The organism is Hymenobacter ruricola, from assembly GCF_015694525.1.
GTDB lineage: Bacteria > Bacteroidota > Bacteroidia > Cytophagales > Hymenobacteraceae > Hymenobacter > Hymenobacter ruricola.
Genome location: NZ_JADQDM010000002.1, coordinates 570781 through 628451 on the forward strand (window position 1 = coordinate 570781; position 57671 = coordinate 628451).

The window sequence follows — 57671 nt, forward strand, 5'->3', positions numbered from 1 at the left end:
AAGCCCGGCTTTCACAGGTCGGGCTTTTTTGTGGGCATGGGTTACCCAATGGGGGTTGCCGGATAAAGGGTCAGCTGCGCCGCTGTTCGTTTTCACTTTCAGCTTTCCCAAAATCTTCCGATGAAACATCTGATTTTTCCGGCCCTCCTCGGGCTCGGACTGACGGGGTGCAGCCAAGCCAACCCGGAACCGACAGCCGTTCCTAAAGCCCAGCCCACCGCGGTGGCCGCCCCGGCCCGCGAACCTTCCGACCCCAGTAACCTGCCTGCGGTGGCTCCTGTCCCCGGCCCCGTGGCCCGCACGGTGGTGTACGAGGGCAAGCTGAACCTGGCCGTGGCCGATTTCGAGCAAGCCAGCGCTAAAATTGACAGCCTGGTGAACCACTACGGCGGCTACCAGGCCTCGGCCCACGAGTCGCGCGCCGAGGGCAAGCCCGAGCAGGACATGGTCATTCGGGTGCCGCCCACCAGGTTTGTGCCGCTGGTAGCCGCGCTGGGCAAGGTTGGTCATATCGAGAACAAAGACGTGGCTTCGTCCGACATATCGGCCGATATCCTGGATGCCAGCAACGGCCTGATTGACAAGCAAACCACTCAGGCCAAGTACCAGCAGCTGCTGGCAAAGACCACCAACCCCGCCGAAGTGCAGCGCCTGGTGGCGCAGGACCGCCAGTTGAAAGCCGACATTGCCGTGGCGCAGGCCCGGCTGCAGCAGTTCGGGGCGCAACGTACCTGGGCCACCCTTTCGCTGCATTATTTTCAGCTGCTGCCCTCGCCCGCGCCGAGCGAACCCCTGCCAGCTTTCGCGCCACGTTTTCGGGAGTCGTTTAACCGGGGCTGGTCGCTGGTGATGGGCCTGCTGGTGCTGCTCACCAACCTGTGGCCGCTCCTGCTGGTGGGCGGGGCCGGGGCCTGGGGCCTGCACCGCTGGCGGCTGCGCCAACAAACCCCGGCTTAATCGGCAGTTCGGCAATGCTTTGGGCGCAAGCCATTGGCTCTTTCAACTGACGGCTATATGAAATACGGTGAATAGAGCGTTAGCGCGAAAGCCGCATTGCTATCTTCCTTCACTTTGCTATTCCAGAAATCATGAAATATACTTTGGGAGTTGTCCTTGGGCTGGCGGCGCTGTTGTGCGGCTGCAGCCAGGCAAAAAAAGAATCCGGGGATTATTCTGCCATGCGGGCGCCCGCCGACGTGGCGCTGGCAGCGCCCCCACCCGCCGGGGCACCTGACCTGGAGCAACGCGATGACGCTACGGCCGAGGTAACATCCGCGCCAGTGCCCGTGCCCACTGCCGTGGCAGTTCCGGCGCGGCTGCTCATTTACCACGCCGATTTGCGCCTGAAAGTGGCTAGTCTGCCGCGGGCCAGTGCCAGCCTCGACAGCTTGGTGCGCCGCAACGGCGGCTACCTCAGCGCCGCTACGGAGGCGCGCTCCGACGACGAATGGCGGCAAGCCATGACCATCCGGGTGGCGCCGGCGCGCTTTCACGCGCTGATGGCGGCCCTGGGCGGCCTGGGCACGGTGGAGGAAAAGAAGCTGACCACCGACGACGTGACGGCGCAGCACGCCGACGTGGCCGCCCGCCTCAGCACCAAGCGCGCCGTGGAAAAACGGTACGTGGACCTGCTGAGCCGCGCCCACAAAATCAGCGAAATCCTGGAAATCGAGGGCAAAATTGGCGAGGTGCGCGAAGAAATTGAGAGCACCGAAAGCCGCCTGAAGGCCCTGAACGATGAGGTAGCTTATTCCACCATTTCCCTCATCTGCTACCAGCCCCTGCCCCGCCCCCTGCACGATGCGCCTGTGGTGTCCTTCGCCAGCCGCCTGGTGGATTCCTTTTACTCGGGCTGGACGCTGCTCACCGACCTGTTTATCGGCGTGGTGAGCATTTGGCCCCTGCTGATAGTGGGGGCCGTGGTCTGGCTGGCCGTGCGGCGCTGGCGCCGACGCCGGCTGGCCTAGCGCACCCGCCGAAAGCTGAAAAGCCCCGTGTCGAACCCGTCTTTTACTGACGGCTCCGACATGGGGCTTTTCGTTTGCTCGTGGTTTAACCTGACCTAATCTATCAGCAAGTCAACCACCGAGTTGACTACCGACACCGCAATGCTGAACAGCAGCGTGTTGAGCAGGCCATGCACGTCGAAGCTGGTCATCAGGAAGTCGGCCAGCTTGATGATAATGACGTTAATGACCAGCAGAAACAAGCCCAGCGTGAGCACGGTGATGGGAAAACCCAGGATTTTGAGAATGGGTTTAACCACGGCATTGAGCACGCCCAGCACCAGTACCAAGATGATGGCGCTGCCGTAGCCGCCCAGCACCACCCCGTCCAGCACCATGCTCAGGCCATATATCAGCCCGGCCGTGAGCACAATTTTGAGAATAAAACCAAGCATAAAACGTCGGTTGAAATGAAAGAATCTTACTCCGCGGCAGCCACGCCCTTGGCTGCCAAACGCCCCTGAGATACGGCCATCCAGTTGCAAAGTTGGTAGAGCAGGCGCGCGCCCACAATGGCGTTCCACTCGGTGTCGCCGGGCGCCACTTCGTTCAGGTCGCAGCCAATGATTTGGATGCCCTCGCGCACAATGGCGCGCAGCAGGTAGGTTGCTTCCTCGTACTCCAGCCCGCCGGGCACGGGCGTGCCGGTGCCGGGGCACAGCTTGGGGTCGAGCCCGTCGATGTCGAAGCTGATGTACACCTTTTTGGGCAGCTGCGCGATGATTTTGCCGCACACCTTCTTCCAGGACTTCTTGGCAAACTTCTCGTCGCTCAGAAACCGCTGCCCGAAGAGGGCCACCCGGCCGTTGGAAGTTTCAATAAATTCGGCTTCCTGCTGGCAATAGTCGCGTATTCCCACCTGCACCAGCTTTTTCACCTGCGGCAACTCCAGCGCGTTGTACATGATGCTGGCGTGCGAATACTTAAAACCCTCGTAAGCCGGACGCAGGTCGCAGTGCGCGTCGAACTGCAGGATGGCGAACTCCTCGTGGCGCTCGGCCAGCGCGTGCAGGTAGCCCAGGGGCGTGCTGTGGTCGCCGCCCAGTACCACCACGCCTTTGCCGGCATCCAGCAGGGCGCCGGTTTTGTCTTTGAGCCATTTCAGCATCTTTTCGCCTTCGGCCGTGACCTGACCGGGCACGCTGCTGTGCTTTTTCAGGCCGGCTTCCGGCTCGCCGGCTTCCACCCACTCAATGTAGTCGGCGGCCTGGGGGCGCAAGGTGCTGCTGGCTTCGGCGATGGTTTCGTCGGCTTCCTCCATGGCCAGGCCTAGCTTCCAGGCATCGGGCAGGTCCGGGTCGTAGAGGTCGACCTGCAAAGAAGCTTCGTGGATGGCCGCGGGCCCTTCGGCGGTGCCGGCGCGGTAGCTCACGGTTACTTCCCACGGCACGGGCACCACCACCACCTGGGCTTCTTCCGCCGTGAAGGGCAGGCCAAACAGGCCGCCGGCCACGTCGCCGGGTGCGTTGGGGTCGAAAGAAGCTATTTTCTTGGCTAACGCCGCGTCGGTCTTAGACATGGATGTTTTACTGCTGATTGAAGTGAGTTGGTGTGGGCGCTATTTCTTTAGCGCCAATTGAGAAGGGGACAAAAGCCCGTCATGCTGAGCGCCACCGATTCAGCTCTATTGTGCAAATAATCCAAACGGATGGATTTAGTTACGCGGAAGAGATGCTTCGGCTGCGCTCAGCATGACGGGCTTTCAATCGTTCAAATTGCCCCTAGGCCGACATCTGGCTGCCTAAAAAGTCGTAGCTGCGAATAATTTCCAGAATTTTCGCGAAGGTCACACGGTCGAAGAACAGCATGAGCGGCAACTCCACCATGTTGTCTTTGTCGGAGAACTGGGTAATGACCGAGAAAATCAGGGGTTGCAGCTGCTGCTGGGGCAGCAGGCTTTGCATCATGTCGGCAATGTCGCCGCGCGGGGCCGTGGGCGGCGCTCCGTAGATGTTGGCCTTCAGAATGTTGGCCAGCTGCGTGACCAGCGCACCCGTGATGATGTTGCTGATTTCGAGCAGCAGGGACTCCTGTAGCTCGTTCACGTCCAGCGTTTCGGGGGTTTGCATGCGCAAGCACACCCGCGACAGCCGCTGGATGTGCTGCCCGGAGAAGAACATGAGCGTTGTGCCGTTAAAATCACCCCGAATGTCGGACTGAATGGCGACGTGCTTGGCTTGGTACTCCCGCACTTTGCGCATGATGTCCTCGCTCATCAGCAAGTCGATGTTCGGCACTTCCAGCAACACCCGTTCCTGGGCGATGACGGCGAACGAATCGGCGGCGCGGGCCAGGCCGATGTTCAAAATCTCGCGGATTATATCACGCTCTAAGTCAGTCATCGATAAATCCATAACGGTGAAGATAGGGGAAGTTGCAGCTGCGAGGACTGGGGTGAAAGAAAGGAAAAATTAGGGGCGTTTGTTTAAAAACAGACGGGTCAGGGCGGGCACGTCGAGCACGAGGCAAACCTGCCCGCTGCCCAGTAGGGTTACCCCACCAAACAAGTCAATGGTGTCCAGCGGCTTGCTAAGGGGTTTAATTACAATGTTTTGCTGACGAATAAACCGGTCCACCACCAGGCCCAGGCGGCGGTTGTTGTAGTTCACCACCAGCACCTGCTGCGGGCCCACAATGTCGGCGCGCGTGGCCAGCGGCAGCGGGCCGTCGCCTTCGTCGTACAGCAGTTGGCGCAGCGGCACCAGCGGCACCGACTGCTCCTGGAAATGCGTCACCAGCACGCCGCCCACCACCGAAATCTGGCCGGGGTGCAGCGAAAGCACGGTGTCGGTGTGCAAAAGGGGCACGGCGTAGGGCCGCTCCTCCACTTCCACCAATAGGGCGCCTTTCACGGCAATGGAAGTGGGCAGCACCAGCGTAAACGTAGTGCCCGCCCCCAGCTCGGATTCCACGCGCAGCTGGCCGCCCAACGAGTCCAAGGCCAGCTTCACCACATCAAGGCCCACGCCGCGGCCCGAAATGTCGGTCACTTTCTGGGCCATTGAGAAGCCGGGCTCAAACAGAAAGGCCCACACGGCTTTCTCATCCAGTTGTGCCGCCGCGCCCGCCGATACGAGGCCGCGCTCCACGGCTTTGCGGCGCACGGCTTCGGTATCGATGCCGCGGCCGTCGTCGCGCACCTGAATGAGCACGTCGTCGCGCTCGGTCAGGGCCGAGAGAGTCAGCTGACCCACGGTGGGTTTGCCGGCTTGCTGGCGCTGGGCCGTGGTTTCGAGGCCATGGCTAACGGCGTTGCGCACCAAGTGCAACAGCGCGTCGGTAATGATTTGCAGGATGTTGCGGTCAATCTGCACGTCCTGGCCGCTCAGTGTCAACTCCACTTCCTTGTCTTCGGCCGAGGCCACGTCGCGCACTACCCGGGGGAACTTGTTCAAAAGCACGCCCACACCCACCAGCCGCGCGTCCATCACGCTGTACTGCAAGTCATCGGAAATGCGGAACAGGTGCTGGGCCGTGGCCAGCAAGGCCGGGTTGTCCAGCTCCTGCGCCAGGGTCATAATCCGGTCGCGGTCAATCACCAGCTCGCCCACCAGATTCAACAAGTTGTCGAGCTTCTTCACCTGGATATACACCAGGTCCGACAACTCCATTTTCTTGTTCGCCTCCTCTTCCGAGTCGGGCGCGTCCACCTCTTCCAGCACGGGGGCTTCGCCGCGCACCAGGCGGTCGAGGTTTTCGAGTAGAGCCGTGGCGTCGGGCAAGGGCTGGTTGGCGCCCACTGCCCGAATCATGTTGCCCAGCGCGTCAACCCCCGCAAACACTACTTTGATAAGCGGCCCACTGAAGGCGCGTTCCTGGTCCCGAATCAGCCCAAACAGCGTTTCCAGGTGATGGGCTACTTCGCCCAGGTCGTTGAAACCCATGGCCCGGGCGTTGGCCTTAAGGTTGTGCATGAGCCGGAACAGCTCGTTGAGCGCCGGGCCCGCGTCGGGGTTGCGCTCCAGTTCGCTCAGGTGGCGGCTCATGGAGTCGTAATACTCCAGCGCCTCGGCCATAAACAGCTCCCGGTATTCCTGGTCGCGCGTTTTCATTGGCCGTAACTGGTTGATACTGGACGCTCACGCTGCCCCGCGCGCTGCCACAGCCTGCCGTTTCCGGCAGCTGAGAATGAAACGACGGGACGTTGGGAAAGCACTTAGGCAGCTTGTTCGGGCGAGTTGTTCTGCAGCGCAGCACCCACGATTTCCAACACTTTCTCTTCCGAAAACGGCTTCACGATGTACGCCAAGGCTCCGTTTTCAATGGCTTCGGTCACGATGACCTCTTGGCCCACGGCGCTGCACATCACCACTTTGGCCGAGGGCTGTAGTTGCCGCAGGCTTTTGAGCACGTCCAGCCCGGTGTTGTCCGGCAGAATCACGTCGAGGGTGATGAGGTCGGGTTCCGTCGAAGTGGCCATTTCCAGGGCCTGCGCTCCGTTAGCAGCTTCGCCCACCACTTCGTAGCCGGCATCGGTAAGCATGTTTTTGAGCATCGTGCGCATGTAAAAAGAGTCGTCGACGATGAGGATGCGCTTATTCATGGAATTGGTGACTTGAGAATTTTACGGGAGAATAGCCGGGCTTACCGCGCCCGGCAGGCATAGTACGGGCGCGGGCCTACGAAGATGCCGCTTTGCCCGGCAGCCGCAGCACTTCGCTGGGCGTGAGCAGCTTGCGCATGTCCAGCACAATGATGATGCCGCCTTCCGGCAGTTTGGCAATGCCTTCGAGGTATTTGTCGCGGGTGCCGGCGTCCTGCACGAATTCCGGCGCCGGCTCAATCTGGCTCAGCGGCAGCGTGAACGGCCGCGGCACCTCGCGCACCATCAGGCCCAGGGTGTAGTCGGCGGCCTCCACGGCCACGGTGTAGCTGCGCTCGGGAATGGGCCGGCCAGCCGGCCGCAGCCGAAACCGCTCCTCCAAATCCAGAATGGCGATGATGTCGCCGCGCAGGTTGGCAATGCCTTTGATGAAGGGCGGCGTTTTGGGCATGCGGGCCACTTCCGGCGTCACCGTAACTTCCTTCACTTGCTCGATGCGGATGCCGTAGTCCTCGTCGCCGAGCCGAAACACGATGAGTTGAACCAACTCAGCGGGTTTGGCGCGTTCGGCTTTGGGAGCAGCGGCTAATTCAATCTCGGCCATGCGGTGGGCAATAAAAAGCTAGGCGAATGGATTGATTAACAATTATTTCTTGGCTTTGGCTTTCGGAATCGGCTTTTGCGTTTGGCCGTTTCCGTTCTCTTGCCCATTCTTGGGCTGTTCGGCAGCGGCTTTGGCGCCGGGTCGGGCTTGGCGACGGGCAGCCGGGCTCGGCGCGGGCGCCGGTGTGGCAGCCTCCGCCCGCGCCGGACGCGTAGAGCGCCGGGCAGCAGGAGCCGAATTCGATGCTTCTGCTTCCGCCGGTCGAGCGGCGCGGCGCGGCATGCCGTTCTGGCGGCCATTGCTCGCGGCCGGCGCTGCATCAGCGGCTTGCTGACCGCGGCGGGCCGGCAAGCCGTTCTGCGGGGCAGCAACGTACGCGTCGCGGGTGCGGTAGCCTTCGCGGGCAATGGGGCGGCGCACGGGCAGCGGCTCGGGCTCCGGCTCGTAGCTGTAAGAGCTGAGCTGGAAGGTTTCGAGGCCGGCCTGCAGGTCGTCGGCAATGTCGGTGAGGCGCTGCGAGCTGGTGGTCAGTTCCTGCATGGCCGTCGAGAGCTGCTTGGCGGTGCCGGCCACTTGCTGCGTGCCGGTAGCCGTTTGCTCGGCAATGGCTACCACTTCTTCCACATACTTCACCACGTCGCCAATCGAGGTTTTCTGCACCTCGGTGGCCGTGAGAATGTCGCGCGAGGTGCGCAGCGTTTCGCCGGAGCTGGTGGCAATGTTCTTAAAGGCCGAGCTGGCTTCGAACGTGGCGTTCTTGCCTTTGAGTACTCGGTTTTCCATGGTCGAAATAGCGGTTGCGGCCGAGGACGTATCTTTTTTCACGTCTTCTACCAGCGTGGCAATTTCGTTGGCCGACTTGCGGGAGCCTTCGGCCAGTTTGCGGATTTCCTCGGCTACCACGGCAAAACCACGGCCGGCTTCCCCGGCGCGGGCGGCTTCGATGGCGGCATTCAGAGCCAGCAGGTTGGTTTGCGAGGCGATGTCGGTAATCACGCCCAGCGACTTGCTGATTTCACCCGAGCGGGTGCTCAGCACTTCGATGGTGCGCGAGGTTTGCGAAGCGGCACTGGATATTTCTTCCATGTTTTTCACCACTTCGGCCACCGTTTTCAGACCGAGCTGCGAGGTTTGCTCACCGAGGATAGCCGATTTGTTCACGACGTCGGCCTTGTTGGCCGTTTCCTTGGTGGCCTGCATGATTTCTTCAATCAGCTTAAACGCCTGGTCGGTTTTCAACGCCTGGTTCTGAGCGCCTTCAGCCATTTGCTGCATGGCCAGAGCCACGTCAACCGTTACGCGGCTCATTTCCTGGCCTTTGCCCGCCATTTCCTCCGAAGAAGTACCCACAATCTGCGACGAGTCGTTGATTTCGCCGAGCAGCTCGTTCAGGTTTTCCACGGCAAGGTTAAGGGCGTTGGCCATGGCGAGGATGTCGCCCGTGGTCGGTACCTCAACGCGCTGGGTCAGGTCGCCTTCCGAGATGGCACGCACCACGCGGCTCACTTCGAGTACCGGCGAGGCGATGCTTTCGATGAGCTGGTTGAGCGTGTCCACCAATTCTTTCCACGAGCCCGACACGCCGCCTACGGTGGCGCGTTCGGTCAGCTTGCCTTCCACCCCGGCCACTTTTGCCACGCGGCTTACTTCCGATGCGAGGCGGTTCAGGTCGTCCACCATGCTGTTGATGGTGTCGGCCAGGTCGGCCACTTCGCCTTTGGCTTGCAGCGTCAGCTTCTGGGTCAAGTCGCCTTTCGATACGGCGGTTACTACTTTCACCAGGCCCCGCACCTGCGTGGTGAGGTTGGAAGCCATGTAGTTTACGTTGTCGGTAAGTTCCTTCCACACGCCGGCCACGCCGGGTACGGAGGCCTGACCGCCTAGCTTGCCCTCGGTGCCCACTTCCTGCGCCACGCGGGTTACCTCGCCGGCGAAGATGTTGAGCGAGTCCACCATTCGGTTCAGGTTGTCTTTCAGGTCGAGCAGCTCGCCGTTGACGTTTACCGATACTTTCTGCGACAAGTCGCCGCGCGATACGGCGGTGGCCACGTTGGCAATGTCACGCACCTGAGAAGTCAGGTTCGAAGCCATCGTGTTCACGTTGTCCGTCAAGTCTTTCCAGGTACCGCGCACGTTGGGCACTTTGGCCTGGCCACCGAGTTTCCCTTCCGTACCCACCTCGCGGGCCACGCGGGTTACTTCGTCACCGAAGGTGTTCAGGGAATCTACCATTTCGTTGAGGTTTTCCTTCAATTGGAGGAGCTCGCCGCGCACGTTTACCGTGATTTTCTGGCTCAAATCACCTTTTGCTACGGCGGTGGCCACGTTGGCAATGTCGCGCATTTGCGAGGTAAGGTTCGAAGCCATCGTGTTCACGTTGTCCGTCAAGTCCTTCCAGGTGCCCGACACTTTCGGCACGTTGGCCTGACCACCCAGAATTCCTTCGGTGCCCACTTCACGCGCCACGCGGGTTACCTCGCCGGCGAAGATGTTGAGCGAGTCCACCATCTGGTTGAGGTTGTCCTTCAGGTCCAGCAGTTCGCCTTTTACGTCTACCGTAATCTTCTGCGACAAGTCGCCTTTCGATACGGCGGTTGCTACGTTGGCAATGTCCCGCACCTGAGAAGTCAGGTTACTGGCCATCGTGTTCACGTTGTCGGTCAGTTCCTTCCAGGTGCCACCTACGCGGGGCACCACGGCTTGCCCGCCGAGTTTGCCTTCCGTACCCACTTCACGCGCCACGCGGGTTACTTCGTCACCGAAGATGTTGAGCGAGTCCACCATCTGGTTGAGGATGTTCTTGAGCTCCAGGATTTCGCCCTTTACGTTCACCGTCATCTTCTGGCTCAGGTCGCCGCGGGCCACGGCCGTGGCCACGTTGGCAATGTCTCGTACCTGCGAGGTCAAGGCCGCGGCCATGTCGTTTACGTTGTCGGTGAGGGCTTTCCACACCCCGGCCACATTTGGTACCGAAGCCTGGCCGCCGAGTTTCCCTTCCGTACCCACTTCTTGTGCCACGCGGGTTACTTCGCCGGCAAACAGGTTGAGCGACGCCACCATCTGGTTCAGGTTCTGCTTCAACTGCAGGAATTCCCCTTTTACGTCGACGGTAACGGTCTGGGTCAGGTCACCTTTTGCTACCGCGGTAGCCACGTTGGCAATGTCCCGAACCTGGCTGGTGAGGTTACTCGCCATGTAGTTTACGTTGTCGGTGAGGTCCTTCCATACACCGGCCACGTTCGGTACCACGGCTTGGCCGCCGAGGCGGCCTTCCGTGCCCACTTCCTGGGCCACACGGGTTACTTCGCCGGCAAACAAGTTCAGCGAGTCCACCATCTGGTTCAGGTTTTGCTTCAGCTGGAGCAGTTCGCCTTTAACATCAACTGTTACTTTCTGGCTCAAGTCGCCTTTTGCTACCGCGGTAGCTACGTTGGCAATGTCACGTACCTGCGAGGTCAGGTTGCCGGCCATGTTGTTCACATTGTCGGTCAGGTCCTTCCATACGCCAGCGACGTTGGGTACCGAAGCCTGGCCGCCCAGCTTGCCCTCGGTGCCTACTTCCTGGGCCACACGGGTTACTTCTCCGGCGAACAGGTTCAGCGAGTCCACCATCTGGTTGAGGTTCTGCTTCAGCTGCAGGAACTCGCCCTTTACGTCTACCGTGATTTTCTGGGAGAGGTCACCCTTAGCAACCGCAGTAGCCACGTTGGCAATGTCTCGCACCTGCACGGTGAGGTTCGAGGCCATATTGTTCACGTTGTCGGTCAGGTCCTTCCAGATACCGCCCACGTTTGGCACGCTGGCTTGGCCGCCGAGCTTGCCCTCGGTGCCCACTTCCTGGGCCACGCGAGTTACCTCGCCGGCGAAGATGTTCAGGTTGTCAATCGTTTTGTTGATGGTTTCGGCCATCAGCTTGAAGTCGCCCGATACCGGAATCTGGAAGCTTTCGTCCAGGTTGCCGCGGCTGATGTTTTTCAACACCTTGCCCACTTCGAGTACCGGCACGGCGATGCTGTCCACGAGGCCGTTGATGTTGTTCACCATGTCGCGCCAGAAGCCGGCGGCGCCTTCGGAAGAAGCGCGGGCCTTGAGGTTACCCTCCACGCCGGCCACTTTCGAGATGCGCGACACCTCGCCGCCCACGCCCGCAATCATGTCCACCATCGAGTTGTAGGCCTCGGCGATTTCGGCGAAGATATCGTCGTTCTGCTTGGTGAGGCGCACCGACACGTCGCCTTTCTTGAAGGCGTCGAGGGCGTAGAGCACGCGGTTCAATTGGTCGTTGACGTAGCCGGGGTCCTGCGTGTCGATGGAGCCGCGCGAGCCGCCTTTTTTGCGCGTCAGGTCGTTGTTGGTGCGCACCACGTCGAGCGGTGAAACGGCGCCGGCGTCCGGCGTCCCGCCGGCGTCAATGTCCGGCGCTTCCACTTCGAGGGTACGGCGGGGCTTAGATTGCGGAGACTTGGGGGAAGCCATATAGTATAGGTATCAATCGGACGGAAGGAGGACAAAACAACGGGCGAAGTTACGCGTGTTCGGCTGCAATTCGCAAAGGAAGAATTCGGCGAAAAATGCAATGAACTCGGAGAGCCGAATGGGGTGTTGAGGGAGCCCGGGCGCGGCCAGATTATTGCTAGCTGTGCTTTTGCCAGGAATATTCCGGCATCTTTGCGGCCGCTTTTAACATTTCGCTACGACTGGCCGTTTCAGTTTCCGACTACCCGCTCCGGCCCGTCGTTCCCCTTACCCGTCCACATGGTCAAGAATTTAGTAATCGTCGAGTCGCCGGCCAAGGCCAAAACCATTGAAGGCTATCTGGGCCAGGATTTCGTGGTGCGCTCCAGCTACGGCCACGTGCGCGACCTGCCGAAAGACAACAACGCCATCGACATCGCCAACGGTTTCAAGCCCACTTACGTGGTGTCGGCCGACAAGCGCGAGCTCATTGCGCAGCTAAAAAAACTTTCCAAGGAGGCCGAAATGGTGTGGTTGGCGAGTGACGATGACCGCGAAGGCGAAGCCATTTCGTGGCACCTGGCCGAAACGCTGAACCTGCCGCTGGCCAAAACCAAGCGCATCGTCTTCCGCGAAATCACCAAAAACGCCATCCTGGGCGCCATTGCCAACCCGCGCGAGGTGAACCAGGACCTGGTGAACGCCCAGCAGGCCCGCCGCGTGCTCGACCGCTTGGTGGGCTTCGAGCTGAGCCCCGTGCTGTGGAAGAAAGTGAAGCCGGGCCTGAGCGCCGGCCGCGTGCAATCGGTGGCCGTGCGGCTGGTGGTGGAGCGGGAACGCGAAATCAGCCAGTTCCTGAGCGCCAGCGCCTACCGCGTGGTGGCCCGCTTCGATGCCGGCCGCGGCGCCGTGCTGGAAGCCGAGCTGCCTACCCGCTATAAGACCCGCGAAGACGCCGAAGCCTTTTTGGGTCGTTGCGTGGGCGCCACGTACCAGATTGAAAGCCTGGACAAAAAGCCGGGCAAGCGCAGCCCGGCCGCGCCGTTCACTACGTCAACCTTGCAGCAGGAAGCCTCGCGCAAGCTGGGCTACTCGGTGGCGCAGACCATGAGCGTGGCCCAGAAGCTCTACGAAGCCGGCAAAATCAGCTATATGCGGACCGACTCGGTGAACCTCTCGCAGGAGGCCCAGGCCGGGGCGCAGGCCGCCATCACGGCGGCTTACGGGGCCGAGTATCATCAGCAGCGCACGTTCAAAACCAAGTCGGCCTCGGCGCAGGAGGCCCACGAAGCCATTCGCCCCACAGATTTTGGCGCGGTGAAAGCGGGTTCGGATGCATCGGAGCAGCGGCTGTACGACCTCATTCGCAAGCGGGCCATGGCCTCGCAAATGGCGGAGGCCGTGATTGAGCGCACCACGGCGGTGATTGGTATCAGCACGCAGCCGGGTGTCACGTTCTCGGCCACGGGTGAGGTCATCACGTTTGAGGGCTTCCTGAAAGTGTATGCCGAGAGCAAGGACGACGAGGAAGAAGAGGACGGCAAAGACGGCGAATCGAGCTTCTCGCGCGGGCTGCCGCCGCTGAGCGTGGGCCAGGTGCTGCCTTTGCAGCGGCTGAACGCCACGGAGCGGTTTTCCTCGCCCCCGCCCCGCTACACCGAAGCTTCGCTGGTGAAAAAGCTGGAGGAAATGGGCATTGGCCGGCCTTCAACATATGCGCCTACCATTAGCACGGTGCAGAAGCGCGGCTACGTGGAGAAGGACACCCGCGAGGGCAAAGAGCGCAAATTCCACGTGCTGACGCTGGACGGCAGTGAGGTGAAAACCGAAGTAAAAACCGAGAACTACGGCGCGGAGAAAGCCAAGCTGTTTCCGACGGATACGGCCATGGTGGTGAACGACTTTCTGGTGGCCCACTTCCCGGTGATTGTGGACTACCAGTTCACGGCCAAAGTCGAGGATGAGTTCGACCAAATTGCCAACGGCCACGAAAACTGGACGCAGATGCTGGACGGCTTCTACGGCAAGTTCCACGCGACCATTGAGGCCGGGCAGGACATCGAGCGCAACACGCTGGGCAGCACCCGCGAAATCGGCGTGCACCCCGAGACGGGCGAGAAAATCACGGCTCGCTTGGGTCGCTACGGCCCGTATGTGGCGCTGGGTGACACCACCGACCCCAACGTGAAGCCGGCCTACGCCAACCTGCGCAAGGGTCAGTTCATCGAGAGCATCACGCTGGAAGAGGCGCTGGACTTGTTCAAGCTGCCGCGCATCGTGGGGCAGTTTGAGGACAAGGACATGACGGCCAACCTCGGCCGCTTCGGCCCTTACATTCGCCACGACGGCAAGTTTTACTCCCTCACCAAGGAGCAGGACCCGCACACCATCACGGCCGAAGAAGGCGTGGCACTGATTGAGAACAAGCGCAAAACCGACGCCGAGCGCCTCATCAAGAGCTTCCCCGAAAACCCGGACATCCAGGTGCTGAACGGCCGTTTTGGCCCCTACATCGTGGCGGGCAAGAAAAACGTGAAGATTCCCAAAGGCGAAGAACCCACGGAACTGACGCTGGAGCGCTGCCAGGAGTTGGCTGACGCCACGCCCGATAAGCCCGCCAAAGGTGGCCGCTTTGGCAAGAAAGCCGCGCCGGCCAAAGAGGAAAAGGATTCGGACCAGCCCGCCAAGAAAGCCGCCACCGCCAAAAAGCCGGCCGCTAAGAAAACGGCGACCAAGAAGCCGGCCACCAAAAAGGCTCCGGCAAAAAAGGCCACGGCCAAGGCAAAATAATTGGCGTATTCCTACGTTTGAGCACACCGAAAAGCCCGCCCGTCGCGGGCTTTTTTGGCTTTTCGCTATGCTGCTTAGTCGCCTGCTGCCGCTTGCTTTTCCCCTGTTTCTAATCAGCGCCACGCCGGCCGCGGTGGAAGGGCCGGTGGGCCGCTCCTACCCGTGGCTGGCGCAACCCGCTGCCGCCACTCAGACGCTGGCGGCCCGGTTTCCGGCGCCGGCCGGGTGCCGCCGGCTCGCGGTAGCGGCCGATTCCTGGGGCGAATGGCTGCGCTACCTGCCGCTAAAGCCGGCGGGTACCAAAGCACGCCTGTATTCCGGTGGGTTGAAAGAGCGGCAGGAAGTGGTGGCCGCCGTGGTCGACATCGACGTGGGCACGAAGGACCTGCAGCAGTGCGCCGATGCCGTCATTCGCCTGCGCGCCGAATATCTGTTCAGCCGCGACCCCAACAAGGTGCATTTCCACCTGACCACGGGCTACGATTTCTGGTTTTCCGATTTTGTGGCCGGCAAAACCTTTAAAGTGGTGAAGGAGGAAGTGCTGCCTGCCAGCCGACCGGCTGAGGCCCCCACGCACGCGGCGCTGGGCCGCTACCTGCTGCCCACGTTTGGCTACGCCGGCACGCTGTCGCTCAGCCGCGAGCTGCGGCATAAGTCGCTGGCGACGGTGCAGCCCGGCGATGTGCTCATTCACGGCGGGGCGCCCGGCCATGCCGTGCTGGTGGTCGACGTGGCCGAGCACGCCATCACCCGCCAGAAATATGTGCTGCTGGCCCAGAGCTACATGCCGGCCCAGAACATCCACGTGCTGCGCAACGTGGACACGCCCGCGCTGGGCGCTTGGTTTGCCGTGCCCGACGCCTCCCAAACCGAGTTTGACACGCCCGAGTGGACGTTTTCGAGCCGGGAACTGGCTAGCTTTCAGTAGCCCGGTATCGAGCTACTGCGCGCTGAGGGTCTTGATGTCCGAAGCCGTGAGTTCTGAAAAATGGTGGATGACGCGGTCGGCAGAGCGCAAGTCCTGGCCGGCCGAGTGCTCGCTCGCGTAGCCGATGCAATAGATGCCAGCCGCTTTGGCTGCGGCCACGCCGTTGGCCGAATCCTCGATGACGATGCACTCGGAAACGGGCGTTGCGGCCAGCTCGGCGGCGCGCAGGAAAATGGCCGGGTCGGGCTTGGAGCGCTCGAAGTCTTCGCCGCTGATGCGGTGAGCGAAGTACGGCCCCAAGCCGAAGCGGTCGAACACCCGCGCGATGGTGGCTTTGGAAGCGGAAGAAGCCACCACCAATTGCACGTCGTGCCGCCGCAAATCCTCAATCAACGCCCGCACACCCGGTAGCAGGTCGAGGTCAGCGTCATCGTCGAACGATGTGTTGAACAGTTCGCGCTTGCGCATTACCAAGTCTTCAACCTCCTGGCTGAGGTGGTAGTTGTTTTTGAGCTGTTGGAACACGTTGCGGGTCGACTTGCCCAGAAAAGTGGCGTATTCGGCCTCTGAAACGGGAATGCCGAGCTCGGCAAACAGCGAGAAAAAGGCGTGGTGGTGAATGGGCTCGGTGTCGATGATGACGCCGTCCATGTCAAAAATTACGGTGCGAATCATGGGGTGGTGCGCGAATGCTGGCTGCGGGCAAAGGTATTGGCAGCGGCTTTAGCAAGACCGGGCGGATTTATGTTGAACATTTTCCGCACGAATAATGTATCGACATTAAATGTATGTACATTTGTACAGCAAATCACCAATTCCATATCGCCAAACATCATGGCTCGCACCGTCTTTCACCCCGCCAACACCCGCGGCCACGCCAACCACGGCTGGCTCAACTCCTTTCATACCTTCAGCTTCGCTGGCTACAACGACCCCAGCCGCGTGCATTTCGGCGCCCTGCGCGTGCTCAACGACGACACCGTGGCCGGCGGCATGGGCTTCGGCAAGCACCCGCACGACAACATGGAAATCATCTCCATCCCGTTGTCCGGCGACTTGGAGCACCAGGACTCGATGGGCAACAAAACCGTCATCCGCCAGCACGACGTGCAGGTGATGAGCGCCGGCACCGGCGTGGCCCACTCCGAGAAAAACCACAACGCCCACCAGGAAGTGAAATTTCTGCAAATCTGGGTGTTTCCGAACGAGCGCGGCATCAAGCCCAACTACGGCCAGCAAACCTTCGCCCCGGAGGCCCGCCGCAACCAATTGCTGCAAGTGGTATCGCCGGCAGGCGACGGCACCAACCCGCACATTCACCAGGATGCCTGGTTTCACCTCGGCAACCTGGATAAGGGTTTCACCACCGACTACGCCGTGAAAAAAGCCGGCAACGGCGTCTACGCCTTCGTGCTGGAAGGCGACGTGACCATCAACGGCCAGGCCCTGCACCGCCGCGACGGCTTCGGCATCTGGGAAACCGAGAAGCTCGAAATCAGCGCCGACAGCCAGGCCGAGCTGCTGCTGATGGAAGTGCCAATGGATTTTTGATTGGTGCCGTCCGCTTGTTCACCCCCTCCCACAGGAACGTCATGCTGAGCGCAGTCGAAGCATCTCTATTGCGCAACTAACCCTGGCGTGAGGTAGAGATGCTTCGACTGCGCTCAGCATGACCGTTTTCAAATCTGATTACCCAACCACCGAACCATGAAACCCGCCCCCACCACCTACCCCGTCCACGAGCTCATCCGCAGCCGCTGGAGCCCCCGCGCCTACGCCGCCACGCCCGTGGCCCAGGACACCCTGAACCAGGTTTTTGAAGCCGCGTCCTGGGCCTTCAGCGCCATGAACGCGCAGCCCTGGCAGTACATCTACGCCCACAAGGCCGACGCTGAGGCCTTCCAGAAAATCCTGGCTACGCTAATGCCCGGCAACCAGCCCTGGGCCAAAAACGCCCCGGTGCTCATCCTCGCCCTGGCCAACACGCAGTTCGACAACGGCCAGCCCAACGGCGCCGCCCTGCACGACCTGGGCGCCGCCAACGCCACCCTGTTTCTCGAAGCCACCGCCCTGGGCCTGCACGGCCACGTGATGGGCGGCTTCGACCGCAAGAAGGCCCGCCGCGACTTCCACCTGCCCGACCACCTCACGCCCGTGGTGGTACTGGCCCTGGGCTACCTCGGCGACGCCGAGCAGCTGGAGGAACCCTTCCTGAGCCGCGAGAAAGCCGCCCGCAGCCGCAAGCCGGTGGCCGAGTTTGCGTTTCAAAACGAGCTGCCGGTGGAGGTTTTGGCCTGAGAGTCTACCTGGCTCGCCTAACGAGAAACGCGCCGCTGCTCCGGTTACGGGAGCGGCGGCGCGTTTCTTATGTTCCTGCTGGAATGCAGCGCGCTTTCTCAACTTCCGCGCCGGCCTTCAGCCACGTTATGCAGGCCGGAGCATCTGCTACTGGATGCACCCAAGCGACCGGGCGCGGCACTCGAAGCGCCGCCGCGTGCCGACAAAACAACCCGAACACGTTGGTTTCCTGCGACAGCACTACGTCATCGGTTGCCAGGGCATTTTCCAGCAAATGCACGTCCTTGAGCATTTCGGCCTGGGCTTTTTCGGTGCAGTCCAGCGCATATATCCGTTCGGTCAGGCCCGAATCGGGTTCGGGACTTAGCACCACGTGCAGCTTGCGGCCCACCATCTGCCGCAGCCAGTTCTTCGAGAAACCCGACTGATGCTTCTGCCACTCCCAGTACTGGGTGGCCGACAGCACCACCCGGTGCTGCTCGCTCAGCATGGTTTGCAACACTTGCCGGCAGGCATCCGAAACAGGTTTTTCGCTCTCGCTGGCCGAGCGCGCCACGTTGGTGTCCACCACCAGGCGGCGCGAAGTAGTAGGCCGCCGCATTACTTCCCGGCTTTGCCAAAGTGCCGCTCGCCCACCGCCGTCAGATACGCATCCTGTGCCCGCAGCTCCACATCGCCGAAATCCTCCGGCCACGCGCCATACGCGCCGTCCTCGTCGGGCTCTACATAAGTCACCTGTGTCGCCCCCTTGGCATCGCGCGCAAACCAGTGCAGCGCCACGTCGGTGTTCTTGATGCGGTCCTGCGCAATGAGCGTCTGCACCGTCAGCAGCAGCAGGCTGCTGTGCGTTTCCACTATCACGCGCACGCCCCGGTTGGCGGCCTCGGCCAGCAGCTCCGCCATCGCCACCTGCGCCCGGGGGTGCAGGTGCAGCTCGGGCTGCTCCACGTACACCAGCTGCCCCTTCTGCGCCGCGATGAGGGCCACCAGTATCGGCAGCACCTGCGACACGCCGATGCCCACGTCGGCAATGTTCACCAGGTCGGCTTTACGGGGCTTGCCCTTGCTGCCGGCGGGCAGGCGGCTCACGCTCAGCTCTACTTCATTGGCGTTTTTCACCTTCGCTGTGACAGAATCGGTGAGGCCGAGGCGGCGCAGGTAGTCGTTGAGTTTCGCTAGTTTCTCCGTGTCCTGCTGCTCCTGCCACCGATTTACAACACCGGCGGCATATAGGTCAAAAGTGCCTCGGATTCGCCTTACATAACTGGCGTAGGGGTAGCTTCTAAGTGGCGCACTGCGAAGACCAGGAATGTGGATAATTTCTGGTATTTCTTCTTCATAACTAGCTGGTGAATACACATCGACTAATTGTCCTTCCTCATCTAAGAGGTGCAATACGAGGTAACCCGGAAGACGGAAAATATCTATATCAATGGTCCCATCCGCAAGTAATTCTTCTAATCGTTCTTTTGAAAGTTGGTTTTTGACATCCTCCCAACTCATGCCATCCCAGATTTCAATCTTTTCATCTCCCGTTTGCCAAGACTGCTTATCTATTTCAAACCCAGCAGCTGCTTTACGAAATGTTAGATTGAACGCACTTGAGACGTATTCTTTATCCCTGTCATAAAACTCATGCCCCACTAAGAAGCAGGAAAATGTCTTCTCTTGGACACCCGTAATCAAGCTTAGGACTTGCTCAGCTTGGTCTATTTGAACGTGCCCGCCGCTTAGAAGCAACGCCCCAGCCGGCTGATACGGCGCCTCCATCGTCTGCTTAATCAACAGCAGCGGCTGCATGATGCTTGATTTCCCCGAACTGTTCGTGCCCGCTAGCAGCGTCAGGGGCCGCACGTGCAGCGTGGCATCCACCAGCGACTTGTAGCCCTGCACCCGAATTTCCTCGATGAGCATGTAGGGCGGGCGGTTGGCCGGCGCGGGGGCGGCCGGCGCCGAAACTTGTTTTTTAGCCATGGCGGCAAAGTACGGGCTTGCCTTGCAGATTCGGGGTTTTGTCCCGGTACTCAGCAATAAGCGCCCGCCTCGGCTTGCAATAGTCTCAACAATTATGACTACCTAGCGCTGCGCTTTTTCCTCGGTCCCGCCCCAACGGTCCTCGGTCCCGCCACGCCGCTTCTCGCCCCCGCCCCAACGGGCTTCGGTGTCGCCCCGCCTTTCCGCGGTGCCGCCACACCTTTCTTCGCTCACGCCACGCCTCTCCTCGGTCCCGCCCCGGGTTTCCTCGGTCCGGTCGCGGGGTTCCTCGGTCCCGCCACGGGGTTCCTCGGCCTGGTTTCGCCCTTCCTCCCCCCGGCCGCACCTCTCCGCGCCCCGGTTCCTGTTTCGCTCCCCCATTTTTTCATTGTTTCCTACCCCAAGCACATGCTCACCGCCAAACAGGACAACCGCCTCAGCGCCGCCGAAACCCTCGCCGCCGCCCTCAAACAGGACCCCACGCCCTACGCCGCCGACAAGGCGCTGAAAGCCGTGGCCAAGCGCCTCGACGAAATCATTGCCGACATGCTGCCCCTGCGCACCGAAGCCCAGCGCACGGCCCGGGCCGGTGCCCCCGCCGGCGACAAGTCCGAAAAGGAAACTGCCCGCGAAACCCTCGTCATCGTGACCGCCGAAATTGCCGGCGACGTGTTTGCCTATGCTTCCGAAAAGAAGCTGCCCGCTCTACAGGCCCTCGCCGACTACAACGAGAACGGCCTGCGCAAGCTGCGCGGCTCCCGCCTCTCCGACGTGGCCACCGCCCTGCTCGAAGAGTTGCCCAACCACAAAGCCGTGCTCGAAGACGAATACGGTGTCGACAAAGCCCGCATCAAGGAACTGGACGACGCCATCAAAAGCTTCAACGGCCTGAAAACCGCCCCCCGCCAGGCCCAAATTGACGGCAAAAGCGCCCGCATCAGCCTCCGCGCCGAGTTTGCCGAGCTGGGCGAATTGCTCCAGGACCGCCTCATGCGCCTGCTGCGCAAATACAAGCGCCGCGACCTCGATTTCTACAACCGCATCACCGCCGCCCGGGCCGTGGTCGACCGCGCCGCCACCAACGCCAGCCCCGCGCCCAAAGCCTCTTAGGCTGCCGCAGTTGCTGCCGCCAGACCAGGCCCGCTGCCCCCGCAGCGGGCCTTTCTGTTTGGTCCCGCCCCCGCCCTGAGCTTTTCAACAAACCAAACTTGAGCTTTTCAGCAAAGTAGCCCCGGCGCCCCGGCCGGACCTTTGTCCTGTACTTTAACCCGCAGAACTCATGAACAACGTTTGGTTTATCACCGGGAGCGCGCGCGGCCTGGGCCGCAGCCTCACCGAAGCCGTCTTGGCCCACGGCGACCGGGTGGCCGCCACCGCCCGCCACCCCGAGCAGCTCGCCGACCTCGTGGCGCGCCACGGCGCCCAGGTGCTGCCCCTGGCCCTCGACGTCACCCACCCCGCCCAGATAACCGCGGCCGTGGCCGCCGCCGTGGCCCACTTCGGCCGCCTCGACGTGGTGGTGAACAACGCCGGTTTCGGCATCACCGGCGCCGCCGAGGCCTACACCGACGAGCAGGTGCGCAGCCAGCTCGAAACCAATTTGTACGCCCCCATTGCCATCACGCGGGCCGTGCTGCCCTATTTGCGCCGGCAGCGCAGCGGCCACATCCTCCAAATCAGCTCCGTGGGCGGGCGCGTGGGCAACGCCGGCGTCTCCGTGTACCAGGCCGCCAAGTTTGGCCTGGGCGGCTTCAGCGAAGCCCTGGCCAAGGAAGTGGCCCCGCTGGGCATCCGCGTCACCTCCGTCGAGCCCGGCGGCTTCCGCACCGACTGGGCCGGCGCCTCCATGACCTTCGCCCCCGCCATCGAGGGCTACGACCTGGTGGCCCAGCGCGCCGAATTCTTCGCCAGCGGCAACTTCGTGCCCGTCGGCGACCCCGCCAAAGGCGCCCAGGTCCTGATAAACCTCGTGGCCCACCCCCACCCGCCCGTGCACCTCGTGCTGGGCAGCGAAGCCGCCGCCATGCTCCGCCAGGCCGACGCCGACCGCCAGGCCGAGTTCGAGCAGTGGCTCCCCGTCACCCTCTCCACCGACCACGACGAAGCCGACGCCGGGAATTTTCTCCAAACCGCCATGGGCCAGTCGCTGCTAGCCGAGCAGCAGAATGCGCGCGGGGCAGAGTAACTGTGGTCTAAAAGAACGTCATGCAGAGCGTAGCGAAGCATCTTTACCGCTTCGTTCTGGCGGGCGCCTCACCCCCTGACCCCCTCTCCGAAGGGAGAGGGGACACCGGTTTTGCTTCAAATAAAATTAAAATGGTCTGGCTCCCCCTCTCCCTTCGGAGAGGGGGCCGGGGGGTGAGGCGCCCGCCAGAACAAACCGAGCGAGATGCTACGCGCGGCATGACGTTCTTTTACCTTCCGCTATCAGCCCATGCCCACCCCTCCCCGCCCCCAAATCCTCTATTCCTGCTACCACAGCCGCAGCCGGGAGGGCGAGCAGTTCGTGGCCGAGCACATCCTGAGCTACCAGCTAGCCGGCACCCTCACCACCAACGACGGCCAGCAGGAGCAGGTCTTTCACCCCGGCGCCCTGCGCCTGAGCAAGCGCAACCACCTCGTCAAGTTCAACAAGCAGCCGCCCGAAGACGGCGATTTCCAGTCCCTCTCCATCACCCTCGACCAGGAAACCCTCCGCCGCGTCAGCCTCGAATACGGCCTCGCTGCCGCCCGGCACCCCGCCAGCCCCAGCGCCATCGTGCCCCTGGAAATGAACCCGCTCTACCAAAGCTTCTTCGATTCCTTGCGCCCCTACGAGCACCTCGCCCAGCCCGGCAACGAAGGCCTGCTCGCCCTCAAGCTGCGCGAAGCCGTGCTGCTTCTGCTCAAGTCCAACCCCGAGCTGCAGGACGTGCTGTTCGATTTCAGCGAGCCGGGCAAAATCGACCTCGAAGCCTTCATGAGCCGCAACTTTCATTTCAACGTGCAGCTGCGCCGGTTTGCCTACCTCACCGGCCGCAGCCTGGCCACCTTCAAGCGCGATTTTGAGCGCATTTTCCAGCTGTCGCCCAGCCGCTGGCTCCTGCGCCGCCGCCTGCAGGAAGCCCACTACCTGATAACCGCCAAAGGCAAAGCCCCCTCCGAAGCCTACCTCGAAGTCGGCTTTGAAGACCTCTCGCACTTCTCTTTCGCCTTCAAAAAGATGTACGGCGTGGCCCCGTCCCGGATTTAAGGTGGCGGCCAGCGTCGGTAGCTGGCCACTGAGCCCCTGTGGCGTCGCGGGCCCCGGCAGCGGCATAACTGCCCGCGCCCGGCCTGCGTACTGCCAGCTCACCTTCCTTCTCCACCGTCGTGCCCAACAAAACCCTGAAAGACATCGCCGCCAAAATGGCGAATCTCGACATTGCCATGCTCACCACGCACACCAGCCGGGGCCAGCTCAGCAGCCGCCCCATGAGCAACAACGGCGACGTGGAGTACGACGGCAACTCCTACTACTTCACCTACGAAGGCTCCCGCACCGTCAAAGACATCAGCGAGAACCCGCACGTCAGCCTCAGCTTCGAGGGCCCCAAGCGGCTCTACGTGTCCATCGTGGGCACCGCCCGCCTCATCCGCCAGCGGGCCACCATGCAAAAGCACTGGCTGCCCGAGCTGAAACAATGGTTCAAAGACGGCCTCGATACCCCCGGCATCGTGCTGGTGCGCGTCGAAGCCCAGCGCATCAAGTACTGGCAGGACGAGGACGAAGGCGAGTTGCACATCGGCGCCGGCGACAAGGACTAATCTGAATTAAAAAAGAACGTCATGTCGAGCTTGCCGAGACATCTCGCGTGCCACCACTAATCTGTAAAATGAATAGTGAAAGCACGCGAGATGTCTCGGCAAGCTCGACATGACGTTTTAGATTGTGCCAAATAATCCGTAGCTACTCGCCCAGCTCGCGGTATTTCGGCATCTCCTCCGGCTCAGAGAGCATCCCGGTCGTGAGCAACGTAGCCCCAATGGCCAGAAAGGTATTGCGCGCCTTTTTATTCCGGGAGAAGCCCAGCAGCCACGGCGCGCTCAGGCTGGTGAGGGCCGTCACCACGTCCAGGGCCAAATGGGTTTTGAAGGGCACCTTTTTCACCAGCCCCCACTCGGCGCGGGTGCAGGCCGTGAGGGCCAGGATGCCCCCGCCCAGCACGTAGCTCAGCAGGCTGGCGTTTTTGTTGTCGCTGAAGCCGATAAGGGCGGGCGCGGCGGCCACCAGCGGCGCGGCCGAATAGTCGAGAATGCCATGGACCTGGCGGGAAATGGGCTTGCTCATAAAAGCTTTTTGGAAAGGAAAAGGAAGATGAATGGGTGAGAAGCTAACGGCCGGCCACCGCCAAAGGATATGGCCCAGCTTACTCCTTTCGGGCTTTTAGTGCTGATGTAGGGGCGGGGCTCGCCCCCGCCCGCCGTCAAACGGCAATGGTTCAACAGGCGGGCGGGGGCGAGCCCCGCCCCTACCTCGGCTGCCAGCCACAAGCCCGCAGCCCCCGACCAAAAAGCGACGCCTACAAGCCTGGTTTCCGGAGTCGCCGGGTATCTTTGGCCGCGGCCCTTCCGCGACCTTTCCACCTATTCCTAGCTCTATTTATGGCTGAAAAACACCTCGTCGTGCTCACCGGCGCCGGCGTTTCCGCCGAGTCCGGCATCCGCACCTTCCGCGACACCAACGGCCTTTGGGAAGAGCACCGCGTCGAGGACGTGGCCTCGCCCGAAGGCTTTGCCCGCAACCCCGCCCTGGTGCTGGAGTTCTACAACCAGCGCCGCGCCCAGGCCCGCACCGTGCAGCCCAACGCCGCCCACCTGGCCCTGGCCGGCTTCGAGGAAGTGCCCGGCTGGCGCGTCAGCATCATCACCCAAAACGTGGACGACCTGCACGAGCGCGCCGGCTCCGGCCACGTGCTGCACTTGCACGGCATGCTGAACGAGATGCGCTCCGTGGCCGATGAAGCCACCGTGTACCACTGCGACGGCGACATCCAGGTGGGCGACCTCGCGCCCGACGGCTCCCAGCTGCGCCCCCACATCGTGTGGTTTGGCGAGTTGGTGCCGGCCATCGAGGAAGCGGCCGAAATTGTGAGCACCGCCGACGTGCTGCTCGTCGTCGGCACTTCCCTGCAGGTGTACCCCGCCGCCGGCCTGCTGCACTACGCCCCCGCCACCTGCCCCGTCTTCGTCATCGACCCGCACCAGCCCGAAGCCGGTCGCCGCGGCGTGCGCTACGTGGCCGAGCCCGCCAGCACCGGCGTGCCCCAGGTGCTGCGCGAGCTCACCACCTAAACGCGGCATTCACCGTACCCTCACCCGCCACTTTTTTCCTTCGCGCTATGTACAGAATCGTCACCAAATACACCCTCGTCGGCTATCGCACCGAAACCGACCCCGCCACCCACACCCCCCACATGGCCCTGAAGCCCGTGCCCGGCGCCCCGCACGACTTCGAAACCGAACAGGCCGCCCTCGACTGGGCCCTCGGCAACCACGACGACATGCGCCACCACCGCGAGTTCGTGGTGCTGCCCGTGCACCACATGGTCCTCACCTGGCGCCCCGATGACACGGCCGCCTAGCCACCCGTTCTGGCGGGAGTTCTGGCCCAAAGCCCTCATCCTGGCGGCCATCATCGCCGCCCTGTGGCTGCTGGAGCACTTCGGCTTGATTTACCGCTGGTAGGTTGGGGAAGCGTTGACCGGCCTGCACCGCATTGGAATGTAAAAGCCCGTCATGCCGAGCGCAGCGAAGCATCTCTACTGCAATAGTGACTCAATCGAGTGAGTTGTGTTGCGCGGTAAAGATGCTTCGCTGCGCTCGGCATGACGGACTTTTAGTTTACTCTCAATTTTTCTTTCCTATTCTATGGCTTCTGCCTTTGCCCACGCCGCCCTGGGTGCCACTCTGGGCAAGCTCCTGCTGCCCGACCGTCGGCACTGGCCCTACTGGGTGGCGGCCGGAATCTGCGCCGCCCTACCCGATGTTGATTCCCTTGGCTACCGCCTGGGCGTGCCCTACGACAGTCTTTGGGGCCACCGCGGGCTCACGCACTCGCTGCTGGCCGCCGCTTTGGTAGCGGCCGTGGGCACTTTGCTGGGCAGACTGGCGGCTCGCCCGGACCAACCGCCCGCCGCCGGGCGGCTGGCGCTGCTGTTGTTTCTGGCCACGGCCTCGCACGGCCTGCTCGATGCCCTGACGACCGGCGGGCTGGGCGTGGCCTTCTTCAGCCCGTGGCACCCGGAGCGGTATTTCTTTCCCTTCCGTCCCATCAAAGTATCGCCGCTGAGCATCCGGGGGTTCTTCGGAGCTAAAGGACTGCGGGTGCTGGCCAGCGAGGCCGTGTGGGTAGGCCTGCCGTGCCTGCTGCTGTTGCTGGGGCAACGCTGGGCCCGGCCGCAGCAAGTAACCGACCCTGAAAACCAGCCGCGCCGGTAGCGCCGTGCATACTTTACCCGGCGTTCTGCGTATTCCGGTGCATACCCATTTTTTATGCGCCTACTATTCCTCTCCACGCTGGCTGCGCTCGGGCTCGCTTCGTCTTCGATTTCCGCGCAAACTGCCCCGCCCGCGCACACCGTTTTCCTGCTCGGCAACACCGCCCAAAAAGAATTGCCCGCCAGCCGTCTCCAGCAGTTGCGCCGCGCCCTGGAGCAGCAAACTGGCCCCTTCACGGTGGTCCACCTCGGCGACATTGTTGGCAATACCGGCCTGACCAGCAAAGGCGACACCGCCCTGGCCCAGGCCGAGCGCACCCGCGCCGATGCCCTCATTGCCCTCGTGAAAGGCCTGCCGCAAGGCAAAATCTACTTCCTGCCCGGCGATAAAGACTGGGCCAACTCCGGCCCCGACGGCCTGAAAGCCGTGCGCCGCCTCGAAAAGTACATCGAAAAGCAGCTGCCGGGCCAGAACGCCTTCATCCCCACCAACGGCTGCCCCGGCCCCGAAGTGGTGGACGTGGCCCCGCTGGTGCGCCTCGTGGCCATCAACACGCCCTGGTTCACGCACCCCTTCGACCGCCCCGAAGCGCCCGACACCGACTGCAAGACCCTCACGAAAGAGGAGTTTCGCGAGCAGCTGCAGGACCTCATCGACGACACCAAGAACAAGAACGTGCTGCTGCTGGGCCACCACCCCGTGGTGACCAACGGCGTGTACGGCGGCCACGAGCCCCTGTCCCGCCACCTCAGCCCGCCCGTGCTCGGCACCGTGTACGCGGCCTACCGCCAGAACGTGGGCTCGCCCCGCGACCTAGCCTACCCCGGCTACCAGGACCTGCGCAAGGAGTTGCTGAATACCCTGCAAAGCAACCCCGGCGTGGTGTACGCCGCCGCCCACGATTTCAGCCTGCAGGTGACGCCTTTCCAGGGCAACTACCACATTGTGAGCGGCAGCGTGGCCGAAAGTGAGCACGTGGGCGCCAAAGGCCAGTCGCTTTACAGCGAAAGCGAAGAAGGCTACACCACGCTCGAATACTTTGCTGACGGCACCGTAAAAACCCACGTTTTCGCCTTTGCAAGTGGCGACCAGCCGGCTAAGGACGCCTTCACCGCCACGCTGTTCCGCTCGGCCTGCGCCAGCGCCGCCGACCAGAAAATACCCCAAAATCCCTTCATCACCGACTGCCCCGGCGTAGCAAAAACCGCCGCCGAAACCAAAGCTGATGCGCCATTCCAGGCCACTACCACCGTGGTGCCCGGCCCCGAATACAAGCCCACGGGCAGCCGCAACTTCTTCATCGGCAAAATCTACCGCTCGTCGTGGCTGCAGCCGGTGGCCGTGCCCACCCTGGACCTGACCACTGAAAAAGGCGGCCTGCGCCCCACCGGCAAAGGCGGCGGACGCCAGACCACTTCGCTCAAGCTCACCGCGGCCGACAGCTCGGAATACGTTTTTCGCTCTGTCGACAAGGACGTGACGCGCATCTTGCCGCCGGAATTGCGCAACTCCGTAGCGGCCGATGTGCTGCGCGACATCACCGCCACGGCCAACCCCTACTCCAACCTGCCCATCGGCTACATGCTCGACCAAACGGACATTCTGCACGCCCGGCCGCGCCTGTTCCGCCTGCCCGACAACCAGCAGCTCGGCCCCTACCGCGAGCAGTACGCCGGCCTGCTCGGCACCCTCGAAGACTCGCCCAAAGACCCCAAGCCCAACCTGCCCGGCTTCGGCAATTCCGATGAGGTGACGCGCAGCTTTGGCCTGTTTCGCAAGCTCTACAAGGACCACGACAACAAAGTGGACGCCCCGCAGCTGGCCCGCGCCCGCGCCTTCGACATGCTGGTGGCCGACTTTGGCAAGCACGAGGATAACTGGAAATGGGCCGGCTACAAGCAGGCCAATGGCGGCGTCCTCTACCGCCCCATTCCGCGCGACCGTGACCAGAGTTTCACCCTCTGGAACGGCCTGCTCACCTACCTCGCCAACCGCGAATGGGCCGTGCCCAGCATTGAGAATTTCGGCGAAGAGTTTGACGACCTCAAAAGCCTCAACTGGCCCGCTCGCCACCTCGACCGCTTCCTCCTTCAAAGCCTCACCCGCGAACAGTGGCAGGAAGCCGCCACTTACCTGCAAGGCAAGCTCACGCCCGCCGTCATCGACCAGGCTACGGCCAAATTTCCTGCTGAAATTCAGAGCTTATCCGGCAACGAAATCAACCGCAAGTTGAAGCTCAGAATCCAGAAACTACCCAAGGCCATTGACGACTATTACCTCCTCCTCGCCAAGCGCGTGGACGTGGTGGGCTCCAACAAAGGCGAGGTTTTTCAGGTGAGCCGGCTGTCCGATGGCCAGGTACGCGTGCAGATGTTTGACCGCGCCGGCGACACTGAAAACGCCAAAGGCGCGGCCCTGTTCGACCGCACGTTCAAGCCCCATGAAACCGACGAAGTGTGCCTCTACGGCCTCGGCGGCAAGGACGTCTTCGCCGTCACCGGCGACGGCGGCAGCCACAGCATTCTGGTGCGCGTCATCGGCGGCGACGGCAAGGACAAGATTACCGATGACTCCCGCGCCGCTGGCCTGCGCACCCTCACCAAGGTGTACGACGTGCCCGATACCGAGCTCAAGCTGGGGGCCGAATCGGACAACCACACCAGCGCCCGGCCCGGCGTGAACGCCTACGACCGGGAGCAGTTCGAGTACAACAGCTACCGCCCCAGCATCTCGCTGTTCTACAACGCCAACGATGGCTTCGGGGCCGGCGCGGGCGTCACGTTTCTGCGGCAGGGCTTCCGCAAGCCGGGCTACAAAAACATGTATTCCTTCGACATTCAGGGCAGCATCAACGGCTTGCTGCAGCTCACGGCCAGCACCCGGCACCGCTACGCCATCGGCAAAATCGACGCCGGTGCCTCGGCCAGCTACGGCAGCTACTTCCCTTTCTACCGCTTCTTCGGGCTGGGCAACAACACTGGCTTCAGCCAGGATTTATACGACAACAAGTTCTACAACGCCCGCTACAAAGGCTACACCATCAACGCTTTTCTGGAGCGCACGTTCTTCCAGCGCAGCGTAATTCGGGTAGGGCCGACTTATGAGGACTACACCAGCGACTTTGGTGGCAATACGTTTCTGGGCACCATCGCCAGCCGCCCCTCCGACCAGCGCCCCAACACCAGCCCCCAGCGCCTCATTGGCCTGAACGGCGTGTTCGACCTCGACCTGCGCAACCGCCCCAGCTTCGCCCAGCGCGGCGTCCGCATTCGGGTGCAGCACGACTCTTACCGCCAGCTCAGCGAAAACCTCGACAGTGCCCGCACCGCCAAATCCAACTTCGGCCTCACCCAGGCCTTCGCCGAATACTACGGCACCGCCCGAATCGGCATCCCCGTCACGCTGGTGCTGAAAGGCGGCGGCGCCAAAACCTACGGCCCGGACGCGGCCATTCCCTTCTACAAATTCGCCAGCCTCGGCCAAAACGAAGGTTTGCGCGGCTACTACCGCAACCGCTTCAGCGGCGACGCCAGCCTGTATTACAACACCGAGCTGCGTCTGGCCCTGGGCCAGGTCAAAAACGGCTTCCTGCCCTTCTACTACGGCGTGTTTGGCTTCTACGACCAGGGCCGCGTGTACTATCAGGGCGCTTCGGACGGTGGCTGGCACTCGGGCTACGGCGGCGGCTTCTACATCGCGCCGGTGGTGGAAACCCTGGCCCTGGCCGTGTCTTACCAAAAATCGGTCGAAAGCAGCCTCATCCAGTTTGGCCTTGGCTTCCGAATCGATAAGTAGGCCGCCTTTTAGCCAATACTTAGCCGGCCGCGTACCTTTGGCCTTTCGTTTACTCTGATTTTGCTGCATGCACTTCCCCCTCCGTAAGCTCGCCGCCATCGACATTGGGTCCAACGCCGTGCGGTGTCAGATTTCGGCGGTGCTGTACTACGAAGGCCGCTACCGCCTCAAACGCGTGGAGTACGTGCGCTTCCCCATGCGCCTGGGCGAAGACGTCTTCGCCACCGGCCAGATTTCCAGGCCCAAAGAAGACCAGTTCGTCAAGTTCCTGCACTCGCTCAAGCTCCTGATGGAAGTGCACGGCGTGGCTCATTACCTGGTGTGCGCCACCTCCGCCATGCGCTCGGCCACCAACGGCGGCGCCATCGTGGCCCGCGTGCGCGAAGAGCTTGGCATGGAAATCAAAGTCATCGACGGCCAGGACGAAGCCTTCTACATCAACCGCGTCATCGAGCACGTGCTGGAAGACAAGCGCCACTACCTGCACATCGACGTGGGGGGCGGCAGCACCGAGTTCAACATCTATCATGACCGCCGCAAGGTCGCCGCGCAGTCGTTCGAAATCGGCTCCATCCGCCGCATGCAGGAAGAGGAAAGCGGCCACAACACCGCCGCCCAGGCCGAGCTCTGGGCCCGCATGGAAGAATGGGTGCGCCACAACGCCCGCACCTACCACGTCACGCGCGCCATCGGCACGGGCGGCAACATCAACAAGCTCTACAGCATGACGCCCGCGGCGCCGGCCAAACCCGTCACCCGCCGCAGCCTCGAAACCACCCTGGCCCGCCTCGCCAACCTGAGCATGAACGAGCGTGTGAACGTGGCCATGCTCAACCCCGACCGCGCCGACGTCATCGTGCCCGCCGGCCATATCTATCTTTCCGCCATGCAGTGGGCCAACGTCAACAACATGGTCGTGCCCGACATCGGCCTGAAAGACGGCATGCTCCAGGCCCTCTTTGAAGACTACTTCGACGAGATGGCCCCCGAAGCCAACCACCCCGCCATTCACCCCATCCCGGACCTGCAAAACATGCCCGCGGAATTGGAATAACGCCCGTCATTGCGAGCGCAGCGAAGCAATCTGCCTTCCCTTAGCGACTAGCTTTGAGTTGTGACAAGCTCAAAAGAAAGCCCCGGTACTGCTAAGTGCCGGGGCTTGTTACGTCTTAGGAATAGTCACTAAGATGACGGATTGTGTTGCCACGCTCGCAATGACAGCGCGGCACTTAGCTACGCATTCACGACGCCTGCGCTCACGCCTTCCTCGTCGGCATGGCCCACCGGGGTGGCGTCGTCGTCGCACGCCTCGTCGTGCTCGCCTTCACCGAAAGCATCATCGGCGCCGACGTCGTTTGCTTCTGCTGCCAGCGAGGCCGCCTGCTCTGCTTCCTGAGCCGCGGCCGCTACGTCGAGGCGCCGCTGGGCCTGCACGTCCAGCAATGCCAGCATGCCCTCGGCCGTGGCCTGGGCCAACTGCGCTTCGTCGCGTTTGAAGAAGTCTTTGTGCACGTTCACCACGGGTTCGCCGGGCGCGGGCTGCTGACGAATGTAGGCGCCGTCTTCCCGCATCACGTAGCTGTTCTGGTTGTCCATCATATTCATCATCAGAATATTGATGGCTTCGCGTTTAAGCTGTGGGTTAACAATCAAAAACAGCGCTTCAATGCGCCGGTCGAAGCTCCGCACCATGATGTCGGCCGAGCCGGCGTATAGCTTGGCATCGCCGCCGTTGTGGAAGTAGAACAGGCGCGTGTGCTCCAGGTATTCGCCCACAATGCTGCGCACCTCAATGTTGTCGCTCAGCCCCGGACGCCCCGGCCGGAGGCAGCAGATGCCCCGCACCACAAAGCGAATGGGCACGCCGGCCTTGGCGGCCCGGTAAAACTCATCAATCAGTTCCTTGTCTTCGAGCGAATTCATCTTCATCACGATGCCGCTGGGCAATCCCTTTTTGGCCTGCTTCACCTCCTCGCGGATGAGGTGGATGAGCTGCTGGCGCATGTCTTTGGGCGCCGTGATGAGGTACTCGTAGTCGTCGGGCTGCGAGTGCCCGGTGATGACGTTAAAGAATTCCGACACGTCGTGCCCGTAGGTGTCGTTGGTCGTGAGCAGGCTCACGTCGGTGTAGAGGCGGGCGGTTTGCTCGTTGTAGTTGCCCGAGCCGATGTGCACGTAGCGCGTCACCTTCTCCCCTTCCTTGCGGATAATCATGAGCAGTTTGGTGTGCGTCTTGTACTTGCTCACGCCATAAATGACGAAGCAGCCGGCCTTTTCCAGCCGCGCCCCTTCCCGAATGTTCTTCTCCTCATCGAACCGCGCCTTCACCTCAAACAGCACCGACACGTGCTTGCCGTTTTCGGCCGCTTTCAGCAGGGCGGCGCTCACGCGCGAGTCGTCGGCCAGCCGGTAAATGGTCTGCTTGATGCCCAGCACGTGCGGGTCCACGGCGGCCTGCTCCAGCAGGCGCACCATGGGCTCGATGCTGTTGTAGGGGTGGTGCAGCAGCACATCGTGCGTTTTGAGGTACTCGAAGAGGTTTTCTTCGGCGCCTTCAGGTAGGCTCAGGGGCTGTACCGGCGCGGGCATTTTGGCCGTTTTGCCCCGGAAGTTGGGGTGCCGCACTATCTGCCAAAGCCCTTTGAGGTCGATAAGCGAATTGATGACGAAGACGTTGCCGTTGTCAATGTTCCACCGCTCGCGCAGCACCTGCATGAGCGTGGCCGAGGCATTGGGCTCCACTTCCACGCGCACCACCCGGCCGCGCTTGCGGGTTTTCAGGCCCACCTGAATTTCCTTGATGAAGTCGTTGTCGATGTCGTCCGATTCTTCCAGCGTAAAGTCGCCGTTGCGGGTGATGCGGAACAGGTTGGCCGACACAATCTCCACGTTGCGGAACAGGCGCGGCAGAAACTCGCGCACCACTTCCTCGATGGGCACAAAAATGACCTTGTCCTTGCGCGTGAGCTCGAAAAACCGGGTCAGGTTCTGCGGAATCTGCACAAACGTGAGGCGCTCCTGTCCTTTCTCGGCCTCGCCATCCAGCCCCACCGCAATGCCGTTGCCGATGCGCGTGACCACCCCGAAGATGAGCATCTGGTTCATCATCAGCGGGAAGCCGTGGTACGAGTCGTACACCATTGGCGTGAGCAGCGGAAACACGGTGTTTTTGAAGTAGCCGTCGGCCTTCTTCACTTCCAGCTCCGTGAGGTCGCTCATCTTGAGGATGTTGAAGCCGTGCTTTTCAAAGTTGGGCTTCAGCTCGTTCAGGTAAGTCAGGCTCTGGTCGTTCACGAAACGGTGCGCAAAATCCAGCAGCTTGCGCCGAAACGGCAGCTCGCGCAGGCCCGAGTAATCAATCCGCTCTTTGCCGTAATCAAGGTAGTTGTACAGCGAGCCCACGCGAATCATAAAAAATTCGTCCAGGTTCGAGCTGGTGATGGCCAGAAACTTCAGCTTGTCGAACAAACCGCGGCTGGAGTCCTGCACCTGGTCGAGCACGCGGTAGTTGAAGCGCAGCCAGCTCAAATCGCGGCTGATGTATTTGCTTTTGCGGATAAGGTCGGCGGACTTGAAGAGCTTCATAATGGATAACGGAATGCAGGGCAAAATACGGGGCAACGCCCCGTCAACACTACTCTCTACGCGGAAATAATGGCCGTGGCCTCAATTTCCACCAACATGCGCGGGTCAATCAGCGCCCGCACCTCCACCATGGACGTCACGGGCCGGATTTCCCCGAAAATTTCGCCGTGCGCCCGCCCCACGGCTTCCCACTGCGAGATATCGGTGACGAGCATGCGCGTGCGCACCACGTCGGCAAACGATGCCCCGGCCGCCGTTAGTGCCTCGCCTATTTTCTCCAGCGCCCGCCTGGTCTGGGCGTAAGCATCGGCGCCCGTCACCGCGTCGCCGTCCTGTGCCGTGGTGCCGGCCACTTCCACCACGTTGCCCACCCGCACCGCCCGCGAGTAGCCTACCAGGGGCTCATAAGGCGAACCGGAAGAAATCAATTGTCGCATAAGTTGTAAAACAGATAAGTCGTGAAACAGAAAAGGCCCGCTTTGCAGCGGGCCTTTTCGCGTTAGCGCCGGTTACACGTCCAGCTTGGCGTACTTGGCGTTGCGCTCGATGAAGTCGCGCCGCGGGGCCACTTCGTCGCCCATCAGCATCGAGAACAGGTGGTCGGCCTCGGCGGCCGACTCCACCGTCACCTGTTTCAGGGTGCGGGTCATGGGCTGCATGGTGGTGGTCCAAAGCTGCTCGGCGTTCATTTCGCCGAGGCCTTTGTAGCGCTGCACGTTCACAGTTTCAGGCTTGCCGCGGCCGAGGTCTTCCTGGGCCTGGGCGCGCTCCTCTTCGGTCCAGCAGTAGCGTTCCTCCTTGCCGCGCTTCACGAGGTAGAGCGGCGGCAGAGCGATGTAGATATAGCCGCGGTCCACCAACTCGCGCATGTAGCGGAAGAAGAACGTCAGAATCAGCGTGCGGATGTGTGAGCCATCGATGTCGGCGTCGGTCATGATGATGACCTTGTGGTAGCGCAGCTTGTCGAAATTTAAGGGGCCAGTTTCCACGCCCGAATCATCGGTACTGAAGGCCAGGCTCTTGCGCTCGTTGAAGCTAACACCCAGCGCGGTAATCATGTTCTTGATTTCCTCATTCTCCAGAATGCGGTGCTCCTGGGCTTTCTCCACATTCAGGATTTTACCGCGCAGCGGCAGTATGGCCTGGAACGCCCGGTTGCGGCCCTGTTTGGCGGTGCCTCCGGCCGAGTCCCCTTCCACGAGGTACAATTCGCAGATTTCCGGGTCCGACTCTGAGCAGTCGGCCAGCTTGCCCGGCAGGCTGTTGCTGCTGAGCACGCCCTTGCGCTGCACCATGTCCTTGGCCTTGCGGGCGGCGATGCGGGCCTTGGCGGCCAGTATCACCTTCTCCATGATTTTGTTGGCCTGGTTGGGGTTTTCGTCCAGGTACTGCGTCAGGATTTCGCCCACCACCGAGTTCACCGCACCGCTCACTTCGGAGTTGCCCAGCTTGGTTTTGGTCTGGCCCTCAAACTGCGGCTCCTGCACTTTCACCGAGATAACAGCCGTGAGGCCCTCGCGGAAGTCGTCGCCGGTGATTTCCACCTTGGCTTTCTCAAACAGCTTGTTCTTGTCGCCGTAGTTTTTCAGCACCCGCGTCACCGCCGAGCGGAAGCCGCCCACGTGCGTGCCGCCTTCGATGGTGTTGATGTTGTTGACGTAGGAATAGACGTTTTCCTGGTACGAGGTGTTGTACTGCAACGCCACTTCCACCGGCGTGCCGCCCTTCTCGCTTTCCACGTAAATGGGCTCCGAAAGCAACGAAGGCCGCTGCTCGCCGTCGAGGTACTGCACGAAATCGCGCAGGCCGCCGGTGGAGTAAAACTCCTCGTAGCGGAACTCGCCGCCTTCCACCTTCTCGCGGCGGTCGGTGAGGGTGATGCGGATGCCCTTGTTCAGGTACGACAAGTCGCGCAGGCGCGAGGCAATGGTGTCGTAGCGGTACTCGGTTTCGGAGAAGATGGTGGGGTCGGGCAAGAACTGTACTTCCGTGCCGTGCTCGTCGGTGTCGCCGATTTCCTTCACGTCGTACTGCGGGAAGCCAATCTTGTATTCCTGCTGGTACACGTGGCCTTTGCTGCGCACGGTCACCTTCAGGTCGGTGCTGAGCGCGTTCACGCAACTTACGCCCACGCCGTGCAGGCCGCCCGATACTTTGTAGGAGCCTTTGTCGAACTTGCCGCCGGCGTGCAGCACGGTCAGCACCACTTCCAGGGCCGACTTGCCCTCCTTGGCGTGGTAGCCCACCGGAATGCCGCGGCCGTTGTCGCGCACCGTGATGGAGTTATTTTCGTTGATGGTGACGTTAATCAGGTCGCAATGCCCGGCGAGGGCTTCGTCAATCGAGTTGTCGACCACTTCCCACACCAAGTGGTGCAGGCCTTTGAGGCCGGTGTCGCCGATGTACATGCTGGGCCGCTTGCGCACGGCCTCCAATCCTTCGAGTACTTGAATGCTGTCAGCGGTGTATTCCGGCTGCACGGTTTTTTCGGTTGTTTCGCTCATGAGGGCGGGGTTAAATCAGGTCGTAAAACCACCCAACGGGCGGCTAGGTACTGAACACTCAAAAGTACATATTTAATCCCATTTTCAGGAATTTTCGCGGTTTTTATCCTCGGATTTTTTCATTTTTGAGCACCTGAAAAAGTCTTCCGGAATCCTCGCCAGCCGGACATAAAAAAAGGCCTCTCCCGGGCAGGGAGAGGCCTTTTTTCAAGAAGTTGAATCCGTGCTTAGTTGATAACCACTTTCTGGGTGGCGATGCCGGCATCGGTGCGGAATTGCAGGGTGTATACCCCGGCCTTTTCGTTGCTCAGGTCGAGGTTGAAGGCTTTCGAGCCCACCGAAGTAGCGCTTACCGATTGCGACTTCACCTGACGGCCCATGGCATCCACCACGGTCAGTTGGGCGTTGCCTTTCAAGGCCGAGCCCAAGTCAACGCTGAACACGCCCGTATTGCTGGGGTTGGGGTACACCGAGAGGGCGCTTTGCAGGGCCTTGTCGCGGGTGCCCGTCAGCACGATGTTGCTGGCTTTGTACAGGCCGCCGACGCCCGTAGCGTCCGTTTGCAGGCCGCCGTAGCCGGCCGCCGAGTTAGAGTTGGCGCCAGCAATTAGGTCCATGGCAAAGAATTCGGCCCCGCCGGTCACGATGTTAGTCCAGTTGATGCCATCGACGCTGGTCGAGAAGCCGAAGTCGTCGTTGCCCAGGGCAGAGGGGAAGCGCTGGCCCGAGCTGTAGAAGCGGCCGTTCACCGCGTCGATGGCGTAGCGGAAGAAGCTGCCAGTGGCGTTGTTAACGGGCGTGATGGTCTGCCAGGTGGCGCCGCCGTCGGAGGTCCGAATCACGTTCACGGCCGTTACATCGCTGCCTGCAATTTTCGTATTGTAAGCAATGCCGTTTTGCGCGTCGCGGAAGGCTAAATGAGAAATGGTTTCCGTCAGGGGTGTAGGGGTGCTCACCGTCCAGGTAACGCCGCGGTCAGTGGATTTGAATACCCTTTCCTGGTCGTTGGTACCCAGCGAAGCACCGCCGAACCAAATGGTGTTGCCCAAAGCGAAATAAGAGCCCACCAGCGCGGCTTCGCCCGTGGCAGGCGTGATGGCCGCGCTCTGGGGGATGCGTGACCAGGTAGCGCCGCCATCGGTGGTGCGGTAAATTTCAAAGTAGCCGCCCACCGGGTCGCCGACGGCCACGCCCACGCTGGCGTCGAACATGTGCACGAAGTCGAGGAAGCTGGCCGAGTTGGTGAATTGCGAAGCCGTGGTGGTTTTCGTCCAGCCCAAGCCCCCGTTGGTGGTGCGCAGGATTTCGCCACCGCCGGCCGAACCGAATTTACCTACTACCGCTGTGGTTGCCGAGACGCCGGAAATGTTGGTGGCTTCGAAGGCTTGGTTTGAGCCAGTGGCGTTAATAGCATCGAAGTCAAACTCGTCGCCCGCAGCATTGTTGGTGCGGAAAAAGTAGTTGGTGTTGCCCGAAGGCCGTTCGAAGGCGGTGGCCCACGCCACGTTAGCGGATACGGTGCTGACGTTGTCGACGCGGTAGCCCGGCGCCAGCGCACCGGAGTTGTTCAAGTTCACCTGCACCCAAGGGCCGAGGTTCACGGTCTGGGCGTGCGCGCCGATGGCGGCACCAAGCAAACCCAGGGAAAGTAGGAATTTCTTCATGATTAAAAAAAGTGATTTAGGGTGGCGAAAAGGGAGGGGAATGGGCAAGGAATCTCCAAAAAAGGGCGGCGGTTTAGGCGCCAACCGTCCTCATTTGGGGGCCAAGATAAGGAAAACAGCCGATTCCCTCCGCGCAAAACGTTGGTTTGCCTCTCAGTGTTACGCAAATCCGTCAGGTAATGTAGTGGCCGTCACGGTTCTGTTATACTCACTTCCGGCTCGCAATAAAATGACGCGCGGCTGCGTTGCACGAAAAAGCCCTTCCCCGTTGCGGGGAAGGGCTTTTTCGTGTGGCCCCGTTTGGATTCGAACCAAAGACCGACTACTTAGAAGGTAGTTGCTCTATCCAGCTGAGCTACGGGGTCGAAACGGGGCGGGAAAATGTGTCGGGGTGGCAGGATTCGAACCTACGACCTCCTGCTCCCAAAGCAGGCGCGATACCGGGCTACGCTACACCCCGAAAAAAATAATGTTGAGTTTGGAAAGCTTCCTACTGGGTGGAGCCCCAATGGGACGCTTTCGCAACCCAACATTATTGGTGGAGAAGGGGGGATTCGAACCCCCGGTAACCTTTAGAGCTACGGCAGTTTAGCAAACTACTGGTTTCAGCCACTCACCCACTTCTCCAGGCTGGTTTCGCTTCCGTCCGAAGCGGGTGCAAATATACGGGCCGAACTGAATTAGCCATACCCCGAGCGAAAAATTTATCTTTGGACCGCGCAAGCGCATTGGCCCGGCCCCCGCCACCTTTGTCGCAAGGCGTAGTTTTCCTCTCATCTCCTTTCCGCACTTGCTAACCTGGGCGTATCCTGATTTTGTGGCCGCGGGCCTGGTGCTGGCCCTGGCGCTGCTGCTGCTGGGCCGGCACTGGCGCCGCGCCGGCCGCGCCGGGCGGGCGCTGGGCACCCGGGCGCGGCACCGCGGCTGGAAGCTGGCCCCGCGCCTGCTGGCGGGGCTGGGGCTGCTGGCGGCCGCGCTGGGCCCGTCGCTGGGCGTGAGCCAGCGGCCGGTGCGCACGGCCGGCAAAGACGTGTGGCTGCTGGTGGACGTGTCGCGCTCGATGGACGCCCCGGACGTGGCCCCTACCCGCCTGCTCCGGGCCCAGGCCGAGCTGGAGGAACTGGTGGCGCAGTTTCCGGCCGACCGGCTGGGCGTGGTGGTGTTTGGGGCGGAAGCGGTGGTGCAGTGCCCGCTGACCTACGACCAGGCGGCCGTGCAGGTCTTCATCCGCACCCTGCGCACCAGCCTGCTCCCGGCCGGCCCCACCACCCTGCGCGAGCCCCTGGAGCTGGTGCTGAAGCGGCTGGGCCCAACCGCCGGCACGCCGCGGGCCACCGCCCTGGTGCTGGTGAGCGACGGCGAAGACTTCGGCGAAAACCTGGAGCCGGTGCTGCGGGAGATGGCCCGGGCCGGGGCGCGGGTGTACACAGTGGGGGTGGGAACAGCCAAGGGCAGCAAAATCCCCCAGCCCGGGGGCGGCTACCTGCGCGATGGCAAGGGCCAAGTGGTGGAAAGCCGCCTGCGCGAAGCCCCGCTGCTCCAGTTGGCGGCCCAAACCGGCGGCCAATACGTGGAGCTAAGCAACCAGCAAAACGGCTTTGAGCCGCTGCTGCGCCTGCTGCGCAACATGCCCGGCGTGGCCGAGCAGGTGCGCACCGTGGCCGTGGCCGACAACCGCTACCGCTACCCGCTGGCGGCCGCGCTGCTGCTGCTGGCCCTTGACGTGGTGCTCACTTTAACCATTATAAAGCCGTGAAATACCTCGCCTTGATGATATTGCTGGCGGGTGGCCCCGGCTGGGCGCTGCTGACGCAGGTGCGCGACCGCAACGCGGCCGTCAATACCGGCACCATTGCGTACAAGCGGGGGGCTGTTGCCCGCGCCGCCATTGCGTTTCAAGCCGCTGTGAATGCCACAACCCGGCGCCCCCCCGACCCCCGACTGGTGCTGAACCTGGCCCACGCCCGGACCCGGGCGGGACAGCTGGCGCCAGCGGCCAGCACGTACAGCAAACTGCTAACGGGCGCGCCGGCCGAGTTGAGCAGCGTGGCGCGGCAGCAACTGGCGGTGCTGGCCGCGCAACGCGGCGAAACGGCGCAGGCCGTGGGCCTGTTGCGCCAGGCCTTGGTGCTGGACCCGAACAACGCCGGAGCGCGCTATGACTACGAAGTGCTGACGGAATACCTGGCCAAGCGGCCAAACGCTCCGAAGATTCCCTCCCCGCCGCCAGCCGCCGACAAGCAAAAGCCCTCTCCGGAAAAAGAAGGAAAGGCCCAGAGCCAGCCCGCCGAAAAAGCCGGCACCGACCACCAAGGGCAAACCAACGACCAAAGACCGAGCCCCACGCCGCCTTCTGGCCCACCCCAGCCGCAGCCCGACCCGGCGGGCCAGCCCGACAACCAACGACCTCGCCCTGCAGACGGCACGGCCGCCAAGGGCGGGCGCACGCCCGGAGCCGGGCCCGAGCAGCCGCTGCCATTGGGCGAGCTGCCGGGCCAGCAGCGCGGGCTGGACCGCGGGACTGCTTCCCCGGCTTCGGGCGGCAAGGGGCGCAGCAACCGCCCTGGCACGGAAGCCGCCACCCCGGCCGACGTGCAGCTGCAAACCCAGCGCGAGCGCCTGCAAGCCATGAACCTGAGCCCGGCCCAGGCCCGCCAACTCCTCGAAACCCTGCGCGCCCAGGAGCAGCAGTACCTGCAACAGGTGGCGCGACCGGCGGCTCAGAAGCCCGACCCCAACAAGCCTACTTGGTAATCAGGCATTGGCAGTGAGCTGATTGCCAGCCAAACCAAACCTGGCTAACGCCTGTTAGGCTGCCGGCTGATTCGGGGGCGCTAAATCCGTACTTTTGCGGCCAGATTCATCCTCCCACCCCACCTTACATTTTTCGGTATGCAAACCAAAGAAGTTGTCATTATTTCCGCCGTCCGCACGCCCATTGGGTCATTTGGCGGGGCGCTGGCGTCGTTGTCGGCCACTGAGCTGGGCGCCATTGCCCTCAAAGGCGCCCTGGACAAAGCCGGCGTTGCGCCGTCGGAAGTCGAGCAGGTGATTATGGGCAACGTGATTTCGGCCAACCTGGGCCAGGCGCCCGCCCGCCAGGCCGCCAAGAAAGCCGGCCTGCCCGACACCGTGGAATGCACCACGGTGAACAAGGTGTGCGCCTCGGGCTCGAAGGCCATCATGTTTGCGGCCCAGGCCATCATGCTGGGGCAGGCCGACGTGATTCTGGCCGGCGGCATGGAGAGCATGAGCAACGTGCCCTACTACCTCGACAAAGCCCGTTTCGGCGCCAAGTACGGCCACGGCCAGATGATTGACGGCCTCGTGCGCGACGGCCTCTGGGACCCCTACCACGACTACGCCATGGGCAACGCGGCCGAAAACACGGCCAAGGAAATGGGCATCACCCGCGAAGAGCAGGACGCTTTCGCCATCGAGAGCTACACCCGCAGCGCCGCCGCGGCCAAAGCCGGCAAAAAGAAAGACGAAATTGTGCCCGTGACCATCGAGAGCCGCGGCAAAACCACCGTCATCGAAGACGACGAGGAATACCTGAAAGTGGATTTCGCCAAAGTGCCCGGCCTGAAACCCGCTTTCATCAAAGAAAACGGCACCGTGACGGCCGCCAACGCCTCCACGCTGAACGACGGCGCCGCCGCCGTGCTGCTGATGAGCCGCGAGAAAGCCGACGCGCTGGGCCTCTCCCCCATCGGCCGCATCCTGGGCTTCGCCGACGCCGAGCAGGCGCCGGAGTGGTTCACGACCTCGCCCGCGCTGGCCATTCCGAAGGCGCTGAAAAACGCCGGCAAGACAGCCGCTGACGTGGATTTCTACGAAATCAACGAGGCGTTCTCGGTGGTGAGCCTGGCCAACAACAAGCTGCTGAACCTGGAAGGGACCAAGGTGAACAAGTACGGCGGGGCCGTGAGCCTGGGCCACCCGCTGGGTGCCTCCGGTGCGCGCATCGTGACCACGCTGATGAACGTGCTCAAGAATGAGGGCGGCAAAATCGGCGTGACCGGCATCTGCAACGGCGGCGGCGGCGCCAGCGCCATTGTGGTGGAGGCGCTGTAGTTTAAAACTTATTAGCCCGTCATGCCGAGCGCAGCGAAGCAACTTTACTGCTTCGTTGCATTCAAAGGATTACTACTGAGGTAAAGATGCTTTGCTGCGCTCGGCATGACGTTCAATGATTTGAAGAAGCCCCGCCGAAATTCGGCGGGGCTTTTTTGGGCCCAACTTTTAGTGTCCGTTTGCCATCGCACGGAAAACACCTTTTCTGCGTTCTTGCGCCTATGAAATACCTGGTTCCTTTTTTCTTTTTGTTGCTGGCGCTGCCCTCGCACGGCCAACGGCTGAGGCGTTTTATTTCGTATTACGATTCTCTGAAAACCAGCAAGCGGGAAGTGTATACCGCTTTGGTGGCGGCCGATACCGTGCCGCAGGGCACCTACAAGCGGTTTTATCGCAACGGCAAGTTGGAGCAGCAAACCAGCTTCACGCAGGGCAAGCGCGACTCGGCCTACGTGGAGTTTCACCCCACCGGCACGCGGCGGCTGGAGGCCACTTATAAGGACGGCATCCGGCAGGGCCCGTTCAAAACCTATTACGACGACGGGCACGTGGCGCAGGCGGGCTTCTTTGAGAACGACGAGCCCAACGGCGAAATCACCTACTACCACCCCGACGGCTCGGTGAAGCTGCGCACCACCCTCACCAAGGGCCAGCCCAACGGCGCCTTGAAGGCGCTGTACCCCGACGGCAAGACCCAGGCCGAAATCACCTACGTGGACGGGCAGCCCAACGGCGCGGTGAAGTTTTACTACCCCAACGGCGTGGTGCAGAGCGAAGGCAGCTTCTCAAAAGGCCTGCTTTCGGGCCCCTACAAAACGTATTATCCCAACTCGCAGATTGAGGTGGAAGTGCTGGCCGATAAAAACGGCCGGGGCCGCTACCGCAGCTACTACATGAGCGGCAAGCTGCAGACGGAGAGCACCTACGCCCCCGCCCCGCTGCAGCAGCGCGCGGTGAAAAACCCGCTCGGCGACGACCTCACCAAGCGCGCGGCGCCCGTCAGCGGCACGGCCAACCTCGACGGCCCGGCCACCAGCTACTACGAGAGCGGGCAGATAAAGTCAAAAATGACGTACCGCAACGGCGTGCTCATCGGCCACGGCGTGGAGTACTTCGAAAACGGCAACCTGCGCGAAGAAACCGACTACAGCAACGGCGGCAAGGACCGCAAAATCACGCGCTACCACGACGTGGCCGGGCAGCTCAAGCAGGCCGAAGAACAGTACAAGAGCAACCGCCCGGCCGGCACCTGGCGCGAGTTTTACCCCGATGGCAAGACGCCCCGCAAGGTGGAAACCTACGGCCCCCAGGGCAAGCTGGTGGGCGAGCGCCTCACCTATTTTGAAAGCGGCGCGGTGCAAAGCCGGCAGCCGTATCTGAACGGGTTCATGGCCGGCGTGGCGCAGGAATATTTCCCCTCGGGCAAGGTGCGCAAGGAAACCACCTACGTGCGCAGCGCCATTCAAGGGCCCTTCAAGGAATACCGGGAAGACGGCTCCCTGGCCGTGAACGGCCTGTACCGCAACAGCAAGCAAAGCGGCGTCTGGACCTACTACAAGGAAGACGGCCAAACCGTGGACCGCACCGTGACCTACCGCAACGGCGTACTGGTGGCCGACCCCGTGCACCAGCCCAAACCCAAGCCCAAGGCACCGCTGAAGCGCAAGTAGCGACGCATCTTGGTGCCTTCGCGTCCCGCGGCTGGCCTTCGTACGGGCAGCATTTGGTGACGGGACGTCAGAATGCGTTGCCGCAGATTCCTCCATTTTAGCAAAGCTCCGGCCTTCATGGTCGGAGCTTTTTGTTTTTGCAAAAAAAAATCTGGGGGAATGAGGCAACCGCCGTGCGACGCCTGGCATCTGCTGTGCCGTACCCGCCGGACTAAAAGCGGGAGTTCGAAAAAGCAGTGAAAAAATCTCATACTGCTTACCAATTGAATTCCAACATGTAACACCGCACTGGCTTTTGCTTAATGAAAATTTATTTTACCAGTACCTTGCGTTACAAAGTACCTGTCTTACATTTGTTCTGTTCTTAGCCCAGTAGCTGAGCTTAGCGGGTACCCACGATGGCCCGCTAGCCAGCCGAATCCACTCACCGGAGTCAGGGCGGCCGAGTTGCTCACCACCCAGCGGAACCGCGGCCGCTGCCTGCCCCGAGCTACTCCCCCGTTCGCCTCACCACTCACTTTCTGCACCATGAAAACGTTTTGCACTGCTTCTACTCGCCTTTTTTCGAGCCCCTGGCTGCGGGGCGTGGTCCTTCTTTCTTTCCTGATGCCGCTGGGGGCGGCGGCCCAGACGGGCGGCGCGGGCCGCGTCAGCGGCAGCCTGGTGGAAGAGGGCTCGGGCAAACCAGTGCCCTTTTCCGACGTGGTGCTGCTTCGCGCGGCAGATTCCACGTTCGTAAGTGCAGCCCAAACTACGGAGCAGGGCGCGTTCAACGCCGCCGGCCTGCCGCTGGGCACCTACCTGATGCGGGTGCAGGACCTGAACTATAAGGTATTGCGCCGCCGCTTCACGCTGACGGCCGCCGCGCCCGCGGCGGAGTTTGCCGGACTGAGAATGACGGCCGCCACGGCCACCAGGCTCAGCGAAGTGGTGGTGACGGGCGAGAAGGCCACGGTGGTGGAAGAGCTCGGCAAGCGCGTGATTAACGTGGAAAAAGACCTGGGCAGCGTGGGCGGCACGGCGGCCAATGTGCTGCAAAATGTGCCCTCGGTGAGCGTGGACGTCAATGGCACGGTTTCGATGCGCGGCACTTCCAACGTCACCATCCTCATCGACGGCAAGCCGGCGGGCGTGAGCAACGGCGGCACCGGCGGCCAGCGGCTCGACCAGATTCCGGCCTCGCGCATTGCCCAGGTCGAAGTCATCACCAACCCCTCGGCCAAGTACGACGCGGCCGGCGGCGGCGGGGTCATCAATCTCATTACCAAGAAAGAAACCAAGAACGGCACCAACGGCACGGCCGCCCTTAACCTCGGCACCGCCGACAAGTACAGCGGCAACCTCAACCTGAGCCGCAAGCAGGGCAAAGCCACCTGGAGCGCCGGCTACAACGGCCGCGACGTGAGCTACCGCAGCCACGGCCACTCCGAGCAAAACGCCCTGCTGGGCGCCGAAACCGTGCGCACCACGCAGGTGGCTTCGGGCATCGAAACCCACCGCAACCACAACGTGCAGGTGGGCGTGGAGCTGGCCCTGCCCAAAGACCAGAGCCTGAGCCTGAACGTGAGCCCCGGCACCGAAGTGAACCTGGAGGGCGAAAGCCAGGACCTGACCCAGCAAACCGGCAACGGCCCCGTGCAGCGCGCCCGCGGCCGCCAGGACCTCGACGTGCGGGTGAAAATCCTGAACTTTGACGGCAACTACCGCCGCACCTGGGAAGCGCACAAGGGCCGCGAGCTGAGCGCCAACTTCGGCGGCGTGGTGATTGACGCCACCGTGCCGGTGGTGCAGCGGCAGTACGTGGAGGCCGGCTCGACTGGCGCGCCGCAGCCCGGCACCCGGCAGCAGCTCGACTTGCTGGCCAACGTGCAGTTTGCCCAAGTGGACTACACTCACCCGCTGGCCGATGGCAAAGGCCGCCTCGAAATGGGCGCCAAAGTGGAACACCAGACCAACCGCGGCAGCAACAAATTCGGCTACGCTGCCAGCGAAAACCGCCCCGACGATTTCCAGGACGACCCCAACCGCTCGCTCGACTACACGTCCGACCAGCTGGTGCCGGCCGCTTACGTCACCTATCAGCGCCCCCTCGGCGCGAAGTGGAGCGCCCAGGCCGGCCTGCGCTCCGAGTACACCGTCCTGAGCGGCAGCATTCAGGGCGGGGTGGGCATTCAGCAGCGCGGCAGCCTGGCCCAGGACTACCTCAACTTCTTCCCCTCGGCTACGATTAACCGCGAGTTTGGCAAGGAGCCCGGCCAGAACCGCCTGCAGCTGAGCTACGCCCGCCGCCTCAACCGGCCCAACTTCATGCAGCAGCTGCCGCTGGCCATTTACCAGGACCCGCGCAGCTACCGCCTCGGCAACCCGCGTTTGCGGGCCGAATTCAGCCACAACATCGAGCTGGGCCACCAATTGAACCTCGGCCAGGCCACCATCACCAGCACCGTGTTTGCCCGCATCACCACCAACAGCATCCAGCGCCTGCGCTTCGTGGACACCACGGCCACCCGCCTGGCCGGGCCCGGCGCCGGCCTTGTGACCGCCGAAACCTACGACAACCTCGGCACCACCACCAACCTCGGCGCCGAGCTCAGCCTCAACCAGCCCTTGGCCAAATGGTGGCGCCTGAACGCCAGCACCAGCCTCTACCGCGCCCAGATTGCCGGCAACGGCATCGGCAACAACCGCACGGCCCTGGTGGGCACCGCCCGCCTTGCCAACAACTTCACCCTCCGCCCCACCCTGGACGTGCAGCTGAGCGGCAACGTGCGCTCGGCCTCGCTCACGGCCCAGGGCCGGCAGCTGGCCTGGGGCCAACTGGACCTGGCCCTGCGCCAGCGCCTGTTCGCCGACCGCGCCGCCCTCACCCTGCGCATCTCCGACCTGCTGAACACCAGCTCCTACCGCTCCGAAATTGAAACCGCCGACCTGAGCAGCTACCGCTACTCCAAAGACGAAAGCCGCGTGGGCTGGCTGGGCTTCACCTGGTACATCGGCGCCAGCAAGGCCAAGCCGGGCCGCATCGAGGCCGGACCCCAGGGCGGCGGCGGCTTCGGCGGCTGATTTGCCTGAATTTTCCCTGATACCACCCCGCTTTTCTCTCCTTCTTTCTGCAAGCAGCTCCCGTCGCCAGCTCCTTTGGCGGCGGGAGTTTTGTTTTAACGCCTTTGGAGCCGGACATCTGTAATGCCCGGCACATCGGCGCGATTAATGGGCTGGCTCTTGCCACCGGGTGGGGCATTGGCCGGGCCGTACTTTCGCGCGACGGACGGGTAGCCGCCGCTCATTCATTCACTCTGCAAACCCTTTTTTCTCTTTCACTACTTCTTTCTATGTCAAAACACATTCCCCTCGCCGTCGCGTTGTTGCTGGCCGCGGGCACTGTTTCCGCCCAATCGGGCAAAGTCAAGGTGAAGACCAAGCCCGGGAAGACGCCCACCGCGGCCACGGCTACCGCCGCTGCGCCCACGGACTGGTCGGTTACCTACGCCAACGGCATCACGGCCGAAGGCCTGCGCCAGGACCTCACCGTGCTGGCTTCGGACGCCTACGAAGGCCGTGAAACCGGCAAGAAAGGCCAGAAAATGGCCGCCGACTACATCGCCAAAGCCTTTGCGGCCGACGGCCTGGCCGGCCCCGTCGCGGGCGGCGACAACCCGTACCTGCAGCACTTTGGCATGAAGCGCACCTCGCTCGACCTGCCGGCCAGCACCGTGAAAGTGGGCGGGCAGTCGTTTCAGGGCAAGCGCGATTTTTATGCGGTGATGACCAAGGCGTTTGCCACCCCGGTGGCGCTGCAGCCGGTGTTTGTGGGCTACGGCATCAAGGAAGACAAGTACTCGGATTTCGCCACGGCGGTCGATTACAAGGGCAAAGACATCGTGCTGCTGGCCGGCGAGCCCCTCAACGCGCAAGGCAAGTCGCTGCTGGGCACGGAGGGCAAACCCAGCCCCTACGCCCCGGCCACGCTGGCCGGCCTTGGGGCCCGGCGCCGCGCCATTTTTCCGCTGGGCGCGCGCACCATCATCCTCGTGATGCCCACGGCCGAAGCATTTGCGGCGGCCCCCAAAGGCTTCGAGCAGATTATCGACCGCGAGGACCTGGAGTTTGACGACGCGAAGGAGAAGCCGGGCGGGTTCAACATCCTGGTGGTTTCGCCCGAAATGGGGGCCAAGCTGCTGGGCACTACCCCGGCCGGGCTCGACAAATACCGCCAGAGCGTGGCCAAGGCCGGCAAAGCCGTGGCTTCGCCCTTCAAGCCCGCGGCGGCCACGGCGCAGGCCGTCATTAAAACCGAGCCTTTCACCACCGAAAACGTGCTGGGCTACCTCGAAGGCACCGACAAAAAAGACGAAGTATTGGTGGTGTCGGCGCACTACGACCACCTCGGCATCAAGGACGGTGTGGTGTTCAACGGGGCCGACGACGACGGCTCCGGCACCTCCAGCGTGCTGGCCATGGCCCGCGCCTTTGCCCAGGCCAAAAAGGACGGCCACGGCCCGCGCCGCAGCATCCTGTTTCTGGCCAACACGGGCGAGGAAGAGGGCCTGCTGGGCTCGCAGTACTACACCGAACACCCCATTTTCCCGCTGGCCAGCACCGTCACGGACCTGAATATTGACATGGTGGGCCGCGTGGACAGCCTGCACGCCGGCAAGGGCGACTACGTGTACCTGGTGGGCGACGACCGCCTTTCCGACGAGCTGCACACCTTGAGCGAGGCCACCAACCAACAGTACAGCCCGCTGGCGCTGGACTACAAATACAACGACCCCAACGACCCCGAGCGCATCTACTACCGCTCCGACCACTACAACTTCGCCAAGCACAATGTGCCGGTGATTTTCTACACCAGCGGCGACCACAAGCAGTACCACAAAGCCACCGACGACGTCGACCTCATCGACTTCCCGGCCATGGCCCGGCGCGACCAGCTCATCTTCCACACGGCCTGGGCCCTGGCCAACCGCGACACCCGCGTGGCCCTGAAACCCGAGTTTCTGAGCACCGGCTTCACGCCCGCGGCCGCCGACCTCGACCGTTACGTTGGCACCTACGCCACCCCCAAAATTCCGCTCAAAATCACCTTCACCAAGGAAGGCAACACCCTCAAGTCGCAAGCCACGGGCCAGCCCGCTTTCACCCTGGAGCCCGTGAGCAAGGACGTGTTCAAGTTCGACCAAGCGGGCATTCGCGTGGAGTTTGCGGCCGACCAGCCCACCTTCAAGCTGAAGCAGGGCGGCGGCGAGTTTGAGTTTAAGAAAGAGTAGCTGGCCTCATTGTGTAAGGTAAGAGACCCGTCGTCGGTTCGTCCGGCGGCGGGGCTTTGTGCTATTAAAACAATGTAGGGCGGGGCCTGCCCCCGCCCGTCGTTGGCTTCGTTGAGCTTGGATTGAACGTATTCGTTGTTATCGAATAAACGACAGGGCGTTCTACTTTCGTCGTTCAACGATGGGCGGGGACAGGCCCCGCCCCTACGTCGTTCACACATTTATGCAGCCTGATTCTGAGCGCCGCAGCATTCGTTACGGGGGCTATGACTATAGCATGGCTGGCTATTATGCCCTGACTGTCTGCGCCAAAAACAAAGCCTGCTTATTTGGCACCCTGGTTACAAGCGGAACGTTGCAACCGACGCTGTTGGGCCGCATCGTGGCCGACGAGCTGGCAAACATCCCAGTCCGTTTCCCGACGGTACGCGTCGATACCAGCATCATCATGCCTAATCACCTACACCTGATTCTGGTGCTGGCCCGCAATCAGGTTGTGGCCTTAAGCCAGGTGCTGGGCGATTTCAAAACGGGTTGCTATGGCAAGTGGCGGCAACAGCTTTCGACAAGTGGCCAATCCGCTCCACCCTCGTGCTGGCAGCGCAATTATTACGAGCGCATCATCCGCGATGCGGCAGAGTTGGAGGGCTACCGCCGCTACATCCTCGACAATCCGAACAGGTGGTAGGGGCGGGGCCTGCCCCCGCCCACCGTCAGGCAGCAATCGTTCAACGACGGGCAGGGACAGGCCCCGCCCCTACGTCGTTCGACCCTTTCAACGCCTTTTCCAAATGCGCAATTTCTGCCTGCAGACCGGCCAGGCGCGCTTCGCTCAGCGCCCGGGCCGGCACCCCGAAGCGGCCCAGGTCGGCCACGGCGTTTTCGGCCATGCGGGCGGCCCAGGCCAGGTTGGGCGTAGCGGGCTCATTGGGCAGCCCGGGCAAGGGCGCGCGCGGCGGCAACGCCGCCAACTGGCCCGGCAACGCCCGGCGGCGGCGGGCCGCCTCCAACTGCGGCAGCTGTCGCCGAAGCGAAAAATCGATGTTTTTGGCCTCGTGTTGGCAGGTTTTGAGCCGCCATTGCAATTCGTCGAGGGTGTTGGCGGTGGTTTCGGCGGGGTCGGGTGGCAAGGGAGCCACCGGGGTGGGACTATGCTGCGGCATCAAGCCCAACAGGGGCAGCAGGCGCCAAGTGGCCAGCATGGGCAGGGCCCGGCGGTCGGCTTCGACATGGGCCAGGAGACTGCGGTCGATGCCCAGGTACTCTGCCAAATCGGCTTGGCTGAACCCGAAATAGATGCGGACCTCCCGCACAATAGAATCACTGTACCGCATAAGTAGCTTCTGGATTTTGTCACACATAACGATAATTTTATAAAATAAGTGACAATATTTGTCACTTATTTTTTTGTCAACGTCCTATTTGTGACTGCCGATGTCACAACTTTATATCACTTGTTATTTTTGTGACATGCGTTGTTTGAGCTAGACGCCGGGTGGGGACAAGCCCCGCCCCTACCTTTGCCCCGTTATGCAAAAACCCAGTATTCCCAAAGGCACCCGCGATTTTGGCCCCGCGCAGGTGGCGCGCCGCCAGCACATTTTCAACGTCATCCGCCGCACGTTTGAGTCGTTTGGCTACGCCCCGCTCGAAACGCCGACGCTGGAGAACCTGTCGGTGCTCACCGGCAAGTACGGCGACGAGGGCGACCAGCTGCTGTTCAAAGTGCTGAATTCCGGCGATTTTGCCAAGGAAGTGACGGCCGAAGACCTGGCCACCGGCTCCAAAGCCCTGCTGCCCAAAGTAGCCGAAAAAGGCCTGCGCTACGACCTCACCGTGCCCTTTGCTCGCTACGTGGCCATGAACCGCGGCACGCTCACCTTCCCCTTCAAGCGCTACCAGATGCAGCCCGTGTGGCGCGCCGACCGACCCCAGCGCGGCCGCTACCGCGAGTTTTACCAGTGCGACGCTGACGTGGTAGGCACCGACTCGCTGCTCTGCGAAGCCGAAATTGTGCTGATGATGGCCCAGGTGCTCAACGGCCTGGGGCTGGATGATTTCACCATTAAAATCAACCACCGCGGCGTGCTGCGCAACATCTACCAGGCGCTGGGCGGCGAAGGGCGCGAGACGGATTTGTTCGTGGCCATCGACAAGCTCGATAAAATCGGCCGCGACGGCGTGAGCAAGGAGCTGCTGGAACGCGGCTTCTCGGCAGGTACCGTCGAAACGCTTTTTGAGCTGCTGACGGTGGAGGGAACCTACGAAGAGAAGCTGCAGCGGCTGCTGGCGGGCTTCGTGACGGCCGGCGTGGAGCCCGACGGCGTGCGCCCCAGCACTCCCGATGTGGAAGCCGACTCGCCCGAACCGCTGGCCAACTACCGGGGCCTCACCGAGCTGGCCGAAGTGCTGGACCTGCTGCGGGCGTCCGGCTTCCGGCAGTTCGACCGGCTGGAGTTTGACCCCACGCTGGCGCGGGGCCTCTCCTACTACACGGGCTGCATTTTCGAAGTCAAAATCAACAACGTGCAGATGGGCAGCGTGAGCGGCGGCGGGCGCTACGACAACCTCACGGGCTCCTTCGGGCTGCCGGGCGTGTCGGGCGTGGGCTTCTCGTTTGGCGTTGATAGGCTCTACGACTGCCTCGAAGCGCTGGATTTGTTCACCGTGACGGCCGAAACGCCCACCCGCTGCCTTATCACCCACTTCGACGTGGCCAGCGGCCGGGCCGCGCTGCCCCTGCTGGCCGAACTGCGTGCCGCCGGTATTCCGAGCGAGCTTTACCCCGACGCCAGCAAGCTGCAAAAGCAGTTCAAGTACGCCGACGCCAAGGGCATTCCCCTGGTCATCATCATGGGCCCCGAGGAAGCCGCGGCCGGCGTGGTGAAAATCAAAATCATGCGAACCGGCGTGGAGCGTGTGCTGCCTATGGGCGAAGTGGTGGCGGCCCTCACGGCGGAGTAATGAAACGGACCGGCGCGGGCTGGCAACGGGCCGGCGGCTTACTTATTGCGACTGCTTTAATTAGCTGTCAGCCCGACCAGCCGCACGAACAAGCGGCCCGCACGCCAACAAAACCGGCGCCACCAATTGCAATGGCAACTGCCCAGTTGCCGCCTTGCACCGGCGAACGCCAAGCTGCCATGGAAGCGGAGGCCCCCAAGGCCGGTCCCCCGGGCTGCCCGCCCCAGCCGCCACGCTTTGGTCGCCTAGCCACGGGCCCGGTGTTTCATCGCTATACCGGCACGCTAGGCGGGGAGCGTGTTACCGCCGAGCTAGGCTGGGCGCGGCCGGACTCGATAACCGGCCGCTTCTACCGCTGGCGGGGCGGGCCGGAATACCAGCTACACAATTACGGCGGCCGCCAGGGGCCTTTTCGCCTTTCCGTGCGCTACGTGGACGGGCCACGGGACCAGGATTTCGGTACCTGGCGCTTGTGGCAGGTGCCGGGCTTAGTGCTGCGCGGTGTCTGGCTCGATTCAGCCGGCCGGCGTCAGTCTTTTGCCCTGCGAGAAGACTATCGCCAGGGCGCCCGCTACGATATCCAGACGCTGACCGTCAGCGGCCGCGAGCCGGGCCTCACCTGTTACTCCTCAAGTCTCACCCGCGACTACCTGCACCTGCGCGACACCTTGAGCCTTGGGAGGCGGCACTTGCAAGTGCCTACCCTGTCCGCTCGCAAGCGCCAGTTGCTGGCTGCTTTCGAGCGAAACGGCGATACCTCATACTATTTAAGTGTACGCCTCAACGACTTTAACCTGCTTAGCTATCAAAATTTTTATGAGTTGTATTCCATTGGTGGCGGACGGCATAACGGCTTCGAAAACGGACTGCTCGACCTAGCCACCGGCCACCGCATAACGCTGGCCAGCCAGCTGCAGTCCGGCTACGAGCCAATGCTGCGGCGCCTGCTCACCAGCCACCTGCGGCGTGATTTTGGTAAGGAGCCGGCCGCGCCCGGCCAATCCGTTAAGTCCGAGCGATTGCTCGACCTCCCCACTCCTGACGATGTAAGCTTCAGCGGCCTGGTGTTGACGGGCGCGGGACTGGAAGGCAGCTATCTGCCGGAGGATATAGTGTCGGTGCTGGGGCCGGAAACCAAGGTGTATTCTATTCCTTGCCCTGTTCTCATTCCCTACTGTGAGTTACGCCCGCTGGTGCGCCCCGGCACCCCACTGGCCCGCATGCTGGCGGCACGGGGGCTGTGGTAGCATTACTCCACCGCCACGCGGCGGCTTACCTCTTGCCCGGCCACGGTGCCGCGCAGCACGTACAGCCCCGCCGGCAGCCCGCGCACCGACAGCGACGCCGCGCCATCGGCAAACGTCCGCACCAGACGGCCTTGCGCATCAACCAGCCGCAAGTCGGTCAGGCGTTTTCCGCCGGGCAAACGCAGCTGCACATCTGAAGCGGCGGGGTTGGGAAACACCTCCAAGCCCAGCGCCGCGGCGGCACGTTCCGTGGCGCTGAGCAGGGACCCGGAGCTCTGCATGCGGCCCACGGCGATGTCGCGCCCGGTGGTAGCCGCGCCCGGCGACGACCAGTACACCTGCACCGAGCCGTTGGGCTGGCCCACGGGCACGTAGTCGAGCTCGTAGGGTTTGTTGTCGGCCACCTCATGCAGAATGACGCCGGGCGCGGTGAAGGCCAGGGCGCCCGAGGGCAGGAGTTTCTGGGTCCGGAAGTTGGCGCCGTTGGTATCCGTGGTATAAAAGGCCATCACCGAGCCGTTGTCGGAAGGCGCCAGCTTGGGGCGCGGGGCCCCGGCCGACAGCGGGTAGACGGCCACGCCGTTGGCGGCCCAGGCCAGGGTGCCGGCGGCGTCAATTTTCTGGGCGTAGCACTTATAATCGAAGTTGCCACTGCCGCCGCGGGCGTCTTCCCATATCATCCACAGCGCGTTGTTGTGCCAGATGGCATTGGGATTGGTTTGGAACGCGGGGTCGGTGCTCAGGGCCACGTAGCCGGGGGACGGCCAGCCCAGCGCGCCACTGGGCAGCACTTTCGACACCAGCGGGTCGCCCCCGTTCGAGGTGTAGGCCACGTAGAGGTTGTTGGCCGGGTCGGTGAGCAATTGCCAGTCGGAACCGCGGCCTAAAGCGCCCCCAGCCGAAACGATGGTGTAGTTGGCCCAGATGCTTGTGCCCGCAGGCCCGAAGCGCTGGGCATAGATTTCGGCCCCCAGCCCACCCGAACTGGCCACCATGTAAAACCCGTCGGCCCCGTCGCCCACGGTGTGGTAGTAGTCGAGCGCAAAACCACTGGGCGGCACCACCTGAATTTGTCGGTCGTTGCTGGGAAAAGCCAGGGCCCCGGTGAGGCTTACTTTGTTGAAGGTGAAGCGGGCGCTGCCGCCGTTCAGGGCCAGCGCGTGGGTGATGGTGGCGCCGGTGCTGGTGGGGATGATGTTAAGCCCCTGCTCGCTTTCGTAAATAACGTCGGGCAGCACCCGGGCCGCAACCACGGTGGGCGTGGCCCACTGCGCCACGCCGGCCGTGTTGTAGTACTGGCAGCGCACCGTGTCGCCGCCCACCCCGAAGGCGCCCTGCACCCAGGCCACCAGCAGGCCGCTCTGCCAGGGAATGGCGCGCAGGCCGAATATTTCTCGGCTGCCGGTCTGGAACAGGCGCAGGCCGTTGACGGGCAGCAGGGCGTTGCCGTTGGCGTCGAGGTGCTGGGCGTAGATGCCGGTGCCCAGGCCGGTGCGGTTGCCGTTGCGCTGGTCAATCCAGACGCTGAAGGAGCCGCCCGCCCCGTCGGCAAAGGCCTGCACGGCCAGTTGGTTGCCAGCAGCGTTGCACACGAACTTGGTCGGGCTGGGGGTGGTGGCAAATTGGGCGCGGGCCGGTGCGGCTAGTAGCACGACTAGTAGCCAGCAGCAGGACAACCACCGGGAGGCCCAGCGTAAAGCAACTTGCTTCAGATTGAAGCAGCGAAGAGCAAGAGTAGTGAGTTGCAGCATGACGTAACTAGATTATTTTTGAATAAAAGCCCCCCTTACATCGCACGTTCTGCGCATATAAAGCCTAGCTAAGTTATGGTGCGTGAGGCAACTATGGTAACATTGGAGTGTGCAGGCTCACTGGATGCTTCGGCGGCGCTGGCTATGCCGGGCTTTGTGTTTTCCGCTATTCCACCATCACCCGGCGGCTGACTGCGTGCCCGGCCAGCGTGGCCCGCAACACGTACAGCCCCGCCGGCAGCCCGCGCACCGACACCCCCGAAACATCCGCATAGGTGCGCACAATCCGTCCTTGCGCATCGCACAGGCGCATATTCGTTGCCGTAGCTCCAGCCGGCAGGCGCAACGTCAGCGCCGAAGTGGCCGGGTTGGGGTACACCTCGAAGCCGGCGGCTGCAGCGGCGCGCTCGGCCACGCCGAGCAGCGAGCCCGAGCTTTGCACCCGTGCGGTGAGGATATCCCGGTTCAGGCCTGAGCCAGCTACGCCCCCCGACGACCAGTATGCCTGTACCGAGCCGTTGGGCTGACTCACCGGCGCGAAATCCAGATACACCGACGTGGCATCCAGCGTGGCCGGCTGGTCATTCACCAAAGAGTTCAGCACCACCCCATTGACGGCGAATGCGGCCGCGCCCGTTGGCAGCAGCTTCTGGGCCTGGAAAGCAGTGTTGGTCCGGTAGAAGGCCATCACCGAGCCGTTGTCGGACGGCGCCAGGCGCGGGCGCAGGTACTGCGCCGCTTGGTTGTACACGGGCGCTCCGTCGGGGCTCCAGGCCAGGTTACCGGCCGCGTCTATCTTCTGGGCGTAGCAGCTGTAGCTGGTTGTTCCCAACCGGTTGTCTTCCCACACCATCCACAGGGCGTTGTCGTGCCAGATGGCGTGCGGGTTGGCTTGGCGCGAGGCGAAGGGGCACAAGTTCACGTAGCCGGGGCCGGGCCATCCCAGCGCGCCGGTGGGCAATATTTTCGATACCAGCGGGTCGCCGTCGAACGAGGTCCAGGCCACGTAGAGGTTGCCCGCCGGGTCGAGCACGGGCTGTGGGGTGCCATCGCCCCGGCCCGCCGGCCCGTCGGCTGAAAGCACTCTATTGGCGCTCCACACCGCACCAGTGCTTTGAAAGCGTTGGACCTGTATGCCAATGGAGTACGAGCTGTGGGCAACCAGGTAGAAGCCGTTGGCGCCGTCGCTGACCGTGCGGTAGTTGGGCAGCGGATAGTTACTGGGCGAGACCACCTCAACTTGGTTGGTATTGAGAGCCCAGCGCACGGCCCCCGTGGAGCTCACCTCGTTGAAGGTGAAGCGGGCGCTGTTCCCGCCAATGGCCAGGTCGTGCGTGATGATGGCACCCGTGCTGGTGGGAATGATGTTCAGGCCATTTTCGGAAACAAAGATGACACTGGGCGTAGCCGCAGTGTTGCGGCGGGCAATCAGGGCCGGCTGGGCCCACTGCGGGGTGCCCGCGGCGTCGTAAAACTGGCAGCGCACGCTGTCGCCGCCAATGGTGAAGGCGCCCTGCACCCAAGCCACCAGCAGGCCGCTGTTCCACGGAATGGCTTTCAGGCCCCAGATTTCGCGCCCCTTGGTTTGAAACAGGCGCAGGCCGTTGGCGGGCAGCAGCGGGTTGCCGGCTGCGTCGAGGTGTTGCGCGTAGAGCGCCGTGCCGGGGCCACTCTGGCTGCCCGCGCGCCGGTCAATCCACAGCGCGTAGGCCCCGCCGGCCCCGTCGGCAAAGGCCTGCACGCCCTGCTGGTTGCCGGGCGCGTTGCACACATATGCGGTTTGCGTAGGCGTGGTGGGGAATTGCGCGCGGCCGGGCCCGGCTAGTAGCATCAGGAATGCGCAAAGTGCACCCAGGCGGGAGGCTGAAGAAAATGGTAGTCGAGTAGTTTTCATGGCAGGAAAGGATGGAAGGCTAAGGGAAAGGCGCCTTGTGATAGGCGGATGCAATATAGGTAATACTGTATGTTTTTCTTTTATAGCCAAGCTAGTTCAATTTCCGCTTCATACTTGCCGTTGGCTGTGCAATGCAAGTTGCTGCCAAAGGTGCAGGGGCCGCCCCGGCGCCGCTGGCTTTATCGCTCAGTGCCCGCACCCTGCTGCAACACAGCATCGGTGCGCGGACCAGCGACCAACCTAGTTGTTGGTCGACGGCAGTAAGTCGTTGGTATAAAAATCAGATTGCGAACTCTTTGCCCGGTTGCAGGCCAATATATCTACCTGCGGTCACACCCACCCCTAATCGGCATGGCACAGATAGCAAACCCGGCGGTGGCCGCCGCTATGCGGGCAATTGACGAGCGGCGCTGGCTGCGGCACGGCCTGTTCTGGCTCGTGCGCACGGTGCTGATGACGTGGCTGTTTCTCTACGGCCTGCACTCGACCACCGACTGGCACGTGGCCCTGCGCGACTCACTGATTCTGCTGCTACCTGCTCCTTACTCTACGGCGTGCTGCCCTGCCCTGGCCCCCGCCTTTTCGCAGGAAGCCCGGTAGTGGATGCCGCCGTACAGGCGCGAAATCCCTGCCTCCGTTCCGGTCTGCTCAAACGAAGTGTAAGAGCGCACGCCTGTCCCAAACTGCACGCAGCCGTGGGCACCCACAGGCCGGGGCCAGTGGGCGGGGTGTAAGCGGTGGCATTGTCGTACCCATCGGTGCGCGACCATTCTAAAACGGCCGCCCCGACTTTCTTACCAAAGTCAATGGAGCGGGCTTGCGAGGCAGCATCCGCGCCGTTCTGGTAAGCAGCCACGTTGGCGGTTTCCAGCGAATCAATCGTGGCTTTGTTGGCCGCCGAAGCATTGGGGAATATCCCCCGGTTAATGGTCGCCAGGGCCGCATTGGCGCTTAGGGCCCAGTTATAGGCCAGCGTCTTGTCGGCCACGGGCAGGCCATTCAGGCCGTTGAGCTGGCCAGCTAAGGACGTAGCTCCTGCGATGCCCGGCACCACGGCTTCGCAGCCCGCGACGCCGGAGTAGCCGAAGGGCCGGCCAAAAATATTAAGCGGCCCCGCCTGCGTGGTGCGGACGAGTTCCAACTGCAGGTTGAGCCACGACTGGGCAACATCGGCCCGGTACGACGCGGCCGGC

At 62.5% G+C, this 57671-nt stretch carries 44 protein-coding genes and 3 tRNA genes (1 of these 47 running past the window's edge); 25 read left to right on the forward strand and 22 right to left on the reverse strand.

The genetic code is table 11. From position 1 onward, the window contains the following. Positions 1-120 precede the first annotated feature (120 nt). On the forward strand, positions 121-957 hold the full coding sequence (locus I2H31_RS06555; protein WP_196292196.1) for a DUF4349 domain-containing protein: 837 nt from the start codon (positions 121-123) through the stop codon (positions 955-957). A 131-nt stretch (positions 958-1088) separates the two neighbouring features. Next, a complete protein-coding gene (locus I2H31_RS06560; RefSeq protein ID WP_196292197.1) occupies positions 1089-1967 on the forward strand; it encodes a DUF4349 domain-containing protein in 879 nt (292 codons plus the stop codon). A gap of 95 nt (positions 1968-2062) precedes the next feature. On the opposite strand, the gene I2H31_RS06565 is transcribed toward I2H31_RS06560, so the two are convergent. The 7 genes from I2H31_RS06565 to I2H31_RS06595 form a co-directional block, all read right to left on the reverse strand. Then, positions 2063-2401, reverse strand: a complete 339-nt coding sequence (locus I2H31_RS06565; RefSeq protein WP_196292198.1) for a phage holin family protein — start codon at positions 2399-2401, stop codon at positions 2063-2065. A 26-nt stretch (positions 2402-2427) separates the two neighbouring features. Continuing rightward, a complete protein-coding gene (locus tag I2H31_RS06570) occupies positions 2428-3525 on the reverse strand; it encodes an agmatinase family protein (protein WP_196292199.1) in 1098 nt (365 codons plus the stop codon). A gap of 202 nt (positions 3526-3727) precedes the next feature. Continuing rightward, complete coding sequence (locus I2H31_RS06575; protein WP_230687509.1) at positions 3728-4360, reverse strand: chemotaxis protein CheC; 633 nt, start codon at positions 4358-4360, stop codon at positions 3728-3730. 57 nt (positions 4361-4417) lie between these two features. Next, complete coding sequence (locus tag I2H31_RS06580) at positions 4418-6058, reverse strand: chemotaxis protein CheA (RefSeq protein WP_196292200.1); 1641 nt, start codon at positions 6056-6058, stop codon at positions 4418-4420. Between the two features lie 104 nt (positions 6059-6162). Continuing rightward, positions 6163-6549 (reverse strand): response regulator, encoded by a 387-nt coding sequence (locus I2H31_RS06585; protein ID WP_196292201.1) that lies wholly within the window; start codon positions 6547-6549, stop codon positions 6163-6165. Positions 6550-6625: 76 nt separating this feature from the next. Next, positions 6626-7153 (reverse strand): chemotaxis protein CheW, encoded by a 528-nt coding sequence (locus I2H31_RS06590; RefSeq protein WP_196292202.1) that lies wholly within the window; start codon positions 7151-7153, stop codon positions 6626-6628. A 42-nt stretch (positions 7154-7195) separates the two neighbouring features. Further along, positions 7196-11629, reverse strand: coding sequence for a methyl-accepting chemotaxis protein (locus tag I2H31_RS06595; protein ID WP_230687510.1), 4434 nt, complete (start codon positions 11627-11629; stop codon positions 7196-7198). Positions 11630-11908: 279 nt separating this feature from the next. Between I2H31_RS06595 and topA the strand changes: the two genes are divergently transcribed. Both topA and I2H31_RS06605 read left to right on the forward strand, forming a co-directional pair. Further along, positions 11909-14398: a type I DNA topoisomerase gene (gene topA / locus I2H31_RS06600; RefSeq protein WP_196292203.1), complete on the forward strand. Its 2490-nt coding sequence runs from the start codon at positions 11909-11911 to the stop codon at positions 14396-14398. 67 nt (positions 14399-14465) lie between these two features. After that, positions 14466-15326, forward strand: coding sequence for a DUF4846 domain-containing protein (locus tag I2H31_RS06605; RefSeq protein WP_196292204.1), 861 nt, complete (start codon positions 14466-14468; stop codon positions 15324-15326). 12 nt (positions 15327-15338) lie between these two features. On the opposite strand, the gene I2H31_RS06610 is transcribed toward I2H31_RS06605, so the two are convergent. Then, positions 15339-16001, reverse strand: a complete 663-nt coding sequence (locus I2H31_RS06610) for an HAD family hydrolase (protein WP_196292205.1) — start codon at positions 15999-16001, stop codon at positions 15339-15341. Positions 16002-16160: 159 nt separating this feature from the next. On the opposite strand from I2H31_RS06610, the gene I2H31_RS06615 reads away from it, so the two are divergent. After that, the gene (locus I2H31_RS06615; RefSeq protein ID WP_196292206.1) at positions 16161-16877 is read left to right on the forward strand and encodes a pirin family protein; all 717 of its coding nucleotides are present in this window, start codon (positions 16161-16163) and stop codon (positions 16875-16877) included. 156 nt (positions 16878-17033) lie between these two features. Then, the gene (locus I2H31_RS06620; RefSeq protein ID WP_196292207.1) at positions 17034-17624 is read left to right on the forward strand and encodes a nitroreductase family protein; all 591 of its coding nucleotides are present in this window, start codon (positions 17034-17036) and stop codon (positions 17622-17624) included. 67 nt (positions 17625-17691) lie between these two features. Here the strand turns inward: I2H31_RS06620 and I2H31_RS06625 are convergent, their stop codons facing one another. Continuing rightward, entirely contained in the window at positions 17692-18225 is a 534-nt protein-coding gene (locus I2H31_RS06625) for a hypothetical protein (protein WP_196292208.1), read from the reverse strand. Next, positions 18225-19598: an AAA family ATPase gene (locus tag I2H31_RS06630; RefSeq protein ID WP_196292209.1), complete on the reverse strand. Its 1374-nt coding sequence runs from the start codon at positions 19596-19598 to the stop codon at positions 18225-18227. The genes I2H31_RS06625 and I2H31_RS06630 overlap by 1 nt, the downstream gene beginning before the upstream one ends. Positions 19599-20006: 408 nt before the next feature. On the opposite strand from I2H31_RS06630, the gene I2H31_RS06635 reads away from it, so the two are divergent. The 4 genes from I2H31_RS06635 to I2H31_RS06650 all read left to right on the forward strand — a co-directional run bounded on the left by I2H31_RS06635 (position 20007) and on the right by I2H31_RS06650 (position 23384). Beyond that, positions 20007-20708, forward strand: coding sequence for a hypothetical protein (locus I2H31_RS06635; RefSeq protein WP_196292210.1), 702 nt, complete (start codon positions 20007-20009; stop codon positions 20706-20708). 169 nt (positions 20709-20877) lie between these two features. Continuing rightward, entirely contained in the window at positions 20878-21783 is a 906-nt protein-coding gene (locus I2H31_RS06640; RefSeq protein WP_196292211.1) for an oxidoreductase, read from the forward strand. Between the two features lie 249 nt (positions 21784-22032). Further along, positions 22033-22830, forward strand: a complete 798-nt coding sequence (locus tag I2H31_RS06645; protein ID WP_196292212.1) for a helix-turn-helix domain-containing protein — start codon at positions 22033-22035, stop codon at positions 22828-22830. A gap of 119 nt (positions 22831-22949) precedes the next feature. Further along, positions 22950-23384 carry a pyridoxamine 5'-phosphate oxidase family protein gene (locus I2H31_RS06650; protein WP_196292213.1) on the forward strand — a complete coding sequence of 145 codons (435 nt, stop codon included), beginning with the start codon at positions 22950-22952 and terminating at the stop codon, positions 23382-23384. A 142-nt stretch (positions 23385-23526) separates the two neighbouring features. Here the strand turns inward: I2H31_RS06650 and I2H31_RS06655 are convergent, their stop codons facing one another. Then, positions 23527-23907 (reverse strand): SPW repeat domain-containing protein, encoded by a 381-nt coding sequence (locus tag I2H31_RS06655; RefSeq protein WP_196292214.1) that lies wholly within the window; start codon positions 23905-23907, stop codon positions 23527-23529. Positions 23908-24221: 314 nt separating this feature from the next. Here I2H31_RS06655 and I2H31_RS06660 point away from each other — a divergent pair, with 314 nt between their 5' ends. The 5 genes from I2H31_RS06660 to I2H31_RS06680 all read left to right on the forward strand — a co-directional run bounded on the left by I2H31_RS06660 (position 24222) and on the right by I2H31_RS06680 (position 30906). Beyond that, the gene (locus tag I2H31_RS06660; RefSeq protein ID WP_196292215.1) at positions 24222-24911 is read left to right on the forward strand and encodes an SIR2 family NAD-dependent protein deacylase; all 690 of its coding nucleotides are present in this window, start codon (positions 24222-24224) and stop codon (positions 24909-24911) included. Positions 24912-24958: 47 nt separating this feature from the next. After that, positions 24959-25201, forward strand: a complete 243-nt coding sequence (locus I2H31_RS06665; RefSeq protein WP_196292216.1) for a hypothetical protein — start codon at positions 24959-24961, stop codon at positions 25199-25201. 286 nt (positions 25202-25487) lie between these two features. Continuing rightward, positions 25488-26057 carry a metal-dependent hydrolase gene (locus I2H31_RS06670; RefSeq protein ID WP_196292217.1) on the forward strand — a complete coding sequence of 190 codons (570 nt, stop codon included), beginning with the start codon at positions 25488-25490 and terminating at the stop codon, positions 26055-26057. A 54-nt stretch (positions 26058-26111) separates the two neighbouring features. Further along, complete coding sequence (locus I2H31_RS06675) at positions 26112-29852, forward strand: BamA/TamA family outer membrane protein (RefSeq protein ID WP_196292218.1); 3741 nt, start codon at positions 26112-26114, stop codon at positions 29850-29852. A 67-nt stretch (positions 29853-29919) separates the two neighbouring features. Further along, on the forward strand, positions 29920-30906 hold the full coding sequence (locus I2H31_RS06680) for a Ppx/GppA phosphatase family protein (protein WP_196292219.1): 987 nt from the start codon (positions 29920-29922) through the stop codon (positions 30904-30906). Positions 30907-31085: 179 nt separating this feature from the next. On the opposite strand, the gene ppk1 is transcribed toward I2H31_RS06680, so the two are convergent. The 7 genes from ppk1 to I2H31_RS06715 form a co-directional block, all read right to left on the reverse strand. Beyond that, positions 31086-33437: a polyphosphate kinase 1 gene (gene ppk1, locus I2H31_RS06685; protein WP_230687512.1), complete on the reverse strand. Its 2352-nt coding sequence runs from the start codon at positions 33435-33437 to the stop codon at positions 31086-31088. Between the two features lie 56 nt (positions 33438-33493). Further along, complete coding sequence (locus I2H31_RS06690; RefSeq protein ID WP_196292220.1) at positions 33494-33874, reverse strand: RidA family protein; 381 nt, start codon at positions 33872-33874, stop codon at positions 33494-33496. 72 nt (positions 33875-33946) lie between these two features. After that, on the reverse strand, positions 33947-35941 hold the full coding sequence (gene gyrB / locus I2H31_RS06695; protein WP_196292221.1) for a DNA topoisomerase (ATP-hydrolyzing) subunit B: 1995 nt from the start codon (positions 35939-35941) through the stop codon (positions 33947-33949). A gap of 227 nt (positions 35942-36168) precedes the next feature. Continuing rightward, positions 36169-37605 carry a T9SS type A sorting domain-containing protein gene (locus I2H31_RS06700; RefSeq protein ID WP_196292222.1) on the reverse strand — a complete coding sequence of 479 codons (1437 nt, stop codon included), beginning with the start codon at positions 37603-37605 and terminating at the stop codon, positions 36169-36171. Between the two features lie 291 nt (positions 37606-37896). Beyond that, positions 37897-37970 (reverse strand) — tRNA-Arg (locus I2H31_RS06705). 21 nt (positions 37971-37991) lie between these two features. After that, a tRNA-Pro gene (locus tag I2H31_RS06710) sits at positions 37992-38065 on the reverse strand. A 76-nt stretch (positions 38066-38141) separates the two neighbouring features. After that, positions 38142-38232: transfer RNA gene (locus I2H31_RS06715), tRNA-Ser, on the reverse strand. Between the two features lie 163 nt (positions 38233-38395). Here I2H31_RS06715 and I2H31_RS06720 point away from each other — a divergent pair. From I2H31_RS06720 to I2H31_RS06750, 7 genes are all read left to right on the forward strand, one after another. Then, the gene (locus tag I2H31_RS06720; protein ID WP_196292223.1) at positions 38396-39361 is read left to right on the forward strand and encodes a VWA domain-containing protein; all 966 of its coding nucleotides are present in this window, start codon (positions 38396-38398) and stop codon (positions 39359-39361) included. Further along, complete coding sequence (locus tag I2H31_RS06725; RefSeq protein ID WP_196292224.1) at positions 39358-40359, forward strand: tetratricopeptide repeat protein; 1002 nt, start codon at positions 39358-39360, stop codon at positions 40357-40359. The genes I2H31_RS06720 and I2H31_RS06725 overlap by 4 nt, the downstream gene beginning before the upstream one ends. Positions 40360-40497: 138 nt before the next feature. Continuing rightward, positions 40498-41682 carry an acetyl-CoA C-acyltransferase gene (locus tag I2H31_RS06730; protein ID WP_196292225.1) on the forward strand — a complete coding sequence of 395 codons (1185 nt, stop codon included), beginning with the start codon at positions 40498-40500 and terminating at the stop codon, positions 41680-41682. 221 nt (positions 41683-41903) lie between these two features. Then, a complete protein-coding gene (locus I2H31_RS06735; RefSeq protein ID WP_196292226.1) occupies positions 41904-43352 on the forward strand; it encodes a toxin-antitoxin system YwqK family antitoxin in 1449 nt (482 codons plus the stop codon). Positions 43353-43880: 528 nt separating this feature from the next. Next, complete coding sequence (locus I2H31_RS06740; protein WP_196292227.1) at positions 43881-46415, forward strand: TonB-dependent receptor domain-containing protein; 2535 nt, start codon at positions 43881-43883, stop codon at positions 46413-46415. A gap of 269 nt (positions 46416-46684) precedes the next feature. After that, positions 46685-48622 carry a M28 family peptidase gene (locus I2H31_RS06745; protein WP_196292228.1) on the forward strand — a complete coding sequence of 646 codons (1938 nt, stop codon included), beginning with the start codon at positions 46685-46687 and terminating at the stop codon, positions 48620-48622. A 223-nt stretch (positions 48623-48845) separates the two neighbouring features. Next, positions 48846-49310 carry a transposase gene (locus I2H31_RS06750; RefSeq protein ID WP_196292229.1) on the forward strand — a complete coding sequence of 155 codons (465 nt, stop codon included), beginning with the start codon at positions 48846-48848 and terminating at the stop codon, positions 49308-49310. Between the two features lie 40 nt (positions 49311-49350). Here I2H31_RS06750 and I2H31_RS06755 read toward each other — a convergent pair whose 3' ends face one another. After that, a complete protein-coding gene (locus tag I2H31_RS06755; RefSeq protein WP_196292230.1) occupies positions 49351-49956 on the reverse strand; it encodes a helix-turn-helix domain-containing protein in 606 nt (201 codons plus the stop codon). 196 nt (positions 49957-50152) lie between these two features. On the opposite strand from I2H31_RS06755, the gene hisS reads away from it, so the two are divergent. Together hisS and I2H31_RS06765 are read left to right on the forward strand one after the other, a co-directional pair. Then, positions 50153-51586 carry a histidine--tRNA ligase gene (gene hisS, locus I2H31_RS06760; protein WP_196292231.1) on the forward strand — a complete coding sequence of 478 codons (1434 nt, stop codon included), beginning with the start codon at positions 50153-50155 and terminating at the stop codon, positions 51584-51586. 422 nt (positions 51587-52008) lie between these two features. Continuing rightward, positions 52009-52833 carry a hypothetical protein gene (locus I2H31_RS06765; RefSeq protein ID WP_196292232.1) on the forward strand — a complete coding sequence of 275 codons (825 nt, stop codon included), beginning with the start codon at positions 52009-52011 and terminating at the stop codon, positions 52831-52833. A 2-nt stretch (positions 52834-52835) separates the two neighbouring features. Here I2H31_RS06765 and I2H31_RS25625 read toward each other — a convergent pair whose 3' ends face one another. Continuing rightward, entirely contained in the window at positions 52836-54485 is a 1650-nt protein-coding gene (locus I2H31_RS25625; RefSeq protein WP_196292233.1) for a T9SS type A sorting domain-containing protein, read from the reverse strand. 265 nt (positions 54486-54750) lie between these two features. Beyond that, on the reverse strand, positions 54751-56478 hold the full coding sequence (locus I2H31_RS06775; protein WP_196292234.1) for a T9SS type A sorting domain-containing protein: 1728 nt from the start codon (positions 56476-56478) through the stop codon (positions 54751-54753). 351 nt (positions 56479-56829) lie between these two features. Here I2H31_RS06775 and I2H31_RS06780 point away from each other — a divergent pair, with 351 nt between their 5' ends. Next, positions 56830-57078 (forward strand): hypothetical protein, encoded by a 249-nt coding sequence (locus I2H31_RS06780; protein ID WP_196292235.1) that lies wholly within the window; start codon positions 56830-56832, stop codon positions 57076-57078. On the opposite strand, the gene I2H31_RS06785 is transcribed toward I2H31_RS06780, so the two are convergent. Then, positions 57026-57671: the 3' portion of a hypothetical protein gene (locus I2H31_RS06785; RefSeq protein ID WP_196292236.1), read on the reverse strand. The gene runs 128 nt beyond the window's last position; the window shows 646 of its 774 coding nt (coding positions 129-774); its start codon lies beyond the right edge, outside the window — the gene reads right to left on this strand; its stop codon occupies positions 57026-57028. The two genes, I2H31_RS06780 and I2H31_RS06785, sit on opposite strands and share 53 nt — an antisense overlap.

Excerpts from the sequence above, each read along its gene's own strand:
- I2H31_RS06580 (WP_196292200.1), bottom strand. The coding sequence starts at position 6,058 with ATGAAAACGCGCGACCAGGAATACCGGGAGCTGTTTATGGCCGAGGCG.
- I2H31_RS06655 (WP_196292214.1), bottom strand. The coding sequence starts at position 23,907 with ATGAGCAAGCCCATTTCCCGCCAGGTCCATGGCATTCTCGACTATTCG.
- I2H31_RS06620 (WP_196292207.1), top strand. The coding sequence starts at position 17,034 with ATGAAACCCGCCCCCACCACCTACCCCGTCCACGAGCTCATCCGCAGC.
- I2H31_RS06640 (WP_196292211.1), top strand. The coding sequence starts at position 20,878 with ATGAACAACGTTTGGTTTATCACCGGGAGCGCGCGCGGCCTGGGCCGC.
- I2H31_RS06665 (WP_196292216.1), top strand. The coding sequence starts at position 24,959 with ATGTACAGAATCGTCACCAAATACACCCTCGTCGGCTATCGCACCGAA.
- I2H31_RS06755 (WP_196292230.1), bottom strand. The coding sequence starts at position 49,956 with ATGCGGTACAGTGATTCTATTGTGCGGGAGGTCCGCATCTATTTCGGG.
- I2H31_RS06670 (WP_196292217.1), top strand. The coding sequence starts at position 25,488 with ATGGCTTCTGCCTTTGCCCACGCCGCCCTGGGTGCCACTCTGGGCAAG.
- I2H31_RS06750 (WP_196292229.1), top strand. The coding sequence starts at position 48,846 with ATGCAGCCTGATTCTGAGCGCCGCAGCATTCGTTACGGGGGCTATGAC.
- I2H31_RS06575 (WP_230687509.1), bottom strand. The coding sequence starts at position 4,360 with ATGGATTTATCGATGACTGACTTAGAGCGTGATATAATCCGCGAGATT.
- ppk1 (WP_230687512.1), bottom strand. The coding sequence starts at position 33,437 with ATGAAGCTCTTCAAGTCCGCCGACCTTATCCGCAAAAGCAAATACATC.
- I2H31_RS06570 (WP_196292199.1), bottom strand. The coding sequence starts at position 3,525 with ATGTCTAAGACCGACGCGGCGTTAGCCAAGAAAATAGCTTCTTTCGAC.
- I2H31_RS06680 (WP_196292219.1), top strand. The coding sequence starts at position 29,920 with ATGCACTTCCCCCTCCGTAAGCTCGCCGCCATCGACATTGGGTCCAAC.
- I2H31_RS06610 (WP_196292205.1), bottom strand. The coding sequence starts at position 16,001 with ATGATTCGCACCGTAATTTTTGACATGGACGGCGTCATCATCGACACC.
- I2H31_RS06615 (WP_196292206.1), top strand. The coding sequence starts at position 16,161 with ATGGCTCGCACCGTCTTTCACCCCGCCAACACCCGCGGCCACGCCAAC.
- I2H31_RS06605 (WP_196292204.1), top strand. The coding sequence starts at position 14,466 with ATGCTGCTTAGTCGCCTGCTGCCGCTTGCTTTTCCCCTGTTTCTAATC.
- gyrB (WP_196292221.1), bottom strand. The coding sequence starts at position 35,941 with ATGAGCGAAACAACCGAAAAAACCGTGCAGCCGGAATACACCGCTGAC.
- I2H31_RS06625 (WP_196292208.1), bottom strand. The coding sequence starts at position 18,225 with ATGCGGCGGCCTACTACTTCGCGCCGCCTGGTGGTGGACACCAACGTG.
- I2H31_RS06740 (WP_196292227.1), top strand. The coding sequence starts at position 43,881 with ATGAAAACGTTTTGCACTGCTTCTACTCGCCTTTTTTCGAGCCCCTGG.
- I2H31_RS06590 (WP_196292202.1), bottom strand. The coding sequence starts at position 7,153 with ATGGCCGAGATTGAATTAGCCGCTGCTCCCAAAGCCGAACGCGCCAAA.
- hisS (WP_196292231.1), top strand. The coding sequence starts at position 50,153 with ATGCAAAAACCCAGTATTCCCAAAGGCACCCGCGATTTTGGCCCCGCG.
- I2H31_RS06780 (WP_196292235.1), top strand. The coding sequence starts at position 56,830 with ATGGCACAGATAGCAAACCCGGCGGTGGCCGCCGCTATGCGGGCAATT.
- topA (WP_196292203.1), top strand. The coding sequence starts at position 11,909 with ATGGTCAAGAATTTAGTAATCGTCGAGTCGCCGGCCAAGGCCAAAACC.
- I2H31_RS06595 (WP_230687510.1), bottom strand. The coding sequence starts at position 11,629 with ATGGCTTCCCCCAAGTCTCCGCAATCTAAGCCCCGCCGTACCCTCGAA.
- I2H31_RS06630 (WP_196292209.1), bottom strand. The coding sequence starts at position 19,598 with ATGGCTAAAAAACAAGTTTCGGCGCCGGCCGCCCCCGCGCCGGCCAAC.
- I2H31_RS06635 (WP_196292210.1), top strand. The coding sequence starts at position 20,007 with ATGCTCACCGCCAAACAGGACAACCGCCTCAGCGCCGCCGAAACCCTC.
- I2H31_RS06690 (WP_196292220.1), bottom strand. The coding sequence starts at position 33,874 with ATGCGACAATTGATTTCTTCCGGTTCGCCTTATGAGCCCCTGGTAGGC.
- I2H31_RS06675 (WP_196292218.1), top strand. The coding sequence starts at position 26,112 with ATGCGCCTACTATTCCTCTCCACGCTGGCTGCGCTCGGGCTCGCTTCG.
- I2H31_RS06735 (WP_196292226.1), top strand. The coding sequence starts at position 41,904 with ATGAAATACCTGGTTCCTTTTTTCTTTTTGTTGCTGGCGCTGCCCTCG.
- I2H31_RS06585 (WP_196292201.1), bottom strand. The coding sequence starts at position 6,549 with ATGAATAAGCGCATCCTCATCGTCGACGACTCTTTTTACATGCGCACG.
- I2H31_RS06645 (WP_196292212.1), top strand. The coding sequence starts at position 22,033 with ATGCCCACCCCTCCCCGCCCCCAAATCCTCTATTCCTGCTACCACAGC.
- I2H31_RS06565 (WP_196292198.1), bottom strand. The coding sequence starts at position 2,401 with ATGCTTGGTTTTATTCTCAAAATTGTGCTCACGGCCGGGCTGATATAT.
- I2H31_RS06555 (WP_196292196.1), top strand. The coding sequence starts at position 121 with ATGAAACATCTGATTTTTCCGGCCCTCCTCGGGCTCGGACTGACGGGG.
- I2H31_RS06745 (WP_196292228.1), top strand. The coding sequence starts at position 46,685 with ATGTCAAAACACATTCCCCTCGCCGTCGCGTTGTTGCTGGCCGCGGGC.
- I2H31_RS06560 (WP_196292197.1), top strand. The coding sequence starts at position 1,089 with ATGAAATATACTTTGGGAGTTGTCCTTGGGCTGGCGGCGCTGTTGTGC.
- I2H31_RS06730 (WP_196292225.1), top strand. The coding sequence starts at position 40,498 with ATGCAAACCAAAGAAGTTGTCATTATTTCCGCCGTCCGCACGCCCATT.
- I2H31_RS06700 (WP_196292222.1), bottom strand. The coding sequence starts at position 37,605 with ATGAAGAAATTCCTACTTTCCCTGGGTTTGCTTGGTGCCGCCATCGGC.
- I2H31_RS06660 (WP_196292215.1), top strand. The coding sequence starts at position 24,222 with ATGGCTGAAAAACACCTCGTCGTGCTCACCGGCGCCGGCGTTTCCGCC.
- I2H31_RS06775 (WP_196292234.1), bottom strand. The coding sequence starts at position 56,478 with ATGAAAACTACTCGACTACCATTTTCTTCAGCCTCCCGCCTGGGTGCA.